Genomic DNA, 50,513 nt, shown 5'->3' on the forward strand with positions numbered 1-50,513 from the left:
CTCGTCGCGGGCGGGGCGGTGCGTCGTTCCGCTGTTCTGCCGTTCCGCTGAACGGACGGGGAGGACCGCGCGTGGTCGGTGACGGTGCCCCCTGGAGGGAACGGGGCCCCGCGCGGGCGGTCGGAACCGTACCGGCGGACGATGGGATGGCGGTACGCGGGGCAGGCGCGACCAGGAGCACGAGGCCGGGGCGGGCCGGGGCAGGACGGACCGTACGGTCAGAAACGGTCCGTACCCGGGTACGGAACGGATCGGACCGGACCCGAGATGACGAGAGGACGGACATGACCGGACGCGGGGCGAGGAGACGGACATGACCGGGCGCCGGGGCAGCACCGCGAGGAGACGGACATGACCGCCGGACGCCCTGATGAGGTGACGGACAGGGCCGCCGGACGCCCGGGCGAGGTGATGGACAGGACCGCCGTGATCGAGACCCGGGGACTGACCAAGCGCTACCGGGGCGGACAGCTCGCCGTCGACGGGCTCGACCTCACCGTCCCCGCCGGAAGCGTCTTCGGCTTTCTCGGACCCAACGGCTCCGGGAAGACCACCACCATCCGGATGCTGATGGGTCTGATCGAACCGACGGCGGGCAGCGCGTCCGTCCTCGGCGAGCCCATGCCCCGGGCGGCGCGCTCGGTCCTGCCCCGCGTGGGCGCGCTGATCGAGGGACCGGCGCTGTACGGGTTCCTCAGCGGCCGCGACAACCTGATCCGCTACGACAGCGCCGACCCCGCCGCCGACCCCCGCACCCGGCGCGCCCGGGTGGCCGCCGCACTGGAACGGGTCGGACTCGCCCAGGCCGCCGCCAAGAAGGCGCGGGCCTACTCCCTGGGCATGAAACAGCGCCTCGGGCTGGCCGCCGCCCTGCTCCAACCCCGTGACCTGCTGGTCCTGGACGAGCCGACGAACGGCCTCGATCCGCAGGGCATGCGCGAGATCCGGGCCCTGGTGCGGGCTCTGGCGGCCGACGGCACCACCGTCTTCCTCTCCTCCCATCTCCTCGACGAGATCGAACAGGTCTGTACCCATGCCGCCGTGATGGCCCGGGGCAGGCTGCTCACCCAGGGCCCGGTGGCCGCGCTGGCGGCCGGGGCCCGGGGGCGGCTGGCGGTGCTCACCCCGGACCCGGCCGAGGCCGCCCGCTGTCTGAAGGAGCGGGGGATCGCCGATCTCACCATCGAGGGCGAGCGGGTGACGGGCGCCGCGCCGGGACCGGAGACGGAACTGTCCGACCTCGCCGCCGCGCTGGTGCGCGAGGGCGTACGGGTACGGGGGTTCGGGGTGGAGCGCGCCTCGCTGGAGGACGCGTTCGTGGCGCTGACGGGAGAGGGCTTCGATGTCGCGGGCTGAACGGGCTGAAGGAGATACGCGGGCTGACCGGGTCGCCGAGACGGGCGGGGGCCTCCCGCCGCTGCCCCGCTGGCTGGGCCTGTTCCGTTCCGAGCTGGTGATCACGGTCCGCCGCTGGCGCACGCTCGCGCTGCTCGCGGTGCTCGCGGCCATCCCGGTCCTCATCGGCGTCGCCGTCCGGATCGAGAGCGGCGGCGGCGGGGGCGGGGCCCAGAGCGGCGAGGGCCCGGCCTTCTTCTCCCAGATCACCAACAACGGGATCTTCCTGGTCTTCGCGGCCCTCGCCGCGACCCTGCCGTTCTTCCTCCCGATGGCGGTGGGCGTGATCGCGGGCGACGCGGTGGCGGGGGAGGCGAGCGCGGGCACCCTGCGCTATCTGCTGGTCGCCCCGGCCGGGCGGACCCGGCTGCTGTGCGCGAAGTACGCCTCGGCCCTGGTGTTCTGTCTGCTGGCGACGGTGGTGGTGGCGCTCTCGGGGCTGGTGACGGGGGCGCTGCTGTTCCCGCTGGGCGAGGTGACGACGATCTCCGGGACGGAGATCTCGTTCGGTGCGGGGCTGGTGCGCGCGGGTCTGGTGGCGCTGGTGGTGGCGGCCTCGCTGGCCGGGGTGGCGGCGCTGGGACTGTTTGTGTCGACGCTCACCGGGAGCGGGATCGCGGCGATGGCGACCACGGTGGGGCTGCTGATCACCGCGCAGATCCTGAACACGATCCCGCAGCTGGACGCGGTGCACCCGTATCTCTTCCCGCACTACTGGCTGTCGTTCTCGGATCTGATGCGGGAGCCGTTCTACTGGGACGAGATCCGGAAGAACCTCGGTCTCCAGGCGGTCTATGTGGCGGTGTTCGGGTCGGCGGCGTGGGCGCGGTTCACGGCGAAGGACATCACGGCCTGAACGTCCCGGCCCGCCCTGGCCGGGCCCGGACATGACTGCGTGCGTGTGCTGTGGGGGCACACGCACGCAGTCTGTGGGGGGTGGTGGTGTGGACCGTGGGGCCCCGGGGGGCCCGTTCGACCTGGTGGGCAACCGGACGGGATCCATGGGACACCGGTCAGGTTTCCGCCCGGTGTCGATCGGGACTCCGCCGTATTTCCGCTGTCGTCCGATCAGAGCCGGTCATCGGCGGCGGACCACCGATGACCGCCCGACCCCGCGTTCGTACGGTCCGTACGGGGTGCCCCCAGGCGTGCCCGGGACGTCAGAACGTCAGCTTCCAGCTGTCGATGAACCCGGAGTCCTGGGCGACGACGTCCTGGACGCGCAGCTTCCACTCCCCGTTGGCGGGCTCGCTGGAGGCGTCCACGGGGAAGGTGGCGATGATGTTGTCGGCGGAGTCGTTGGCGCTGGAGTTCTTCAGCCGGTAGACGGATCCGTCCGGCGCGACGAGGTCGATCACCACGTCACCGCGCCAGGTGTGCTTGATGTCCACCCCGACGGCGAGGGTGGGGGGCGCGTTGCCGGTACGGCCGGAGATGGTGATCGAGGAGGTCACGGCCGCGCCGCCGTCCGGGATGGCGACGTCGGCGGCGTTCTCGTAGGTGTCGCCGGGCGGGACGGTGGGGGCGGTGCCCAGCGTCCAGACGGCGTGGGCGACGGCGTCGCTGTTGCGGTCCAGGGCGGTGTCGCTGATGTTCGCCGTGGTGTCGCAGGAGGAGTGGTAGCAGCGGTCGAACGCCTGGCCCGCCGTGCCGCCCCACTTCTGCGCCTGCGCGGCGGTCTTGGCCCGGCTCGCCCCGGTGAAGAGCCCGCCGACGGGAACGCCCACCGCCTTGAAGGGCGCGTGGTCGGAGCGGCCGTCGCCCTCGGTCTCGATCTCGGTGGCGACCCCGAGGCCGGTGAAGTAGTCCTTGAAGACCTTCTCCAGCGCCGGGACGTCGTCGTAGACGAAGTAGCCCGGGTTGGGGGAGCCGATCATGTCGAAGTTGAGATAGCCGGTGAGCTTGGCCCGCTCGGCGGCCGGGAGGTTGTTGACGTAGTACCGGGAGCCGACCAGCCCCAGCTCCTCGGCGCCCCACCAGGCGAACCGCAGCTTCTTGGTGGGCCTGAGCTGGGCCCGGGAGACGGCGAGCGCGGTCTCCAGCACGGCGGAGGAGCCGGAGGCGTTGTCGTTGATCCCGGCGCCGGAGGAGACACCATCGAGATGGGCCCCGGCCATCAGCACCTGGCCGGCGTCACCACCGGGCCACTCGGCGATGAGGTTCCAGCCGATGGCACCCGAGGTGGTGAACTGCTGGAGGCTGGTGGTGTATCCGGCCGCGTCCAGCTTGCCCTTCACATAGTCGATGGAGGCCCGGTAGCCGGGGCGCCCATGGGCCCGGTTGCCACCGTTGGCGCCGGCTATCGCCTGGAACTGGGTCAGATGCGCCTTGACGTTGGCGATCGGTATGTCCGGCGCGGCCAGGGCCTGCGCGGCGGGCGCGCGGGGCGGGGACACCTGCGGGGTGGCGGTGGCGGCCGGTGCGACGGAGGCGACCAGCCCGGCGAGGGCGAGCGCGGTGGTGACGGCCGTGACGGCGGTGCGTCTGGCGACGGTGAACGTCATAGGGGGCTCCGGGGGATTCCGTACGAGTGGGGACGGGACGGAACTGCGGGACGTCCTGACGCGGCTTTCAGGAACGCTGGAGCGGTGGCGGCCGGGCCCGACCGGCGCCGGGTGTGGAGGGTGAGGTGCGGCGGTGTGCTGGTGCGCTCTGAGAGTTCAGCGAGAGTTGAGAGGATGGTCAAGGGCGGAAACCGGTCAGTTGTGTTCGCATAGAGAACAGATGCGGTCGCATCCATGACGAACCCCGGACCACTGTCGGTGAGTGAATCCCAGCCAACCGATCAGATTCCGCCCCGGGTTGGGCATCATGACCCCATGACCGCCGACCCGCCCCGGAGCGATGGCCCCGGAGTCCTCTTCGAACTCCTCGGGTTGGTCGTCGAGCGCCTGCTCTCCATCGGTCTCTACACGCTCCTGCTCACGGCGCTGGCGGCGGCGGTGGTACTCGGGCTCCTGGCCGCCCTCGCCCGGGGCGCGCTGCGGCTGACCCGGGGCCGCCGCCCCCGGGCGGAGCGGGTCCGGGGGCTGGCGGGGTTCACCTGGCGGGACGACCTGGAGTGACGGGGGCGCGGCGTCCCTGAGGGAAGGGGGTGCGCGCCCGTCGTGCCCGGGAGGCCGCCCGGGAGGCCGCCCGGGAGGCCGTGCCCGCCATGCTCGGGAAGCCGCGCTCGCTCAGACCGGGACGGACGGCGCCGACCGCGCCGGATCTGGCGTGGCGGCTGGTCCTCGGTACTCCGCAAGGATCGTGACGAACCCTCAGGAGTCCCCTACGCCACGCGGAACTCGTTCCCCTCCGGGTCCGTCATGACCACCCAGCTGCCCATCGGCCCGTCCTGGCGGCCCACCGCCGTCGCGCCCAGGGCCTCCAGCCGGGCGACCTCGTCCGCCCGCCGTTCGTCGCCCACATGCAGATCCAGATGGAGCCGGTTCTTCCCGGTCTTGGTCTCCGGGACCCGCTGGAAGAGCAGGCGCCGCCCCAGACCGACGCCGTTGGCGTCGTTCACCGGGTCGTCCGGATGGCGGACGGCGGCGTAATCCCGCCAGGAGTCCCGGCCATGCGCGGTGACCGTCGACCCCTCCGCCCCATGACCCGCGGCCCTGAGGTTCTGGATCAGCGTGCCGTGGTGCTCACCGGCCCCCACGCCCACCGCGTCCGCGTCTGCGCGGCCCACGACTGCCAGCTCCTCTTCGCCGACACCTCCCGCCCCGGCCGCCGCCGCTGGTGCTCGATGGAACGCTGCGGCAACCGCGAGAAGGTCCGGGCACACCGGGCCCGCCCGGAGGACCGAACCGGGTCCGACTCACCTGGGCCAGTCGGGGCAGGGGCCGTTCCTCCCTCTGCCCTTGACCTTCTTGCCCTGCTCGTCATAGAGCGCCATGGGTTTGACCTGGGCCGCGAGATCCGGGCGTTCCGCTAGGAACGTGGGCGGCCAGCAGGTCATCGGGTTCACCTGAGTGCCCTTCATCGCCGTGACGGTTCGTAGCTCCGCCTGACCCAGATTGGCGCTGAGCAGCAGCGCGCCCGACAAGTCGGCCTCGCGGAAGCTGGCGGTCTCCAGATTGGCATGGGTGAAATCGACGCCGCGCAGATCAGCGCCGTCGAAGTCGGCGCCCTTCAGATCCGTGTCACGGAAGCTCTTGCTCCGCAGATCGAGGCCGCTGAAGTCGGCGTCGTTCAGCGTCTTGCCGGTGAAGTGGATGCCGTTGAGCGGCCGATCCCCTGGGGTGAACCCGGGGATGCTCTCGGCGATCTCGACGTTGGCCCGCCAGACCGCGCGCTCCTGCGCGGCGACGAAGCCCCGTTCCAGGAACAGTACGCTCAGGCCGACCGCGAAACCGGTGATCAGCCCGCCGCCGATGCCGGAGAGGACCTCCACCCGGGCGGTCCTGCCTTCCGGCCCTTTGGACATCCGCCAGCCGAAGCCCGCGAGGGTGATGCCCACGACGATCAGGGCCACCACCGCGGCCAGATGCTGGAACCCGAGGCCGCCCATAGTCCTCCGCCCTTCCACCCGTCTCGTGAGCCCGCACCACGGGGCGCTGGTGACCGGTCATGGTCGTCTCTCTTCGGGAGAGGGGACGGGGGAAGCGTGGCGCTCGTGGCCCCTGTCCGCCAGTCCGTGCGAGACGGCCCCGTGGGGCTGGGGACGAGGGCCGACTCCAGCCTCCGGGCCGCGCGGGCGATACGCGCGCGGTGCTGGCCCGCCCGGGTGACCACCACCCGGGAACAGGCCGCCGGGACTCACGCGCGCCGGACGAGCCGGGCCTGGATCCGCCCGGCGAGCGGCGTGCCGAGGGTGTGCGGCGGCACCCACTGCGCCAGACCGTGCCGGGTCAGCACCGAGAGCAGCGCGGTGGTGTGGGTGTGGAAGAGAAAGCGGAAGCCGACCCGGGACCGGATGAGGGACTCGCCCAGATCGATATGGAAGGGCGCCGGATCCCCCCACGCGTGATGCAGGGCCGTCGTGTCCCGCAGCACCCGCAGCGCGGTGTGATCCAGCGTGTGATCCCCGGGCAGCGGCGGCCCCTCGGGCAGCCCCCACACCCCCTCCCGCCGCAACAGCAGCACCTCATGGCGCTCATTGACGAGAACGGCCCCGGCCAGGACATGCGGACAGCGCTCCCGGTGGGGACAGCCGCCGTCACGGATATGGTCCAGGGTCGCCTCATAGAGCGGCGCGAGCCCGTCCGTCTCCTCGGGGTGGTCCCAGAGATACCCGGCCAGCACCCTGACGATCTCGCTCCCGGTGACGGTGGCGCTCACCGGGTCACCTCCCGGACGGGATACGGAAGACACAGGTGATGACCTTTCCGGTCGGGGTGAGGGTGGTGTGCCAGCACTCGGTGAGCGCGTCCACGATCAGCAGGCCCCGGCCACTCTCCGCCGTACCGTCGGGGCGGTGGCGGAGGGTGGTGGGCGGGGTGGGGACGGTGTCGCTGACGCGGACGACCAGCCGCGCGCCCGCCCGGTGGATCTCCACCTCGCAGACCCCTTCCGCGTGCTCATGCACATTGGTGAGCAACTCACCCACGACGAGCCCCACATCGTCCGCGATGGCGCCGAATCCGTCCGCGCGCACGCTTTGTATGACCCGGCGCCGGACACCGGTCAGTTCGTCCGGCCGGACCGTCAGAGTGAGGCTGAGGGTGGCCTTCGCGTCGAGGCTCGTGGGGCGTGCCATGACTCCTCCGCTCACCAGCCCGTCGGGGGGTGACCAGGCTGGTTCCGTGGAAATGGGACGGCGGAAAGCGGCCGATGATGACCGGCGGACTCTCGCTTACGTGATCTTCGCAAGCCGTTCCCGGGCATTTCCACCGCCAGCTCGGCGTCATAGTCCAACCACGCGGACACGGGTCTCCGCAGAGTTCCGTCAGATCCGGGTCAGAGTGGCCTCACTTTTCTGAGGGCGGCGAAATCCACGGTCGGATCGCTCTACCGTCGTGGCGACACGCATGAGTCACGCGGCAGAGGAGGCGTCATGCCCAGGCTTCTCCGGATACTCATCGACGAACAGGGATGGACGGACTACCCGGCCTTTGTCCACCAGTACGAACGTGCGGCCCAGCGGCTGGCGAAGGAGACGGGAGATCCGTCGTTGGCCCGTCTCACTCTCTCCGAGAGCACCTTCGAGCGCTGGTACTTCGGCCGGGTGAGGCCCCAGAGTTCCGCGCGACGGGTACTCAGCCACCTTTTCGGCAGGCCGGTCAATCAGCTTCTTTCCGAAGGTGTTCCGGGCGGCGGCTTATCCCTCCCGCATTCCGCCGCGATCTCGCGCGAAAGCGATGACCCCCCGTTGGTCATGGACATCAGCGCGGATACGCACATCGGCGCCGATGCGGCGGCGCAACGGCGAGGAATGGGAAGGCACGCGAACATGGCCGCACGACGAGCGATGGACTTCGCCATGGGGGCGGAGCGGAACCAGGTCGGGATGGAGACCCTGGACTACCTTCAGAGTGAGGTGCGGCGCATCGCCGGGATTCACCTTCGCGTTCCCGTGGGAGCGGTCCTGGACGACCTCGTCCATGTACAGGACCGGACGTTCCGGTTGCTGGAGAGCGGCCGGGCCCGGCCCGCACAGATCCGCGAGCTCTACGTTCTGGCGACGCTTGAGTGCGGAATGCTGGCGAAGGCCAGCCACGATCTGGGCGAGCCCCAAGCCGCCATGGCACAGGCCCGTACCGCCGCGGTCTGCGCCGACCAGGCCGAGCACGCCGCACTGCGTGCCTGGGTCCGGGGTCTCCAGTCGATGATCGCCTACTGGGGTCCGCGTCCGGAGGACGCCTTGCACTACGCCCGTCATGGGGCGGCGCTCGCGGAGGGGCTGCGGGGAACCGTCGCGGTGTGGCTGGCCGCCCACGAGGCGCGCGCGGCGGCCCTGCTGGGGGACGCGGAGGCCGTATGGGCCGCCGACCGGCGGGCCGAGACCCTGCGGGAGCGCACGGAACCCGACGACCTGGACTCCCTGGGCGGGAACTTCTTCTTCCCGAGGGCCCGGCAGATGTACTCCAGCGTCGAGGCCCATGTCCTCCTGCGGGCGGACGGGCCTGACCTGCTCCGCCGGGCGGAGGACGCGGTGGGCGGACTGAGCGACGCCACCAGCCCCTCCTGGTCCTTCGCCGCCGAAGCGGGCTGCCGCGCCAACCTCGCGGTGGCCCGTCTCCGTACCGGTGATGTGGAGGGCACGGCCGAGGCGATGCGTCCCGTCCTCGACCTCCCGCCCGCCCGCCGCAACGCCGGGATCGTGGGGTCGGTGCACCGGGTGCGGGCCCTGTTGACGAGTCCCGGCAGCGGTCCCGCCGGTGATCTGCGCGAGGAGATCGCCGCGTTCAGCACCCGCCGTGGGCCCGCACTGCCCGTCTAGCCACCGGAAGGATGCCGTGACATGTACCCCATTGTCTGTGCGGGAGAGCGCCTCTGCCTGCGTGAGCTGCGGACCGAGGACACCGGGGCGGTGTTCACCATCTACGGCAGTGAGAGGGCGACCCGGCATCTGAGCTTCCCTCCCCGTACGCGTGAGGAGGTCACCGACATCGTGACGCGCTCCGTCGCGTCGGCCTCGGCGCTGCCGCGCCAGGAGTACGTCCTCGCGGTGACCGAACGGGACTCCCCGGAGCTCATCGGCCTGGCACGGATGGCGTTCGACCCCCATCAGCAACGCGCGGCCACGCTCGGCGGGGCGCTGCACCCGGAGGTGTGGGGGAGGGGCTACAGCAGGGAGTGCCTGCGGATGCTGCTCTCCCTCGCCTTCGAGGACCTGGACCTCCACCGCCTCTGGGCGGCCCGCTCGCCGCTGAACACCACTGCGGCGAGGCTGCTGCTCGGCGCGGGCTTCACGGAGGAGGGCCGCATCCGTGGCCATGTGCGGGTGCGTGGTGCCTGGCGCGACTCCGTGGTGTACGGGATTCTCCGGGAGGAGTGGGAGGGCGGGCGGATCGCTAGGCCCTCTTAGACATCGTTTCTGTTGGCTTGATCGTTCGTTGAGCTGTGTATGACGGATCTGGTTGAGCGGTTGGTGCCGGATGAGTTGTGGGTGCTGTTTCGGCGGGTGGTGCCGCCGACGGAGAACCGGCGTCCGCAGGGTGGGGGCAAGCGGCGGGCGGGTGACCGGGAGGCCCTGGCGGCGATCGTCTTCGTGGCTACCTCCGGCTGCACGTGGCGGCAGTTGCCGCCGGTGTTCGGTCCGTGCTGGCAGACGGTGTACCGCCGCTTCGCCCAGTGGAGCCGGGACCGCGTCTGGGCACGGCTCCACCGCGTGATCCTGGACGAACTCGGCGCCCGCGGTGAGCTGGACTGGTCGCGGTGCGCGATCGACTCCGTGAGCGTCCGGGCCGCAAAAGGGGGCCACTGACCGGACCGAATCCGACCGACCGTGGCAAGAGCGGGTCGAAGATCCACCTGATCACCGACCGGAACGGACTGCCCCTGTCGCTGGGCATCTCGGCCGCGAACATGCACGACAGTCTCGGCCTCCAGCCCCTCGTACGCGGCATCCCGCCCATCCGCTCCCGCCGGGGACCGCGCCGACGCCGCCCGGCCAAGCTCCACGGTGACAAGGGCTACGACTATGTCCACCTGCGCCGATGGCTCCGCGGTAGAGGCATCCGCCACCGCATCGCCCGTAAGGGCGTCGAGTCCTCACAGCGGCTGGGCCGCCACCGCTGGGTGGTCGAGCGCACGGTTTCATGGCTGGCCGGCTGCCGACGACTCCACCGCCGCTACGAACGCAAACCAGAGCACTTCCTCGCCTTTGTCGGCATAGCCGCAGCCCTCATCTGCCACCGCAGACTCACCAACTGAAACGACGTCTTAGGCCGGGCCTTCCCAGGTGGAGCATCTGGCGTCTCCCTGGGGATGGCGTGTAAGTCCTCCCATCGGAGGCGCCCCACCATGGCGTGCCCGCAAAGGCAACTGCTGGGAGTAACGCAACTGCGCGCCTCACGCGTGGGGTTCACGTCCGTACGCCCCCATTGCTGAGGGGCCCATTCGCAGGGGCGATGCGTATTCTGCAGCCCCTCACTGGCCCATCGGGGCCTCCGTCGCTTCCTGGAGCAGAAAGGAAGAAGGACATGACAGGAACAGCAACAGGATCCTTAAGCACGCTACCGGCGGAGGGTCTGCTGTGGCTTGACCTGACGCGGAAATGCCAGCTCAACTGTGGTCACTGCTACAACGGTTCCGGCCCTGAGGGGAGCACGGGGCCTTGGGGCGCGAGGACTGGATGGGGGTCGTTGACCAGGCTGCGGAGCGAGGTATCGCCCGGATTCAGCTGATCGGCGGAGAGCCGACCCTGCACCCTGACGCCATCCCCCTGGCGCGCTACATCCTGGGGCGCGGAATGCAACTGGAGGTGTTCACCAACCTGGTGTACATCACCGAGGAGTGGTGGGAGATCTTCCAGGACAAGGGCGTCACGCTGGCGACGTCCTACTACTCGGATGAGGCTGACCAGCACAACACGATCACCCAGAGGTCGAGTCATCGCCACACACGCGGCAACATCGCCAAGGCCCTCGCCCTCGGCATTGAGCCCGTCGTCTCGATCATCGTCTGCGATGACATGCAGCGTGTCCGTGAGACACGCGCTGAACTGGCCCTTCTGGGTGTGAAGCGGATCAAGATCGACCGTGTCCGTCCCTTCGGGCGGGCTGTGTGCGGTGGCGACCAGAAGGCGGATCTGTCTGGACTCTGCGGGAGGTGTGGGACGGACCGAGCTGCGGTGGGACCCGACGGCACCGTCACGCCGTGCGTCTTCACCCCCTTCCTTGGCGTGGGGAACATCGCCGACGTCAGCTTGGACCGTATTCTGGACGGCCCCGTCATGGGTGCCACGAAGGGCCTCATCCGTGAGTCAGTGCGCGACGGTGGGGACGATGGTGAAGATGACGGGGGCAACAAATGCAACCCGGGAACCGTTCCCGAGGAGTGCAGCCCGGGCCACCCCGGCACCGAATGCTCTCCCAGGAATTAGTCCACAAGGAAGCTGGCGTATGACCGACCGCCTCCCCGACTCCACCCTTCTGCACCTGGTGGAGCCCTTCACCGGCCCCATCGTGGAGATGTGGCCCACCGAACGAGGGTTCATGTCCGATGTTCTGATGCTGATCGACGGCGAGTTGGGGCGCTTCTTCGTCAAGGGGGTACGGAACCGGGCAGGGGGGCGCCGGGACTCGCTGGTGCGGGAGCGGGTGATCAACGATGCCGTGCGGTCGGTCTCCCCTCCGCTGCGCTGGCATACGGAGAACGACCGCTGGACCGTGCTGGGCTTCGAGCGGGTGGAAGGCCGACCGGCCCGCTTCGAGCCCGGCTCCCCGGACCTTCCGGCCGTGCTCGATCTGCTCGGCCGGATCGGGCAGATCCCGTTGCCTGAGCTGGCCGAGGACTGGCACGAAACACGGTGGGACGCCTTCGCCGCCGATGAGGCTGAAGCCCTGCTGTTCCGGGGCGACAGCCTGATCCACGGAGATGTGGCACCGGGCAACTTCCTTGTCGGCGAGGCGGGCAGTTGGGCGGTCGACTGGGCCTGGCCGACGCGGGGTGCTCGCTTTGTCGACCCCTCGTTCCTGGTGCTCCAGCTCATCGCCGCCGGTCATGCCCCGGCGGATGCGGAGCGTCTGGTGTCTCCCTGCCCGGCCTGGGCGGAATCGGACCCGAGAGGGATCGACGCGTTCGCCCGCGCCAACCTGCGTATGTTCCGCCATCGCGCGCTGCGGTTCCCCGAGCAGGCGTGGCTACGCGATATGGAGAGGACCGCGCGGCTCTGGGTGGAACACCGGACCGCCCTCGTGGGAGGGTCCCGTCTCCACGGGTGACAGGACGCGGTCACGGGTGGAAGGGCCGGAGAACGGCCGCAAACAGCCCGGGTGTTAACTTCCTGCCCGTGTTGAATCACCAGGATCAGACCAGGGCGGCCTACGACGGGATCGTCGAGCTCTACGCGTCCATGTTCACCAGCCGGTTGGAGTCGCAGCCGTTCGCGCGGAACATGATCGGTGTCTTCGCCGAGCTCGTGCGGGATACGGGGAACCTGCGGGTGGCCGATGTCGGGTGCGGACCCGGTCATCTGACGGCCATGCTGCACGACGTGGGGCTGGACGCCTTCGGGATCGACCTCTCTCCGGCCATGGTCGACCACGCCCGGCGGGCTCAGCCGACGCTGCGGTTCGACGAGGGGCGCATGGAGGCCCTGCCGGTCGAGGACGGTGCCCTCGGCGGGGTGCTGGCCCACTATTCGATGATCCATACCCCGCCGGAGGAACTGCCCGCACTGCTCGCCGAGCAGACGCGGGTCCTGGCGCCGGGGGGTCTGCTCCTGGTGTCCCTCTTCGGGACCGAAGGGCCTGAGCCGGTCCGCTTCGACCACAAGGTGGCACCCGCCTACAGCTGGCCGGTGGAGCGGTTCGCCGGGTTGCTGGCCGGTGCCGGGCTTGTCACGGTGGCGCGGCTGCTCCACGACCCGGCGACCGAGCGGGGCTTCCTCGATACCCATCTGCTGGCCCGGCGCCCGTAGCGCGGGCCGCTGTGCGCCCCGGCCGGTAGCCCGGTGAGCGGCCCCCTAGATCCCGTACCGCCCATCCGTCAAGTCCGTTACACGTCACCGCACATGGAGTCCCCTCCCGCAGCAGAAGATTGATTGACGTGCTCATTGCCGTATGAGAAGTTCAACGCCGCCAAGATCTCCGGTCACTCGCCGGTGGTCTTCGCAGCGGCACCGGCAGGGCCTGACCAGCCCGTTTGTCCGGCCCGTTCGGCCGGTCGCCGTCATTTGTCGAGCTTCCGCGAGAGCGGTGGCATGTCTGTGCGCCTGTTCGCAGGCGTTGGGAGGGGAACCATGAAGCGTCTCAACAAGAAGACCGGAATCGCCGTCGCGTCCGTGAGCGCGGCTCTGCTCGGTGGCCTGGTGGCCGCCGCGCCCGCGTGGGCCGCGCCCAGTGGGTGCCCGGAGCCGAGTGTCAGCCTGACGAACGCGTCCAACGGCTACATGACGGGCAAGGCGACGGCCGCCTGTTCGCGGAGCGCCAGCGGCACGCTGATCGTCGAGATCAAGTGGGACAAGAACCTGCTGCCCGACCCGCTGACGGCCAAGAACAGCCAGGCCGGGCCCCGGCAGAACTGGAGCGCCACCGTCGGCACGTGTGACCAGGGCAACCGCCGCAGCTACTACGCGCGGGGCTACTGGAACGGCGGGGGCCACCACGACACCACCCCGCGTCACATCACCGCCTGCTGATCGGGCGGGATGATCACGGCGTGATCACTCGTGTCAGTGACACGTGAGAACGCTCGTGGGGCAGTTCGCGTCGGATGCCTCCTCCCGCAGTGCGCGGCGGGGAGGCATCCGGCGTGTCAGTGGCAGGTGCGAGGCTCAGTGGGGGCGGTGGTCGCCGGCCGGCTGGGGGAGGGTTCGGGCATGGTTACAGTCAAGGCCGAGGGGCTGGTTCAGCGGCGGGGTCGCCGCACCGTCCTGCACGGCGTCAGTTTCACCCTGGAGTCCGGGGTCACCGGGCTGCTGGGACCCAACGGGGCCGGGAAGACCACCCTGCTCGAAACGCTGGTCACCCTGCTGCCCCCGGCCGGTGGCGAGGTCACCGTCCTGGGCCACCGGCTGGACGACGACGCCGGGCGGGCCGAGGTGCGCGGGCGGGTCGGGTTCCTGCCGCAGCGCTTCGGCTACCACCCGGGGTTCACCGTCACCGAGTTCCTCTCCTATGTCGCCTGGACGAAGGGGCTCGACCGGGACCGGACCCGCGCGGCCGTCGCCGAGAACCTGGCCCTGGTCGATCTGACCGCGAGCGCCGACACCCGGATGCGGAAGCTGTCCGGCGGGATGCTCCAGCGCGCCGGGATCGCGGCCTCGCTGATCCACCGCCCCGAGTTCGTCGTCCTGGACGAGCCGACCGTCGGGCTCGACCCACGGCAGCGCGCCGAGTTCCGCGCCCTGGTGCGGCGGCTGGCGGAGACCACGCCCGTCCTGCTGAGCACCCATCTCACCGATGATGTCTCCGCCGTCTGCGGCTCGGTCCTCGTGCTGGCGGAGGGGGCCATCGCCTTCCAGGGCACCCCCGGGGCGCTCGCGGCGGCGGGCGGCGACGGCGACCTGGGCGACAACGACCTGGAGCGCGGCTACAACGCGCTGTTGTACGGGGGGAGTGGCGAGGGCGCCGGCACCCCGGCACCCGGCGAGAGCGCCGCGACGGGCGGGGAGGGCGCGGTATGAGGAAGACCGGTGACTTCGCGCGCGGGGTCAGGATCGAGTTCCTCGGCTGGGGACAGGCGTGGGCCGTCCCCCTGCTGATCTTCGTCGAGGTGTGGAACACCTTCGGCAATATGCTGCCGGGCGTCGGGTTCTGGCCCTCCACCGTGCACGCGGTGATCCTCGCCGGGATCCTCGGCAGCTGCGGCATGGCGGGCCTCGCGGCCTGGTCCGGCTCGCGGGAGCGGCGGCTGGGCCTGGCGTCGCTGCGGGCGCTGGCGGACATCCCGCCGTGGTGGCTGCTCGCCGCCCAGCTTGTCGCCCTGTGGCTGTGGACCCTGGTGCTGTACGGGGTCGTGGTCGTGGCGGCGGGCATCCGCGCCCTCGCCCAGGGCCCCAGCGGGCATATCAGCGTCAGCGGGCTCGCCGTGGGCTGGCTGGGGCTCCTGGTGTGGACGACGGCCGGGTTCGCGATCGGCCGCGCCTGGCCGAGCCGGTTCGCGCCGCCGCTCGCCGCCGTCCTCCCGTACGGGATCTACGCCCTCGGTTTCGACTGGTCGGACACGGCCTATCTGCTCTCGCCCTACCTGGACGAGCTGGTCGACCCCTATGGCGTCCCCGCCGACGGTGTCTACACCGCCCAGGCCGTCTGGCTCGCCGGGCTGCTGGCGGTGCTGGCCTGCGCGGTGCTGTGGGGGACGGCCGCGCGCCGGGCGCTGGCGGCGGCCGCCGTGCCCGCGCTCGCCCTCGCCGTCACCGGGATCGTGCTGGTCGCGGGCTTCGACGGCCGCTTCCAGCAGACCATCGCCGCCCGGTCCGACAGCGCCGTCCTCGCCACCTCCTGCACCTCGGGCGGCACCCCCGAGGTCTGTGTGCACCCCGCCTTCCGCTCCGCCCTGCCCACCCTCCAGCGCGACTTCGGCGGCCCCCTCCAGTCCCGTCTCGACGCCACCCCCGCCCGGCTCGACCGGCTGGTGCAGCGCACCTACGGGCAGGTCGGCGAGGGCCGGTCGGTCTATCTCACCTCGCTGCGGCCGGGCTGGGAGGGCGAGGCCGTCGGCGACTTCATCGCCTATCTGGTCCGCCCCGAGAGCTGTCTGAACGCGACCCAGGAGGGCGAGGCCCTCTCCCGGATGACCCAGCAGTGGATCGCCCAGGGCGCGGCCTCCGCCGCCGCGATACCCGGCTTCGCCGCGCCCACGCCGGGCATGAAGGCGGCCGAGGCGTTCCTCACCGGCACCCCGGAGCGCGAGGTCGGCGGCTGGCTGGGGCGCCACTGGGACGCGTTCTCCCAGTGCCGTCTCACCGGGGCGGACTTCCGCCCATGACCCATCCGATCGCGCTGTTCTGCCGCAGCAGACGGCTGGCCACCGCCGTCGCGCTGCTGGTGCTGGTCTCCGTGGCGGCCGCCGTCACCAGCGGCCAGCTGGTCCGCGTCGGCCAGGGCGCGGACCGCAGTGTCCCGGCGGCGCTGCTCCTGCTGCCCGCCGTGGCGGGCGCGGTCCTCGCCGCCACCGCCCACAGCCCCCTGCACGGCTGGGACGCCCTGGGTTCCGCCCGGCTGCCGCGCACCCGGTTCGCCCAGGCCGCCGCGCTCACCGCGCTCGCGGCGGCCGGGGCGCTGCTGGCGCTCCCGGACGAGATCCTCGACGGCCGGGGTGATCTCTCCGCCGCGCGCAATGTCATCGCCCTGTGCGGCGTGGGCCTGTTGGGCGCTGTCGCCCTCGGCGCGGCGGCGGCCTGGCTGCCGCCGCTGCTCTTCTCCGGTCTCGCGCTCACCCTGGGCGCCGAGCCGGATGTGGCCTGGCTGTGGACCTGGCTGCTCGCGGAGGACGACGGCCTCGGCGCCACCGTGACCGCGCTGCTGTTCTGGGGCGCGGGGGCGATGGTGTACGCGGGACGGGGAGGGCGTCCGACGCGGGGTCAGGTGGGCTGACGGGAGGCGCTCCGCAGGCATCCGGGGAGGGGCGTGTCGCGGCCGTCACCTGCCTCTCCCGCGTCCGCGCGCCCCGGCGGAGCACCCCTCGGCCGGAGGGTCACGCCCTAGTGTGGAGCGATGGAACACAGTGCAGTGGGAGAAGGCGTGAACCCGCCCTATCCGACCCGGTCGCCATACAAGCTCGACTGGGACGAAGGGCCCCAGACGCTGGCGGAGTTGAAGGCGGCGCTGCTCTCCTTCTCCCCCGAGACGCATGACCGGTTCGTCACGGAGCTGGAGGAGTGCCCGTTCTCCCCGGACGGGCGGGATCCGCTGCGGGACCTGCGCGACACCGTCCTGGCATACCGGCTCGAATGGATGGCGCTGGCCCATCCGCTCGCCCGTGCGGCGATCGAGGAGTCCGAGCACGGCCCGAACGACGGTGTCCCCGCGGATGTCGTCTTCGCCGACTATGACCCGGTCACCTATGAGCCGCTGGACGGACGCGGTCGCCCATGACCTACAAGGTCGTTCTGCTCCCCTCCGCCAGCCAGGCTCTCGCCGATCTCCAACCGGCTCAGCGCCGGGCCGTCCACGAGGCCATACGCGGCCCCTTGGCCCGGCGCCCGCTGGACGTCGGGACCTCCTCGGGCCCGAGCCTGCGCACCCTGGTGCTGAAGGACGCCGGGGTCTCGCTCAAGTACCGGGTCTATCCGGACCATGTGGAGGTGCAGATCGTCTGGATCTTCAGCGGCCCATGACCAGGGCCCGCACCCCACGCCCGGCACCGTGCCCACGGTGCCGGGCGCCGTCACCCCCGGGCGCGCCACCGCCCCGCCCTCAGGCGTCCGTCCCCTCCTCCGCCGCCTTCCGGTCATAGGAGGCGCGGGCCGCCGCGATCTCCTGCTGGTGTTCCTCGGTCCACAGCACCAGGGAGCGGATCGTGGTGTGGAGGGTGCGGCCCAGCGGGGTGAGGGCGTACTCCACCCTCGGGGGGACGACCGGGTGGACGGTGCGGCGCACCAGGCCGTCGCGTTCCAGATGGCGCAGGGTCACCGTCAGCATCCGCTGGCTGACGCCGTTGATCTCCCGGCGCAGTTCCGTGAAGCGCATGACCCGGCAGTCGAGCAGCGCGATCACCAGCAGGGACCACTTGTCGGCGACGCGGTCGAGGATCTGGCGGACCTCGCAGTCCTCGCGGGTGTCCCACTGGAAGGGGTCGGGGTCGCCGCAGTCGGGGTAGCCCTCGGCGACGGGCTCCAGGACCGATCCGCCGGGGAGCTGGGCGGGGTCGGTCACTCTCATGTGCCCGGGTGACTTCAAAGTGCCTTCTTCCATGGGGCGTCATGGTGGCGGACGATCGAGTCGGTTACAAGAGGGAACCAGCCCTCACTTCGGTAACCGCCTCCCTCCTTCCCGCCTTCCTTCCGTGGAGCCGTCGTGTCTGTCGTCACCGAGCCCTCATCACCCCCCGCCCCATCCCCGCCGGGCCCCGCCCGGCTGGACGCCCGTGGCTGGGCGCTGCTGCTGGTGCTCTGCGGGGCGATCTTCCTGGAGGGCATCGACATCGCGATGCTCGCCGTGGCGATCCCCGTCATCAAGGCCGATCTGGGGCTCTCCACCGGCACCGCCGCCTGGGTGGTCAGCGGCTATGTCCTCGGTTACGCGGGCTTCACCCTGCTCGGCGGGCGGGCCGCCGATCTGCTGGGGCGGCGGCGGATGTTCCTGGCCTGGATGGGCGTCTTCCTCGCCTTCTCCGCGCTCGGGGGCCTGGCCACCGAGGGCTGGATGCTGGTGGTCTCCCGCTTTGTGACCGGTGTCGCCTCCGCCTTTATGACCCCCGCGTCGATGTCGATCATCACCACCTCGTACCCGGAGGGACCTCAGCGCAACAAGGCGCTGCTGATCTTCGCCGGGACCGCCGCCGGAGGGTTCTCGCTCGGGCTGGTCATCGGCGGGCTGCTGACCCAGCTCGGCTGGCGCTGGGTCTTCTACGCGCCCGTGCTGCTCGCCGCGCTGATCCTGATCGCGGCCGTGCGGCTGGTGCCCGCGACCGATCCGAGCGCGTCCCCCCAGGCTTCGCCCGGGGGAGCCCCCAGTGCCCTGCCCACGACGGGCATGCGCGGGTTCGACCTGCCCGGGGCGATGGCCGCGGCCGGGGCGATGCTGCTGCTGGCGTACGGGGTGATCCGGCTGGAGCACGGCTTCGAGGGCTGGGGGTGGACGCTCGCCGCGCTCGGCTCCGGGGCGCTGCTCGTGGCGCTCTTCACCGCCATCGAACGACGGGCCGCCACCCCGCTCGTCCGGCTCGGCATTCTGCGCAACCGGCCCATGGTCCGCGCCGATCTCGGCGCGCTGCTGCTGCTCGGCTCGTTCATGGGGTTCCAGTTCATGGTGACCCTCTACCTCCAGGAGCTGCGCGACTGGTCCTCGCTCAAGACCTCGCTCGCCCTCCTCCTCATGGGCATGGACGTGATCCTCGCGCCCACCCTCACTCCCTGGCTGGTCCACCGGTTCGGCCACCGCCGGGTGATCCTCTGGGGGTTCGTCTCCGCCTTCCTCGGCTACGCCCTCTTCCTGCGGGTCGGCGCCGACTGGACGTACGCGGCGATGCTGCCGACGCTCGTCCTCACCGGGCTCGCCTTCACCCTCGCCTACGGTCCGCTGACCATCGCCGCCACCGAGGGCGTCGACGCGGCGGAACAGGGCCTGGCCGGTGGACTCCTCTACACCGCCACCCAGTTCGGCGCCGCGATCGGCGTCGCCTCCGTCACCGCCGTGTACGGGCTCGCCGGACCCGGTCTCGACGGCTTCCGGGCCGGGCTGGTGATCCCCGTGGTCCTCGCCGCCGCCGGACTGCTGCTGATGGTGGACCGGCGCCGTACGGCGTGAGCGGTACGGGTACGGGCCGCCGATCCCGTACCCGTACCGCGGCTCACCTCGGCGGGAGCCGGGGGCGGGCGCGGTCCGGCACCCCCACATAGCCCGGCGGGCGTGACGCGCCCCGCTCCGCCAGCAGGTCCAGGGCGAGGCGGACCGCGTCGTCCAGGCCGACATGGCGGCCCTCCGCCCAGTCCAGGGGGGTGCGCAGGGCCTCCAGATCGGGGGAGACACCGTGGTTCTCGACCGACCAGCCGTACTCCTCGAACCAGGCCGCGTTCATCGGGACCGTGATCACCGTGCCGTCACCGAGCCGGTGGCGGCCGGTGATACCGACCACCCCGCCCCAGGTGCGGGTGCCGACCACCGGACCGATCCCCAGCAGCCGGAACGCGGCCGTGATCATGTCCCCGTCGGAGGAGGTGGCCTCGTCCGCGAGCGCGACCACCGGCCCCCGGGGCGCGTTGGAGGCGTACGAGAGGGGCTCGGCGTGCCGGATCAGGTCCCAGCCGAGGATCCGCCGGGTCAGCGACTCCACCACCAGCTCGCTGATATGCCCGCCCGCGTTGCCGCGTACGTCCACGATCAGCGCCGGACGGGAGACCTCACGCCGCAGATCCCGGTGGAACTGCGCCCAGCCGGAACCGCCCAGGTCGGGGATGTGGAGATAGCCGCAGCGGCCGTCGCTCAGCTCACGGACCACCGCGCGGCGCTTGGCCACCCAGTCCTGGTAGCGCAGCGGCCGGTCATCGATCAGCGGCACCACCGCGACCCGCCGCGAGCCGCCCCGCGGGGAGCGGAACGTCAGCTCCACCGTCGTACCGCCCGCCGCCGCCAGCATCGGGTACGGGCCCGCGACCGGGTCCACCGGACGGCCGTCGACATGGGTGAGGGCCGCTCCCTCCCGTACCCCGGTGCCCGCGAGCGGGGAGCGGGCCCGGGAGTCCGAGGAGTCCCCGGGCAGGATCCGCCGGATGACCCACCGGCCGTCCCGGGGCACCAGCGAGGCGCCGAGCAGCCCGAGGGGCCGCTGGTAGTGCGGCGGGCCCTCGTCCCGGCGGGCCGGGGTCACATAGGCGTGCGAGGTGCCCAGTTCGCCGAGGACCTCCCGCAGCAGGTCCGCGAACTCGTCCGGGGACGCCACCCGTTCCACCAGCGGCCGGTACTGCGCCAGCACCCCGTCCCAGTCCACCCCGCTCATCCCCGGGTCCCAGAAGTAGTCCCGGGTCAGCCGCCCGGCCTCCTCAAACGCCTGGCGCCACTCCGCGCCCGGGTCGACATCGTGCAGGATCCGGCGCAGATCGAGATGGACGGTGGTGTCCCCGTCCGCGATCTCCGTGGCGGGCACCGCCCGCAGCTCGCCCTCGTCCACCACGACCAGCCGGGTGCCGTCCCCGCTGACGGCGAACCAGTCCAGATCGTCCACCAGTTCCGTACGGCGGGCCTTGGCCAGGTCGAAATGGTCCAGCGCGGGACGGCCGGAGGTGTCCGCCGGATTGGCGAAGGTCTCCCCGAGCGCCCCCGAGATCGGCCAGCGCAGCCACACCAGCCCGCCACCGCCGACCGGACACAGCGCGCTGTACTTCGACGCCGCCACCGGGAACGGCGTCACCCGGCTCGCGAGCCCCTCGGTCTCCACCGTCACCGCGCCCGGCCCCTCTTCCTCCGCCTCCTCCACCGGATCCAGCCCGCCCGCCGCCGGGCGCCCCTCCGGGCTGTACGCGAACGGGGACGGCGTCGCCGAGGAGAGCGGCACCAGATAGGGGCGGCAGCCCAGCGGGAAGGAGAGGTCCCCGGTGTGGACGTCGTAGACCGGGTCGAAGCCGCGCCAGGAGAGAAAGGCGAGATAGCGGCCGTCCCGGGTGAAGACGGGGTTCTCGTCCTCGAACCGGCCGTCGGTGACATCGATGACCGTGCCGTCGGCGATCCGCGCCAGCCGGATCTGGCGCAGGGAGCGGCCGACCCCGGGATGGGACCAGGCGACCCAGGCGCCGTCGGGGGAGAAGGCGAGATCACGGACGGGCCCGTTGAGGGAACGGGCGAGCTGGCGGGGGGCCGTTGGGGGGTCGGCGGTGTCCTGGTCCACCGGCCCGTCTGTCTTCCGGTCCGTCGGCTCCGGCTCCGGCTCTGGCCCGGGCTCCGGCTCCGGCTCCGCCCCGGGCTCCGGCCTCGGACCCGCTCCCGGCTCCAGTTCCGGTTCCCGTTCCTCCTCCGCTGCTGTCGGCGCGCCGCCCGCCGGCGCTTCTCCTCCCGCCAGCTCCTCCCCACCCTCCGGTTCCCCCACCTCCAGCAGCAGCAGCCGACCGTCATGGGAGGCGACGGCCAGGCGCTCCCCCTCCGGGTCCGACTCCATCTCCAGCACCCGGCCCAGCAGTCCGGCCGCCAGCCGTCGCGGGGCGCGCTCGCCGCTGGCGCGGGGGAGCTGGGCGATCTCGACGGCGTCCTCGCCCGCCGCGTCGGTGACATAGGCGACGCGTCCGCCGCCGCCGAGCATGAGGGGCAGCCGTACCCGTACACCCGGGGTGTCCGCGATGGTGCGCGCCGGGCCGTCGCGGTGGGTGAGCCAGTACAGACTTCCCCGGACCCCGATGGCGCTGGCCCGGCCGGTGGTGTCGACCGAGACGGCGCCGACGTTCCCGGCGGCCGGGATCTGATGGATCCGGCGGCCCACCCGCTGGCCGCCGAGACGGACGGGGAGACGGCGGGGACGGGAGCCGGGGTCGGCGAGATCACCGGCCAGCCACAGCTCACCCGCGCACTGGTAGATCACCCGTCGGCCATCGGTGGAGGCATGACGGGCGTAGAAGGCGTCATGATCGGTGTGACGCCGCAGACCGCTCCCGTCGGGGGCGCAGGAGTAGAGGTTGCCGACCCCCTCGTGGTCGGAGAGGAACGCGACCCTGCCCGCCACCAGCATCACCGATTCCAGGTGCCCGCCCAGCTCCGCCAGCAGCCGCCGCCCGTGCAGCCACAGCCGGCCGGTGGCCCCGCCCCGGTAGCGCTTCCAGGCGGCGGGCTCGTGCGGGGGCGTCCCGGTGAGCAGCAGCGTCCGCCGCTCGCCGTCGGCCTCACCGATGGCGAGGTCGGAGACCGGGCCCCAGGGCAGCCGCAGTCCCGGGGCGCCGTCGGTGGGCACGCTGTAGGCCCAGGAGAAGTACGAGAAGGGCTGGCTCTGCGAGGAGACCGCCAGGATGTGGCCGTCGGGCGACCAGCCGCAGACCCGGGTGTCGGCGGAGCCCCAGAAGGTGAGCTGGCGCGGCGGGCCGCCGTCGACGGGGACGAGATGGACCTCGGGATCGAGGCTGCGCCAGTTGGTGTACGCGAGGTGGCGGCCGTCGGGGGAGAAGCGCGGCGGCCCGAGCCGGGTCCGGTCGACGGTGAGCCGCCAGGCCCGGCCCGGGGGCTCGCCCTCGGGCGGCAGCGGGGCGAGCCAGAGATCGTCCTCGGCGGCGAAGCAGAGCAGATCGCCGTGGAGGTGGGGGAAGCGGAGATAGGCGGCGCTCACCTCATCCATGCTTTCGGCCCTGGCGGGGGGCGGCAACTCGTGGTGGATCCTTCCCGCCCGGCCGGGCCCCGGCCGGACCCGGGTCCGGCACCACTACGAGCGCAGGGGCGGCCACCGGGCACCGCGCCCGGCGGGAGGTGCCCGCGACGCCCAGCACCCCCGTACCGGTTGACACACATGCGCGTGATCGAAGCCACAAGCGAAACGGCATCGTTTCGCTCGGAGCCTCGATTATCGTAGAGCTGTACGAAACCGTTTCGTTTGGATGAGGCGCCGGAAGGTCTGAAGGGAGGTCCATCGTGTCGCGCAGGCTGACGCCCGAGCGGGAGAGCGAGCTCTTCGACGCCGTGCTCGATCTGCTGCGCGAGGTCGGGTATGACGCCCTGACGATGGACGCCATCGCCGCCCGGAGCCGTTCGAGCAAGGCCACGCTCTACCGGCAGTGGCACAGCAAGCCCCAGCTCGTGGCCACCGCGCTCCGCCATGACCAGCCCGTGCCGACCCAGATCGACACCGGCAGTCTGCGCGGGGACTTCCAGGAGATGGTGCGGCGCGCCGACGATCTGGAGATGGAGCGCGACAGCGCCCTGATGCGTGGGCTGCTGCACGCCGTGCACCACAATCCCGACCTCCATGACGCCCTGCGCGAGCAACTGGTTGAGCCCGAGCTGAAGGGGCTGGACGAGCTGCTGCGGCGCGCGGTCGACCGGGGGGAGCTGAGTGCCGACAACCCGGCGCTCGACTTTGTCCCGCACATGCTCTTCGGGGCGTACTTCGCCCGGCAGGTGCTGGAGGACAAGCCGCTCGACCGATGTTTCCTCGACGCGTATGTGGACGCCGTGGTCCTTCCGGCGCTGGGGCTGCCGCCCCCGCCCGGCGGGAGGGAACGGTGTCCCGAGGGCGACCCGGCGGCCGTACGGCCACCCGCGCCCGACCAGCCGCACGACCCTGACGGCCTCTGTTGCGCCTTCGCTCGTTCCCCAGGCGCCTGAACCCGGACCCCGGGGCGTTCGACCGGCCCCGCCCCACCCAGGCGGCGGCCGACCCCCAGCCCTGACCTCCCAGGTCAGCGGCCCGGACGCCCTCCCCGAACACCCCATCCGCTCTGCTCCACCCGCACCACCTCTCTACCTGACGCGCGCCGCTCTCGTCCGTCGGGCCGACTCCCCATGTCCTGTTCGCCTCACTTACGGGAGTAAGCCCTCGTGGCCACGTTCCTCTACAAAGTCGGACGTCTGACCTACAGACGTCGTTGGCTCGTCGCCCTCGCCTGGGTCGCCCTGCTGGTGCTCGCCGGTGTGGGAGCCTCCTCGGCCGGAAAGGCCAAGGACCCCGGTTTCGCGCTGCCCGGCACCGAGTCCCAGCAAGCCTTCGACCTGCTGGAAGAGCGCTTCCCGGGGGCGAAGGCCGATGGTGCCAGCGCCCGGATCGTCTTCAAGGCCCCGGACGGCCAGAAGATGACCGACCCCGCCCACAAGGCGCAGGTCGCCACCGTCATCGCCGAGCTGAAGAACGGCTCGGACCAGGTCGCCGACGTGGTCGACCCGTACGCCGGGGGCGCGGTCTCCAAGGACGGCTCGACCGCGTATATCTCCGTCAGCTACTCGGTCAACTCGATGGAGGTGGACGAGAAGGCGCGTGAGGCGCTGAAGGAGACCGGGGAGAAGGCCCGGGACTCCGGCCTCACGGTGGAGATGGGCGGCGACGCCACCATGGCGGAGCAGCACTCCAGCTCCGCCGAGATGATCGGTATCGCCATCGCGGCCGTCGTACTCGCGATCACCTTCGGCTCCCTGATCGCGGCCGGGCTGCCGCTGCTGACCGCGATCATCGGGGTCGGTATCGGGATCTCCAGCATCACCGCGCTCGCCAATGTCCTGGACCTGGGCACCACCACCGGGACCCTGGCGATGATGATCGGCCTCGCGGTCGGCATCGACTACGCGCTCTTCATCGTCTCCCGCTACCGCGCCGAACTGGCCGACGGCCATGACCGCGAGGAGGCGGCGGGCCGCGCCACCGGCACGGCGGGCTCGGCGGTCGTCTTCGCCGGTCTGACCGTGGTCATCGCGCTGATGGGCCTCGCGGTCGTCAACATCCCGATCCTGACGAAGATGGGCTTCGCGGCCGCCGGTACGGTCGTGATCGCGGTCATCATCGCGCTCACCCTCATTCCCGCGCTGCTCGGCTTCGCCGGGGACAAGGTGCTCAGCCGGAAGCAGCGCAAGGCCAAGAAAGCGGGGGTGCCCCTGGGCCACTCCGCGAAGGTCAACGCGGGCACCCGCTGGGCCCGCTTCGTGCTGCGCCGCCCGATCGCCGTGCTGGCCACCGGTGTGCTGGGGCTCGGTCTGATCGCCGTGCCGGTCGGCGCGCTGAAGATGGGTCTGCCGGACGAGGGCTCCAGCTCCACCGAGTCGAGCCAGCGCCGCGCCTACGATCTGCTCTCCGACGGTTTCGGGCCGGGCTTCAACGGCCCGCTGACCCTGGTCGTCGACGCCAAGGGCAGCGAGAACCCCAAGGCCGCCGCCGACGAGGTGGTCAAGCGGGTCGGCGCGCTGAAGGGCGCGGCCGAGGTGTACCCGGGCGCGTTCAACAAGGCCGGTGACACCACCATGGTCAGCGTGGTGCCCAAGGACCGGCCGTCGTCGCCGAAGACCGAGGACCTGGTCCATGACATCCGCGAGGTCAGCGACGACCTGGAGAAGGACATGGGCGCGTCGGTCCTCGTGACCGGTGCCACCGCGCTGAACATCGACTTCTCGCAGAAGATGAACGACGCGCTCGTGCCCTACCTCGCGCTCGTCGTCGGCCTGGCCTTCCTGCTGCTGGTGCTGGTCTTCCGCTCGATCCTGGTGCCGCTGAAGGCGGCCCTCGGCTTCCTGCTCTCGGTGCTCGCGGCGCTGGGCGCGGTGGTCGCGGTGTTCCAGTGGGGCTGGCTCGGCTCGCTCTTCAATGTGGAGCAGCCCGGCCCGATCATGTCGATGATGCCGATCTTCATGATCGGCGTGGTCTTCGGTCTCGCCATGGACTACGAGGTCTTCCTCGTCACCCGGATGCGCGAGGCGTACGTCCACGGCGAGCGGCCCGCCGAGGCCGTGGTCACCGGCTTCAAGCACGGCGCCCGGGTCGTGACGGCCGCCGCCGTCATCATGGTCGGCGTCTTCGCGGGCTTCATCGGCTCCGGCGACCAGATGGTCACGATGATCGGCTTCGGTCTCGCGGTCGCGGTGATCTTCGACGCCTTCGTGGTCCGGATGGCGATCGTCCCGGCCGTGCTGGCGCTGCTGGGCCACAAGGCGTGGTGGCTGCCGCGCTGGCTGGACCGTGCGCTGCCCAACGTGGACGTGGAGGGCGAGCAGCTCCAGAAGCACCTGACCCACGCGCCGGAGGACCCGGACGCCGACCGGGAACTGGTCCGCGTCTGAGACACCTCGTGTGCCGCCTGTGGCCGCGCTCCCCTCGTGGGGGCGCGGCCACGCGCGTACGGGGTGCGCCTTCCGGCGCGTACGGGGACGGGGGCGCGCGTACGGGGACGGGCCGCGCCCCCCGGCGCTGGCTCAGGTGGTGGCGGCCGCCGTGGCCTCATAGGTGTGGCGGAGGAAGCGGCTCAGCGCGCGGGTGTCGAACTGGACCACCGCGACCCCGTTCTTGTCGTGGAACTCCACGACGGCCTGCACCCGCCCACAGGGCCAGACCTCGACATCGCCGCTGCGCGCGGGGGAGCGCAGCCCGGTCTCCAGGGTGTCTCGCGGAACGCTCCAGTCCAGCCCGCTGGGGAACTCGAACCGCACGGCCCAGGGATCCTCTTCCGGCTCGTAGTGGAGCGCGACCCGCACGGGCCGGTCCAGCGGGGCGTCGGAGACGACCCGGCCCCAGGCGTGTTCCTCGACGGCGGTGGCGGACATCGCTGACTCCTCACCTGAGACCATGCTCCCACTAATGTCCCATATGTCATGGTTCATCTTCGAGTGGAGCCGCCCGGGGCCGCTGGCGGTGGGCCCGTGGGGGCGGCGCCTCCCGGAAGGCGTCTTTCCGCTGCGGGGGCGGGCATGCGTCATCGAGGCGAAGCCGACGATGAATCCCATGGGTTCATGAGCTGGCGACGTTGATCACGTTGATCATGAGGTGGTTGTTCGAAACGACATAGTTGATGAAGCCACCAGTGAAGAACGCGGACCAGCTGTTGTCCTTGTTGCTCTTGGCGCCGAAACCGTAAGGATCGCTCGTTAACCGCTTCTCCAGGACTTCCAGCGAAGCACGATGCGCCGCCGGAAGATTTCGCTTCTGTGTGGCGGCGCGGTCGGAGTACCGGATGGCGTAGGAGGGCATCAGGCTGCGTCCTCCTCGGCCCTGTCGAAGAGCGGCTGCCGGTTGTTCTCAATGTCCCAGGCAAGCCCCTCCTCGTCGTAGAAGATCATGTCCGACGCCTCGCCGCTGTTGATGCGGCGCACGATCTCGTCGATCTCTTCGAGATAGCCCGGCGTGCGGCAGGCGATGGCGAACGGGTGCCAGCGGTCGAGAGCCGCGTCGATGCGTTCCTGGCTGAAGTCAGCCGACGCGCTCATGAAGTCCTTGGTGAAGGCGGACAACCACTCGGGGCGAGCTTCGAGGGCCTGACTGATCGCGTCGGGGGTGCGAGGGCATGTGCTCGGATCTAGTTCGATCATGGGTGATCTCCTTCGGGATGCTGGCCACGCTTGGTGTGGTGCCGCGTGCCTGTGCGATGCCTTGGTGCTGACGCGGGGGGCCTGTGCCATGGTCTGTGGGTCCCGCTCAGGCGATGATCGACCGTGTGAGATGGATCCGGCGAGCCGGTCCTCGCCTTGTCGAGGTCGAACGTAACAACCTTCCTGTGCTGTCGTGTGACGGTTCGCTGCGGCGCGCGGATTCGAAGCCGGGGCGCGCAATGCGGCAAGGTTGGGATCGGGATGTCCCGCACGCGGGTTCGTCGTGCTGTGTCCACGTCCACTGATTCCTTCCGGTGATCAGAGCCTGGAGCACTGCCTTGGCGTGCGTCCTCCTGCCGTTGTGCGACGGAGGTGAAGCGGTGAGCGCTCAAGGCCCCTGGACCGTCGAGGATGTCCTGGCCCTGCCCGAGGACCGCTCGGTCCGCTACGAGCTGCTAGGGGAATCGCTCGTGATGTCCCCGGCTCCGGGCCTGCGCCACCAGCGGGCCGGCTACCGGCTCCATGTCGCGCTGGACCGGGCGGCCGGTGCCGCCGGTGCCCCGGTCGAGATCCTGGAAGCCGTCAACGTGATCCTGCCGTCCGGACTGGTGGTGCCGGACATCGTCGTCGCCGACGAGGGCGCGACGGCCGACGACGGGGTGAGCATCGACGCCGATGCCGTCCAGCTCGTGGTGGAGATCGTCTCCCCCGGCAACAGGACGATGGACCGGAAGCTGAAGCCCGTCCTCTACGCCGAGGCCGGTATCGAGCACTACTGGCGCGTCGAACTCGACCCCGCGCCCCGGCTGATCGCCGGTGCCCTCTCCCTCGGCCGGTACGTCGAGCAGGCCACCGCACTGGCGGGCGCCCTCACCACCCTCGACGCCCCGTTCCCGCTCGCCATCGACCCGGCCGCGCTGACGCGGCGGTAGCCGTGTCCTGGAACTGACTTGTTCGTCGTCTCCCATCAACTCAACGCCGTCACGTCATCATGCCGGTATGACCTCGGTACCCCTTGACCCGCACGACCAGGTCGCGTCGGAGATCGTGCGCGCACGCTACGCGTCGCGGCTGCCAGGGAAGCTGGAGGACCTCACGGGACCCCGGTGCGGCCAGGTCACCCTCCCTCTGCACATGGTCTGGTCCGGGCTGCGGACGTATGACCTGGACCGCCCTCGTTCCCGTATGAGCCTCTACCGTGTGGTCCTCGCGGAAGGCCAGCACGATGACCTCGTCGCCTACCTCGACTCCGGCCTGCTCATCGCCCAGTGGCCCGTGCTGCGCACCTTGATCAGCAGGGTCGTGCGGGATGTCTGGGAGGCGGCCTTTCCCTCGCTCGGTCGGTAAGGGGGGGCTGGAGCCGGGATGGGAGGCGATCGAACACTGACCCCGCGCCATTCCCCACCACTCCTCACCCCCGCCTCAAGCCGCCCTCACCCCCGCCCCCCGGCCGGAGACCGCCCGGAAGCGGAGACCGTGTCCGGGCGGTGCACCATGGAGGGATCACCAGCAGCGGGAGAGTGGATCAGTGGACGCCCAGGGGACGGTCGCGGCCGGGTTCGAGCCGGTCGCGGAGACCTTCGTACGGAACTTCGCGGAGCGGGGGGAACGCGGGGCCGCCGTCGCGGTGTACCGGCACGGGCGGAAGGTGGTCGACCTGTGGGCCGGGACCCGTGATGTCGACGGCGCGGAGCCCTGGGCCGTGGACACCGCGCAGGTGGTGCGGTCCGCCGTCAAGGGCGTGGCCGCCGCCGTGGTGCTCCTGCTGCACCAGCGGGGGCGGATCGACCTCGACGCGCCCGTCGGCACCTACTGGCCCGAGTTCAAGGCGGCGGGCAAGGAACGCCTGCTGGTCCGCCATGTGCTCGCCCACCGGGGCGGGCTGCCCGCGCTCGACCGGCCGCTGACGCCCGCCGAGGCGCTCGACCCGGCCGCCGCGTCCGCCGCCCTCGCCGCGCAGCGCCCGCACTGGGAGCCCGGCACCGACCACGGCTACCACCCGCAGACGTTCGGCCCGGTCGTGGCCGAACTGGTGCGCCGGGTCACCGGGCGCACCATCGGCCGCTGGGTCGCCGAGGAGATCGCCCGTCCGCTCGGGCTCGACCTGTGGATCGGGGTGCCCGCCGAGGAGGCCCACCGGGTGGGGCGGATCGGCCCGGTCGAGGAGCCGGCCGCCGCGCCGGGGCTCAGGCTGCGGCCCAAGCGGGCCGTCACCGACGCGTACCAGGACCCGGAGTCGCTGACCCGCCGCGCCTTCGGGGCCGTCCACCCGCTCCCGGACGAGAACGACCCCGCCTACCGGGCCGCCGAACTCCCCGCCTCCGGAGGCGTCTCCACGGCCCGCGCGCTCGCCCGCTTCTACGCCGCCACCCTCGGCGAGGTCGACGGCGGCCCGCGCCTGTTCGCGCCCGCCACCCTCACCCTCGCCCGCACCGAGGAGTCGGCGGGCCCGGACCGGGTGCTGGTCGTCCCCACCCGCTTCGGCCTCGGCTATATGCTCCACGGCGCCGCCGCCCCGCTGCTGGGGCCCGGCTCCTTCGGCCATCCCGGGCGCGGTGGCTCGCTCGGCTTCGCCGACCCCGAGTCGGGGATCGCGCTGGGGTATGTGACGAACGGGCTGCGCCAGGGGGTGACCGCCGATGCCCGTTCCCAGGCGCTGATCAAGGCGATACGTTCGGCGCTATGACAGACCCGAACACGTGTTTTGACGGACGTCGTGGCCGTTTTGACGGGTATGGCGTACTGATCACCGGCGCCGCGCGCGGCATCGGCGCCGCCACCGCCCGCCGCCTCACCGCCGAGGGCGCGCGCGTCCTCGTCACCGACCTGGACGAGGACGCCGCCCGCGCCACCGCCAAGGAGATACCCGGCGCCGAGGCCCTGCGCTGCGACGTCGCCGACCGGGCCGGGATCGAGGCCGCCGTCGCCCACGCGGTGGACCTCTTCGGCGGGCTCGACGTGCTCGTCAACAACGCCTTCTCCTGCGCCCCGCACACCGCGCGGGTGGAGGACCTCGGCGACGAGTCCTGGCACCGCGACCTGGACATCACCCTCGGCGGCGCGTTCCGCTGCGCCCGCGCCGCGATGGAGCATCTGGCGGCGTCCGGGCGCGGCGCGATCGTGAACATCGGCTCGGTCAACGCCGAACAGGACTTCGGCAACCACGCCTACAGCGCCGCCAAGGCGGGCCTCGCCTCCCTCACCCGCACCCTGGCGGGCGACGCGGCGCGCCGGGGCGTGCGGGTCAACCAGATCAACCCGGGGACGATCCGCACCCGCGCCTGGGCGGGCCGCGAGAAGTCCCTGGAGGCCCTGGCCGCCTCCGCCTACCCGCTCGGCCGGGTCGGCGAGCCCGAGGACATCGCCGCCGCCGTCGCCTATCTCGCCTCCCGCGACGCCGCGTGGGTGACGGGCACGACCCTGCGCGTCGACGGCGGTCTGCTGGCGGTGAACACCTCGTTCGCGGCGGCGGTGGACGGGGAGCGGTAGCCGGGGCACGGGGGAGGGGGCCGCCGTACGGGGGCGTACGGCGCGACCCCGTACGGCTCCGGGGGCGGGCGCGATCGTCGTACGGGCGCGGTGGACGTCGGCGATGTCCTACGGGCGGGACCCCGCGCCGACGACGTGAGCCGCCGACGGCGAGGACCGTCGGCACCGCCCCGCGCCCGCGCCGCCCGGCGCCCCCTGGGCCTGCGCCCCCTGGGCCTGCGCCCGCCTGGGCCGGTGCCCGCGCCGCCGCACGGGGGCGTACGCCCGCGTCGGCGAACGCCCCCTCCTCGCACGGTGAGCCGCCCCGCCCATAAGGTAGATAAAGGGCATTCTTGGTCATATGGTGATGCCTCTCGCCCTGTTCACCGGCGCGCTCGCCCTCTACCTCCCCGGTCTCCTCATCCTGCGCGGCTACGCGCGCACCTCGTGGTGGACCGGCCTCACCATGGCGCCACCCCTGTCGGCCGGGCTGCTCGTGCTCAGCGGGGGCAGTGTGGCCGGATGGGCGGCCGGGGTCATCGCGCTCGCCGCCGGGCTCTGGGTCTGGCGCACCGACCGCGCGCCCAGCGAGCAGCGCGCGCCGGTCGCCGTCGCGACGGCGGCGGTCATCCTCGGGGCGCTGTGGCTGCGCTGGCCCCAGGGACCGGCCGGTATGCCTGACGGGTTCGCCCCCTTCACCGGACTGATGGATCGCCAGGGAGCGGCCCTCGTACTGCTGTTGACGGCGGTCGTCACCCCGGCGGGCATGGCGGGGCTGGCCCGGATGGCGCTGCCCCGGCTGCCGTTCGCCGCGCCCGTGGCGGCCGGTCTCGTGGTGCTGGCCCCGCCGCCCCCGTACGCCCTCGAACTCGCCCTCGTGCCCGCCGCCGTCGCGCTCGTACTGCGGACCCAGCGCCAGGGCTGGCCCCCGCTCGCGTGGGCGGTGGTGGCGCTCGCCGCCGTGGGTCTCGCGGGCACCCGGCCCTGGGCGGCGGCCGGGGCGGCGGCGCTGGCGTGCGCCGCCGTCGCGGAGACACTGCTACGCCGCCGCCACCGGGACCTCCCCCGGGTACGGGAGGCCGCGCGCGCCCTGGGCTGCGGGACGCTCGCGCTGGTGGTGGCCCTGCCGTGGCCGCACGCCCCGGCCCCGCCCGCCGGATCGCCGCTGGGTCTGGGGGACGCCCTGCTCTCCGTCGTGTTGCTCGATCCCCACCCGTCCCAGCCGTTCGTCCTCGGTCCCGCCCTCATGACGGCGCTCGGCTGGGCCGCCCTGCTCTGGCTGGCGCTGCGGTCCCGTATCCGCTGGCCGCTGGTGACGGCGGTGGGGTGCGCCGTCCTCGCCGCGCCGGCGGCCACGGGCGCGCTCGCCCTCTCCGCCCCCGGGCTGCTCGCCCTGCTCTCCCTCCCTCTCACCCTGGCCGTCGCCGCGGCCATCGCCCTGGCCACCCGCCGTCTCGCGGCCCCGACCCTGCGGCCCCGGCCCGCGCTGGCGGCGGTCGCGATCCTGCTCTGGTCGGCGTCGGCGGCCCTGCTCGGGTACGTCCCCGAGGGGTCGCGGGCGGAGTCCTCGGTGGCCCAGGTGCGGTGCTGCTGACGGACCGTCGGGTGGTGGCGGGAGGAGGAGCGGGACCCGATCCTCAGCGGCATCCGGCCGGGCGAAAACCCGTTGCCCGGATCCGAACGCCTGCGCGAGGCTCCCTCCATGACCGATTCACGACCCCCGTCCCCGTCGTCCGGCACGGCGGGGACGACGACCACCGGATCCCACGGTGTGGCCGCCCTGTTCTCCCACGGCCGCCTCACCGTGATCCCCCGCAAGCAGGCCCGCCGGCGGCAGGTGCTCGCCCATCTCGGCGAGACCCTCTTCGCGTCCGGCCGCACCTACACCGAGCCGGAGGTCAACGAGGCCCTGCTGACGGTGCACGAGGACTGTGCGGCGCTGCGGCGGTACCTCGTGACCGGGGGATATCTCGTACGGACCCGGGACGGCCGCAGCTACCGCCGGGCGGAGTCCGCGGCGGGGCCGCTCGCCTCGTAGGGGCCCCCTCCGGGGAGGGTCGTCAGGCGCGTTCCCGCACGTCCACCAGGGTTCCTCCGGCGTACTCGACCAGCGACCGGGGGTCCAGCGGGAAGACCGTGTGAGGGGTGCCCGCCGCCGCCCACACCACCGGGTGGTCGAGCAGGGCCCGGTCGGCGAGGACCCGGGTGCGGGTGGCGTGGCCGAACGGGGGAACGCCGCCGATGGCGTAGCCGGTGGTCCGGCGCACCAGATCGGCGTCGGCGCGGGTCACCGAGGCGGCGCCCAGCTCTGTCCGCACCCGGCCCAGGTCCACCCGGGATGAGCCGTCCAGCAGGACCAGGACCGGCTCCCCGTCCGCCTCGAAGATCAGCGACTTCACGATCTCGCTGGTGTGGCAGCCGATCGCCGCGGCGGCCTCGGCGGCGGTGCGGGTCGCGTCGGGGAAGCGCCGAACCGGGACGTCGAGCCCCAGCTCCTGGAGGGCCGCCGCGAAGCGGGGGTGGGCGTCGGGGTGCGCGGAGGTGTCGGGAGCGGTGTGGTCCGACGTGTCGTGATGAGTGCTCATGCGGGCCGAGGCTAATGCCGTGTCCCAGGGCCCGCGACCCACTTTCCCCGTACGGGAGTTCGTACCGGAACCCGTACGGGACCCCGTACCCGACCCCGTACGGACCCGTACCCGACCCCGTACGGACCCCCCGTACGGAATCTCTCGCGCGACCTCGTACGGGACGTCACAGCGGTACGGGACCGGACCGGCCGGGCCCGGGTCAGCCCGCGCGCAGTACCTCCGCCACCACCGGGCCCGCCGCGGCGCCGCCGCGCCCGCCGGACTGCACCACGGCCGCCGCCGCCAGGTTCCCCGCGTACCCGGTGAACCAGCTGTTCGACTTGCCCTGGCCGTCCACCTCGGCGGATCCCGTCTTGGCGCCCTTGTTGCCGCTGACGGAGGCCATCGCCGCCTGGCCCGTCCCCGAGACGGCCGAGGCCCGCATCATCGCCCGCAGCGCCGACGCGATCTCCTCCGGCAGCGGTTCGGCGGTCGCCAGCTCGCGGCCGTCGAGGGCGGCGGGGACCAGCACCGGCTGGCGGAAGGCGCCGCTCTTCACGGTGGCGGAGATCGAGGCCATGTTGAGCGCGTTCATGGTGATCTTGCCCTGGCCGATATACGAGGCGGCCGTCTCGGGCCCGTCCGACTCGGGCACGTTCCCGTCCTCGCTCACCCCGCCCGTCTGCCAGTCGAGGCCGATGCCGAAGTACTTCCGTGCCGTCTCGCCGAGCGCGGTGCCCGCCTCGCCGCGCTCGTGCAGCGGCTTCACCGCCTTGATGAAGGAGGTGTTGCAGGAGCGCCGGAAACTGTCCAGGAAGGTGCCGCCGTCGATCACGAAACGGTCCAGGTTCTGGAAGGTGCGGCCCATCCAGCTCACCGTCGCCGGGCACTCGACCGTGCTGGACGGCCCGTCCACGAGGCCCCGGTCGAGCATCATCGCCGCCGTCACGATCTTCATCGTGGAGCCGGGGGCCTGGGTGCCGAGCATGGCGGTGTTGTACCCGGCGGAGGGGTTGTTGGCGACCGCGCGTATCGCTCCCGTACTGGGCTGGATCGCGACGACCGAGGCCCGTCCGTACCACTTCACCGCGCGCTCGGCGGCGTCCTGGACCCGGGCGTCCAGGGTGGTGACCAGCCGTCCCGGGGTGCCGTCGCGCAGGGTGAGCAGGGTGGACGGCGCGCCGGTGTCCCCGTTGGGGTCGAGCACCAGCTCGACACCGGGCTTCCCGCCCGCGCGCTCGCCGTACTTCTGCCGCAGGGTGTCCAGGATCGGCCCGAGCGAGGGGTACTTCTCCGGGTGGAGCGAGCGGCCCTCGTGGTCGACGGCCCGGACGGGCGGCGCGGTGGAGGCCGTGGTGCGCAGGGTGGTGGTGGGCGTCAGTCGGGGGTGGACCACCGACGGGGCCCAGGTGACCCGTGGCTTGCCGGTGCTCTCACCGCGCACCACCGTCAGCCGTGACTCGTACGCCCAGGGCTTGGCCGTGCCCTCGTGGGTCACCGTCGCCCGTACCGAGAACGGCACCGTGGCCTCCACCGGGGTCCCCGGGGTGATGATCGCCGTGGAGACCTTCGCCTCCTCGCGGTAACCCCGCAGCACGGGTCCGGCCGCGACCGGGTCGGTGGTGAGCTGGGCGGCCTGTTCGCCCTCGCCGCGCGCCCACGCGGCCAGGAACTTCTCCGCCGTGGTGCGGATCTCCTCCGGGCTCAGCGGCCCGCTCCGGCGTTCGGCCTTCTCCGACGCCGTGGGCTCCGACCCGGAGTCGCCGCCGAGCAGCAAGTAGCCGCCGTAGCCGACGCCACCCAGAACGAGCGCCAGCGCCGCGCCCGACATCGCGATCCTCACACCACCGCGCACCCGCGCAGCCTCCTCCCGGATACCGCCCTCGTGAAAACGTTCGAGGGCGTGAACCCGTGCACTCTACTGGGGGTGCCTTGGGTGGGGTGCGACCGTTATGCGACCGCGATATCCAACGTTCTTTCTCTCCCTCCTTCTCTCCCTGGCCCTCTTCCCGGTACTCCGTGGACGGTACGGAGACGGCCACCGCCCACCGCCCATCGTCCGGTGGCGGGTGGTCCACCCCGGCGGGATCGGGCCCGGCCCGGCGTGCCTGCCCCCGGGCGGCCCGGCCTCTGACGCACGATGGCGCAATGGCGAAAACCATGACGAAAGCCGAATGGCGGAAATTTGTCTCCGAGGGGACCCACACCGCGAAGCTCGCGACCGTGCGGGCCGACGGAAGCCCCCATGTGGCCCCGGTGTGGTTCCTGCTCGACGGCGACGAGGTGGTCCTCAACACCGACAAGGACACCGTCAAGGGCCGCTCCCTGATCCGGGACGGGCGCGTCTCCATCTGTGTGGACGACGAACGGCCCCCGTTCGCCTTCGCCCTGCTCAGCGGGCGGGCGGAGGTCAGCGACGACCCGGAACAGGCCCGGCACTGGGCCACCCGGATCGCGGCCCGCTATCTGGGCGAGGACCTGGCGCCGGGTGTCGGGGAACGCAACAGCGGCCCGGGGACGATCACCGTCCGGGTCCGGGTCGACAAGGTCGTGGCCTTGGCCGATCTCACGGCCTGACCCCACCGGACCCCCCACCGGCCCGCCGGTACATCTGTACGGCCCGGTCTCCGGCTCCGGTCTCCGCAACCCGGGCGCGGAGACCGGGGCGCTGTGCCGGTCCATGAGCGCTCCCGGGCTGCCGGGCGCCGGCCCGGCGACCGCGTCACCGCTGGGTTGGGCAGGTATGGCCGCTGGCGTTGGTCCGCGCGGGAGTCGCCTGGTGGGGCACGGACACTTCCTCGGCCGCCATCGCCCATTTCGCCGGACGCTCCAGGACATGCCCGGTGCGAGGGTCCTTGACGGTCTGGGGGAGCTGGGCGCCGGCGAACTTCGCCCGGAAGATGGTGAAGGAAGCCGGCATGATCTTCCTCAGTTCGTGGGAGCTCCGCCCCGGAGGGAAGGCCGCGATGATATGAGCGCTGGGCATGAGGCTCTTCGCGGTCCGCACCGCGGGGGAGAGGTCGCTGTCGCCGCTGATGATCATGGCGCTGTCCGCGGCCCGCGTCGCGATGTCGGAGACGAGGGAGACGGCGATGTTGACGTCCGTCTCCTTCTCCTCGTAGTGGGTCCATGTGGCGCCGCAACTGCGGCAGCGCTTCGGCTTGGACTGGTAGCGCCCCTTGACGATCTCGATCTTCGTTCCGCCATGCGCCGAGAGGGCCTGGAGGTAGGTGTCCTGTCGACTGAGCGCGCCCGGGTCGTTCATGACGGACGCGGTGAAGTACTTCACCTTCACCAGTTCGTCCCGGGGGCGGAGGCTGCGGGCGAGGGCCACCAGGTCGAGCCAGAGATACCGGTGCCGGTATTTGCCGTGCAGACCGTGGTACAGGTTGAAGCCGTCGACGTAAACGATCAGATCCGCCACGTGGCGTTGCCCTCCCAGGGTGGAGATGTGCTCGCTTGCGGAGGGGGCCGTGAGGTCTGCTCCTGATCGCGCACAACCTGCCTGCATACAAAAACGGCCCCTTTCGGGGCCGTCGAACCGGGGCTTTGCAGACCCGGTGGGGTATGCCGAGATCGTACAGGTGGTGACGCTCTGTGTCAACTGGTGTCTCTGGGTGGGGAGGCTCTGGCTGGCAGAGGCACCCCACCCAGGGCTGATGGGCTACACCCAGGTGTCCAGCCACATCCGGTCGCGCCAGTCGTCCATCGGGATCGGTTCGCCGGTGTAGAGGGGGTGGAAGTAGATGAAGTTCCAGATGATCAGCAGCACCAGGACGCCCGCGCCGACCGCGCCGATCGCGCGGCGGCGTTCGTCCGAGCCGGGCGGGCCGAGGATCGCGCCGACCATCATCGCCACCGCGAGACAGAGGAACGGGACGAAGACCACCGCGTAGAAGAGGAAGATCGTCCGCTCCTGGTAGAAGAACCAGGGCACCCAGCCCGCCGCCACCGCGCACAGGATGGCGCCCGCGCGCCAGTCGCGGCGGAAGAGCCAGCGCCACAGCACATAGCCGAGCGCGACACAGGCGGCCCACCACAGCAGCGGGGTGCCCAGGGCGAGGACCTCGCTGGCGCACTTCTCGGCCGGGTCGAGGTCACAGCCGCCGGTGCCGCCCCGGGGGTCCTCGTAGTAGTACGAGACGGGACGGCCCAGGACCAGCCAGCTCCACGGGTTGGACTCGTAGGTGTGGAAGGACGTCAGGTTCACATGGAAGCTGTAGACCCCGGCCTCGTAGTGCCACAGGCTCCGCAGCGCCTCGGGGACCCAGGTCATATCGAACTGGGGCAGGTCCACCTCGCCGAGGAACGGCAGCTTCACCTGGTCGGGGGAGAGTCCCCGGCGGCCCTCGGCCCAGGTGCGGGCGTAGCCCTTGTCGCTGGCGAACCAGCCCGCCCAGGTGGCGATGTAGGTCACCACGGCCACCGGGACCGTCGCCACGAACGCGGGGACCAGGTCCTTGCGCAGCACGGTGCGGTAGGGCCGCCGGGATCCCGCCACCCGTCGCGCGGCCACGTCCCAGACGACGGTGAGCAGCCCGAACGCCGCCATCACATAGAGCGCGTTCCACTTGGTGCCCGCCGCGAGCCCCAGCATCACCCCGGCCGCGATCCGCCACGGCCGCCAGCCGAGCCGCAGGGTCGAGGCGATCGTGTCGTCGGGCCGCAGCACGCCGTCGGGATCCTCGGGCAGCGCCGCCGCGAGCCGCCGCCGCGCCCAGTCCCGGTCCGCCAGCAGACAGCCGAAGGCCGCCACCACGAAGAACATCAGCACCAGGTCGAGCAGCGCGGTGCGGCTCATCACGAAGTGGAGCCCGTCCACCGCGAGCAGCGTGCCCGCCACACAGCCGAGGAAGGTGGAGCGGAAGAGCCGCCGCCCGATCCGGCAGATCAGGAAGACGGAGACGGTGCCGAGCACCGCGAGCATGAACCGCCAGCCGAAGGGCGTGAACCCGAAGAGCTGCTCACCGAACCCGATCACCCACTTCCCGACCGGTGGGTGCACCACATAGCCGGGGTCGATGGGGACCGGCACGGCGTCGGGGTTGCTGAGGATGGCCTTGTCGATCGGGACCTTGCTCTCCCCGACGTGTTTGGGCCACTGCCCCTCGTACCCCTGCTTGATCAGCGCCCACGCGTCCTTCGCGTAGTACGTCTCGTCGAATATCACCGCGTGCGGGCGGCCCAGGTTCCAGAACCGCAGGACGCCCGCGATGGCCGCCACCAGCAGCGGCCCCAGCCAGGCGGAGGCCCGCAGTACGGGGTTGACCACGGTCGGCGGGATCCCGAAGACCGGCCAGAGCCGCTCCGACGGCCGGGTGTAGGGCGGATCCAGGCGTTCGCGGAGGCCGGTCACGGGCCGGGGCACATAGCCGAAGCCGCGTAGCCGCCGCTGCCAGCCGGGGGGCTGCCCGGAGATGTCGGTGGCCTCCGGGCCCTGGCGGGTCTGTGGCGCGGTACTGGTCACCGCGCCATCGTAGGGAACGCCGCGGTGGGCGGTGGAGGGAAGGAGCCGCCCCGGGGCCGCTCCCGGGAGTCCGCCGTGGCGGTGGCGGTGACGGTGACGGGGCCGGTGGCGGTGACGGGGCCGGGGTGACGGGGTCCCCGCCCGCCGCCCCGCCCGTCCCCTGGGAGAATGGGCCGGGTGACCACCGACATCTCCGGGCCGCGCCCCACCACCCCCACCGGCGTCCTCGTCCTCGCGGGCACCCCCATCGGCGATCTCGCCGACGCCCCGCCCCGGCTCGCCGCCGAACTGGAGGGGGCCGACGTCATCGCCGCCGAGGACACCCGGCGGCTGCGGCGGCTCACCCAGGGCCTGGGCGTGCACACCACCGGCCGGGTCGTGTCGTACTTCGAGGGCAACGAGTCCGCCCGCACCCCCGATCTGGTGCGGGCGCTGCTGGAGGGGTCCCGGGTGCTGCTGGTGACCGACGCGGGCATGCCGTCCGTCTCCGACCCGGGCTACCGGCTGGTCGCCGCCGCCGTCGAGGAGGGCGTACGGGTCACCGCCGTGCCCGGCCCCTCCGCCGTCCTCACCGCGCTGGCGCTCTCCGGGCTGCCGGTCGACCGCTTCTGCTTCGAGGGCTTCCCGCCGCGCAAGACCGGCGAACGCCTCGCCCGGCTGGGCGAGGTCGCCGACGAGCGCCGCACCCTTGTCTACTTCGAGTCGCCGCACCGCATCGAGGACACCCTCACCGCGATGGCCGAGGTCTTCGGCCCGGACCGGCGCGCGGCCGTCTGCCGCGAGCTGACCAAGACCTACGAGGAGGTCAAGCGCGGCACCCTGGCGGAGCTGGCCGCGTGGGCGGCGGGGGACGTCCGGGGCGAGATCACCGTCGTGGTGGAGGGCGCGCCCCCGGCCGGGCCGCAGGAGCTGACCGCCGAGGAGCTGGTGCGGCGGGTGCGGATCCGCGAGGAGGCGGGGGAGCGGCGCAAGGAGGCCATCGCGGCGGTCGCGGTGGAGGCGGGGCTCCCCAAGCGCGAGGTCTTCGACGCGGTCGTCGCCGCGAAGTCGGCCGACCGCCCCTGAGGCCGGGGAAGCGCCCGCTACGGCAGGGGCCCGGTGCGCGGGTGCACCCGGCTGTTGGTGTGCAGATAGCGGGCACCCCCGTGGGCGGTCTCGCCGACGCCGTAGAGCGCGACCGTCTGGGTGTCCTCCAGCGGGTGGGCGGGCGGCATCAGGAAGTGCGTCTGGCTCACCGGGAGCAGCTCGTACCGGATCCGCTCCGGCCGCTGGAGGAGTTCCGCGTGGAAGGGGTCGAGCACCAGCGTCAGATGGAGCCGTCCGGCCTCGGCCGACACCTCGTAGCGGGCGCCGGGCCGCTCGTAGACACCTTCGTACCGGGACGGGTCGAGACGCAGCGACGGGTCCGGCGCGGGCAGGGCGGGAACGGTGGCGGTGCCCAGCTCGGTGAGGACCGTGTCGAGTACCGCGCGGGCGAAGCTCTCCCGGGGCCCGCCGTTGGTCAGCAGCGCGACGGCGGTGCCGGTCTCCGGCAGCACCCGCAGCCGGGCGTTCTGGCCGATGGTGCTGCCGTCGCTGGCGTAGACGGTCCGGCCGTGCCAGTCGTCGACGACGAGCCCGAGCCCCCAGTGCGGCCCGAAGCCGTACGGGTCGGGGTTGGGCACCCGTGACTCCGTCATCTCCCGCAGCGCCCGGGCGGAGATGATCCGCCGTCCGTTCGGCGCGACGCCCGCGTGCAGCAGGACATGCGCGAGGGCGAGCGTTTCCCGGACGGTCGAGGTGATCCCGCCGCCGGGGCCGAAGGCGCGGGGCAGCCGGTCGACGGGGGTGACCCGGGGGCCGTCCGCAGCGGAGAGGAGCAGATGCCCGGTCGCCGCGCGGGCCGGGTCCACCCGCTCCCGCGCGCTGGTGGTGCTGGTCAGGCCCATGGGGTCGAAGAGCCGGTCGCGCATGACCGCGTCCCAGCCCGTGCCGTCGCACACCTCCAGGACCCGCGCGAGGATCGCGTACCCCAGTGCCGCGCTGTAGCCGTGGGTGTGGCCGACGGGGAAGACCTGGGGCGCGTCGGCGATGTTCGCGACCATGCGGGCGTAGACGTCCTCGCCCTCGCCGGGGTCGCCGTAGTGCTCCTCGATGCCGCTGGTGTGGTGGAGCAGATGGCGCGGGGTGACCGTGGCGCCGGCCCGGGGATCGGCCACGGTGAAACCGGGCAGATACGTCCGTACCGGGGCGTCCAGGTCGACCGTCCCCTCGTCGACCAGGCGCAGCAGGGCCAGCGCGGTCCAGGTCTTCGTCAGGGAGCCGCACTGGTAGACCGTGTCCGTCGTCGCGGGTTCCCGTGTCCGTACGCTCCTGACGCCGACCGCGAATTCGGTGATCTCCCCGTCGTGGAGGACCCCGACCGCCGCGCTCGGGATCCCGTACTCCGCCAGCAGTTCGGCGACCCGCTCCCGTACCCGCGCGCCATCGATGTGCGGCGTCACCGGGGGAGACCGACCGCGTTGGGGGCGTCCGCCTCGAAGAACTCCGTGCTGGCGTAGGCGCCGGCGTGGGTCTCGAAGAACTCCCGGACCGCGTCGACGGAGTGATGGGTGATGATGTTCACGGCCCGGGCGCCGTCGGTGCTCGCGACCGCCATCTTCCAGTCGGCCGTCCCGGGGAGCCGGGCGTGTGCCTTCTTGAGCCCGTTCCAGAAACCGTCCTGGTCCACGACGGTCGACACGGCCATCACATACATCAGGGCATTCCTCCGCTTCGCTCGTGCCGATCTTCCCGATCGCCTCGGCAGCCTCGGTGACGCGGAAAAGCTATGCCGCATTTCCTGTGATCGTCAATAAAATCAATACGAAAAAAGGCACCCAGCCGCAATTGTTGCAACGGAAATGCGAATAAACGCAACGCCGTGCTTATGCGTGGCGATGACGCAACGCCGTCCTTATCCGTGGCGATGGCGGCCGGGGCGACCGGGAAGGCGGGGACATGGATACGAGGGAGGGGCGGGACCGGTGCCCGGAGGACGACTGACCCAGGAGGACCGCCGGCGGATCGCGGCCTGGCTGGAGGACGGGCTCGGCTACGCCGAGATCGGCCGCCGGCTCGGGCGGCCCACCTCCACCATCAGCCGCGAGGTCGCCCGCAACGGCGACTCCGGCGCCTACCGGGCCGCCCACGCCCAGCGGGCCGCCGACCGCCGCGCCCGCCGCCCCGGCCCGCCCCGGGCCGCCGGGCCGGAGCCCGGGGAGCGCCTCACGGAGGAGGCCCGGGCCTTCGCCGACGAGTTCGCCGCCACGCTGACCGCGACGGGCCTGCCCCGGATGACCGCCCGGGTGCTCGTCACCCTCCTCACCGCCGACACCGAGGGGCTCACCGCCGCCGACCTGGTCCGCCGCCTCCAGGTCAGCCCGGCGTCGGTCTCCCTGGCCATCGGCTCGCTCGAAGCCATGGACCTGGTGGCACGCCGGGCGGACCCCGGGACCAGGCGCGAGCGCTACGAGATCGACGAGGAGAGCTGGCTCCGGGTGTGGCACACCGACACCGGCGCCCACGGCGAGGTGGCGGCCGAGGCGCGGCGCGGGGCCGCCCTCTTCGGCGCCGACACGGTCGCCGGTGCCCGGCTCGGCGCGATGGCCCGGTTCTTCGCCCGGCTCAGCGACCACATGGGCGGCAGCGCCCTCGGCGAGGCCACGGTCGATGACGCGTTCACCGTGCTCGCCGCCCTGGTGCACACCGACCGGCCGCTGACCGTGGGCGTGCTCGCCGCCGCGCTCGACTGGCCCGCCGGGCGGGTCGCCACCGCCCTGGACGCGGTCCGGCTCCATCCGGCCCTGGCCGATCCGCTCGCCCTCTGTGTGCTCGGCGGTCCCGGTGTGCTCGGTGGTCCCGCCGCTGATGTTCCCGGCGGTACCGGCGTCCCCGGCGTTCCTCTGGGCCGGATGTACGCGGTCACCGTGAGCCCGGACCGGCTGAGCCCGGCACAGCGGGCGGCGCTGGATCGCCGGGGCTGACGGGCCGCCGGGGGCCGCTCCCTCCAGCGGCCCGCGCCGGAGTAAAGGACTATCGTGAAAAGCAAAGCGCAGACCGTGTTCACCGTGGTGATGGCGACCGCAATGGCATGGAATGCCCAAAACCCCTCCAACATTCGACATGCGCTGATGCGCTCCTGCCGGAATGGGCGTCCACTGGGTCCAGTGGAGAGGAGCTGGCATGAGTGACACCACGGGCACCGCCCCCGCTCACGAGGCGTACGCCTTCGCCTGCATGCGCTGCGGATACGGCTGGGAGCAGTCGTACGACATCGAGCACCACATCGATCCGTCCGGCCATGAGTACGTCGTCTACAGGACGGGCGGCGGGGTGCGCGTCCCGTCGCCGCTGTCCAGCCCGACGTGCGGGAACTGCGGCAACCACGTCGTGCGGATCATGCGCTCGGGGCAGGTGTCGGCGGCGCTCGGTCTGGTGAGCCGGACCGCGACCACGCCGGAGCAGCTCATCGAGGAACTGCCGGTACCGCCCGCCGGGCCGATCGGGGCCGCCGGGATCCCGGACGCCCAGCCCCGGCCGCCGCGCCGTGAGCATGTGCGGCGGGAGCGCCAGCGCCGTGAGCACCATCACTGGCACCTCTCGGACCTCCTTCACCCGTTCCACCGCAGATGAGCGCGGGGCGCGGCGGTCCACCGCGCTGAGGCCCCGGGCGTGGGTCGCCGGTACGGGTCGCGCGGAGGCCAGGGGTACGGGTCGCGCCGAGGCCATGGGTACGGATCCGGCCGTATCCGGGGCCGGGCGCGGGTCCCACCGGGTCCCGGGCGCGGGTCGCACCACGGTTGGGCGCGGGTCGCACCACGGATGAGCGTGGGGGCGCGGGCCTCGTAGGATCGCGCCCATGAGTGCCTCATCCGCCCCACCGCCGCTGCCCGAGCCCCTGCGGGTGCCGGTCGCCGACTCCCACACCCACCTGGACATGCAGGAGGGCACGGTCGAGGAGGCGCTGGCGCGTGCGGCGGCCGTGGGAGTCACGACCGTTGTGCAGGTGGGATGCGACATCAAGGGCTCCCACTGGGCGGCGCGGACGGCCGCCGACCACGAGCAGGTCCACGCGGCCGTGGCGCTCCACCCGAACGAGGCGCCCCGGATCGTCCTCGGCGATCCGGACGGATGGTCCCGCCAGGGCGCCCGCGCCGGGGGCGGGGACGCCGCCCTCGATGACGCGCTCGCCGAGATCGACGCGCTCGCGGCGCTGCCGCAGGTCAAGGCCGTCGGCGAGACCGGGCTCGACTACTTCCGCACCGGTCCGGAGGGTGTGGCCGCACAGGAGCGTTCCTTCCGCGCCCATATCGAGATCGCCAAGCGCCACGGCAAGGCGCTGGTCATCCACGACCGGGACGCCCACGCCGATGTGCTGCGGATCCTCGCCGAGGAGGGCGCCCCCGAGCGGACGGTCTTCCACTGCTACTCCGGTGACGCCGAGATGGCCCGGATCTGCGCGGCGGCGGGCTACTACCTGTCCTTCGCGGGCAATGTGACCTTCAAGAACGCCCAGCCGCTGCGGGACGCGCTCGCCGTCGCGCCGCGCGAGCTGGTCCTGGTGGAGACGGACGCGCCGTTCCTGACCCCGGTGCCCTATCGGGGGCGCCCCAACGCCCCGTATCTGATCCCGGTCACGCTCCGGGCGATGGCCGAGGTGAAGGGCCTGGACGAGGACACCCTGGCGGAGGCGATCGGCGCGAACACGGCGGAGGCGTTCGGGTACTGAGCGCGGCGGGCCGTTCGGGGGACACCGGCGGGGTCCTGGCGTGTGCGCCGGGCCCTTCCGTGCCACTCCGGCATGATCACCACTTATGCATCTGATGTCACTAATGCCGGGCGGGGAGCCGCCGCCCGCGCCCCTCCCGCCGGACGGCGGGCTCGACACCCCGGCCTCCACCCTCCGTAACCGTGCGGCTTTGGAGAGTCACGGCGCCTCGCGCTAGCCTCCTCGCCTCACTGGGCCTTACCCGGCCTTACCGGACCCCCGGAACCCCTACGGAGTGCTGTGAGCGACCAGAGCCCCTCGGGTGAGCCGAGCGACGAGAGCGGTCAACGCGCCCGCCGTGAGATGAGCGGCGGCGGCCGACACCGGGCCCGTGCCGAGCCCCGGCCCGCCACCCCCGAACGGGAGCGGCGGTCCCGGCGCCGTGGCCGCTGGGCGGCGGCCCGGCGCCCCGACGGACTGCGCCGTCTGCTGCCGCAGGCCCTGGTCGTCGCGTTCCTGGCGGGCGGCACCTCCGCCTTCGTCGCCAGCGACAAGGCCGTCACCCTCACCGTCGACGGCGTCCCGCGCACCCTGCACACCTTCGCCGACGACGTCCACGACCTCCTCGACTCCGAGAAGGTCGCCGTCGGCGCCCATGACATCGTCGCCCCCGCCCTCGATGACGCCCTCGCCAGCGGCGACCGGGTCGTCGTCCGCTACGGGCGGCTCGTCAGCCTCACCCTCGACGGGGAGCGCCGCGAGGTGTGGACCACCGCGCGGACCGTCGACGGAGCGCTGCGCCAGCTCGGGGTGCGGGCCGAGGGCGCCCATCTCTCCGCCTCCCGCTCCTCCGCCATCGGCCGCACCGGGCTGGCGCTCGCCGTCCGGACCGAGCGGACGGTGACGTTCCTGGCCGATGGCCGGACGCGGACCATCCGTACCAACGCGGCCACCGTCGGCGAGGCCCTGGCCGAGGCGGGCATCGCCCTCCACGGCCGCGACTCCACCTCCGTACCGCCGTCGAGCTTCCCCCGGGACGGCCAGACGGTGACGGTGCTGCGGATCACCGGCTCCCGGAAGGTGGTGGAGGAGGAGATCCCGTACGCGGTGGAGCGGACCGAGGACCCCGGGCTCTTCGCGGGGACGGAGTCGGTCGACCGCCAGGGCAGGCCCGGCGCCCGGCGGGTGACATACGAACTGCGGACCGTCAACGGCGTACGCGAGCGGCCCCGGAAGATCGCGCAGGAGGTGGTGCGCGCACCCGTGACGCAGCGGGTCCGGGTCGGCACCCGGCCGCTGCCCCGCTCGGTCTCCGGCGCCGACCACCTCGACTGGGACGCGCTGGCCCGGTGCGAGTCCGGCGGCCGCCCCCGCGCCGTGGACCCGTCGGGCACCTACGGCGGGCTCTACCAGTTCGACACCGCCACCTGGCGCTCCCTCGGCGGCTCCGGCCGCCCCCAGGACGCGACCGCCGCCGAACAGACCTACCGGGCGAAGAAACTGTACGTACGCCGGGGAGCCAGCCCCTGGCCGCACTGCGGACGGCGGCTCTACCGGTAGAACGCGCGGGTGGCCCGGGGCCCTCCCCGCTCCCCGTAGGCTGTATCGGTGAGTACCACAGAGCCCGACGCGCTCCTGAGCCCCGCCGACGTCCGTGAGCTGGCGTCCGCGCTCGGGGTCCGCCCCACCAAGCAGCGCGGCCAGAACTTCGTCATCGACGCCAACACCGTCCGCCGGATCGTCCGGACCGCCGAGGTCCGCGCCGACGACGTGGTCGTGGAGGTCGGTCCCGGGCTCGGCTCGCTGACCCTGGCGCTGCTGGAGGCGGCCGAGAGCGTCGTCGCCGTCGAGATCGACGACACCCTCGCGGCGGCCCTGCCGTCCACGATCCTGGCCCGGATGCCCGCCCGTGCCCCCCGCTTCTCGCTGGTGCACTCCGACGCGATGCTGGTGGACGAGCTGCCCGGCCCGCCGCCGACCGCGCTGGTCGCCAACCTCCCGTACAACGTGGCCGTGCCGGTGCTGCTGCATATGCTCGACCGCTTCCCCAGCATCGAGCGGACGCTGGTGATGGTCCAGGCCGAGGTCGCCGACCGGCTCGCCGCCGGGCCCGGGAACAAGGTCTACGGGGTGCCGTCGGTGAAGGCGAACTGGTACGCGCAGGTCAAGCGCGCGGGCTCCATCGGCCGCAACGTCTTCTGGCCCGCGCCCAACGTCGACTCCGGACTGGTCTCCCTGGTCCGCCGCGACCCGCCCGCCACGACCGCGACCAAGGCCGAGGTCTTCGCCGTCGTCGACGCGGCCTTCGCCCAGCGCCGCAAGACGCTGCGGGCCGCGCTCGCCGGATGGGCGGGCTCCCCGGCCGCCGCCGAGACGGCACTGGTGGCGGCCGGAGTCTCACCGCAGGCGCGCGGGGAGTCGCTGACGGTGGAGGAGTTCGCCCGGATCGCGGAGGCCAAGCCGTGACGCCATCGTCCGCCGCGAAGATCACCGTCCGTGTCCCGGCGAAGGTCAACGTCCAGCTCGCCGTCGGCGCCGCGCGCCCCGACGGCTTCCACGACCTCGCCAACGTCTTCCTCGCCGTCTCCCTCTTCGACGAGGTCACGGTCGCCCCGGCGGCCGCCCTGACCGTCACCTGCGAGGGCACCGACGCCGACCGCGTCCCCCTCGACCCCACCAACCTCGCCGCCCGCGCCGCGACCCTGCTCGCCGAGCGCCACGGCCGCACGCCCGATGTCCATATCCATATCGCCAAGCACATCCCGGTCGCGGGCGGCATGGCGGGCGGCAGCGCCGACGGCGCGGGCGCCCTGCTGGCGTGCGACGCGCTGTGGGGCCTCGGCTCCACCCGTGAGGAGCTGCTCGACCTCTGCGCCGAGCTGGGCAGCGACGTCCCCTTCAGCCTCGTCGGCGGCGCGGCGCTCGGCGTCGGCCGGGGCGAGCGGCTGACCACCCTGGAGACCGGCGGACCCTTCCACTGGGTCTTCGCGGTCGCCGACGGCGGTCTGTCGACCCCGGCCGTGTACGGGGAGTTCGACCGTCTCACCGAGGGCACCGACGTCCCGGAGCCCACCGCCTCCCCGGCCCTCCTGGACGCCCTGCGCACGGGCGACCCCCACGCCCTCGCCGCCGCCCTCACCAACGACCTCCAGCCCGCGGCCCTCTCCCTGCGCCCCGCGCTCGCCGACACCCTCGCGGCGGGCACCACGGCGGGCGCCCTCGCCGCCCTGGTCTCCGGCTCCGGCCCGACGACCGCCTTCCTGACGTCCTCGGCCGACTCCGCCCACCAGGTCGCCGAGGCCCTCCTCGCCTCCGGCACCTGCCGCGCCACCCATGTGGCGACGGGCCCGGCACCGGGCGCGACGCTGCTGTAGCGGGCCGGGTCCGTACGGACAAGGGCGAACGGGGTACCCCACGGGTGATGGTGGGGTACCCCGTTCGCGGTCGGTGGGGATCCCCGCGCTGACGTGCGGCGATCCCGTGGAGAACCCGCCCCGGACCCGTGGGGTGTACCTCGTTCCCTCTCGTTCGGGGAGCCTCGCTCCCTGTCCCATGTCTACGCTGGGCGCCCATCGTTTCCGCCGACATCAGGTGGCCCATGGACGACCGAATGAATCGCCGGAACGGCTATCCGCTGACGGTCCCCGACACGTTGCTCGACAGCGACGCCATGCGGCGCGCCTGCGCGGTCCGGGACTTTCGGGAGATCTTCCGGCTGGTGAATCGCCGGACCGGCTCCAGCCAGGCCGTGATGGCCGCCGCGATCGGCGGGATGACCAGCTCGCGTGTCAGCGACATCATCCGTGGCGCCCGGGGCATCCGGGGGCGCGGGCTCATCGAGCGCGTGGCCGACGGGTTCGGCATCCCCGGCGAGATGCTCGGTCTCCCGGCGCGGCCCTGGGAAGCGACCGCCGACGGCATGGAGACCCAAGACGCCGGAGCGCGGGGCGCGACGCCGGTCGGTGTGGACCGGCGGGCCTTCGTCACGGAGAGCGCCGCCCGTTCGGCCGGGCCGATGGCGGCCCCGCACGGCCAGCGCGCCGCCCAGGCGCTCGACCTCATGGGCGGTGATGGCGTGAGCAGTGTCAAAGACGCCCTCAGCGACCTGATCGACCACTACGCACTGACGATCCGCTCCCTGCCTCCAGCCGAGGTCTACGACGAACTCCTCGCCGTCAGGACACAGGCCGGCCGACTTCTGGCCTCCTCCGTTCCCGGAGCCCAGCGCGAGGACGTCACTCTCTCCGTGGGCTGGCTCTCCTGTCTGCTGGGGATCGCAGCCTGTGACATGGGGGCGCATGCGGCGGCGCGCCTCTGGTGTGGCGAGGCGGACCGGTGCGGGCGGGAAGCAGGCCATCCCGAGCTGTCCGGGTGGGCGCTGTTCACGCGATCACTGATCGCCTTCTACCAGGGGCGGCCCCGTGAGTCGGTGGCGCTGGCCTCCCGGGGGCAGGCGATCACCGCGCCGGGTACTCCCGCGCACGCGAAGCTCGTCACCCAGGAGATGCGGGCGGCGGCGATGACGGGCGACGCCGACCAGATGGCGGACGCGCGGAACCGAGCGCGCGTGGACATGGCGAAGCTGCCCGCCACGGCGACGGCGGCGGGGGTGTTCTCGGTCTCTCCGGGGGAGGACCCCCCGTACACGGCGACCGCCTTGATGCTATTGGGCCGCCATCAGGACGCCGTCATCGCCACGGATCATGTCCTGCGCACGCACTACGGTCCCCAGACCCAGCGGTACGGCGGGCATCCGTCACGCGGTTATGCCCGCGCCCAGCTCATCCTCGGACTCGCCCAGGCGGGCACCGGGAACCTTGACGAGGCGGTCGCCGCCGGGCACGCGGCGCTCGCCGGGCACCGCGCGGACTGGCCGACCATGACACTCGCCGCGAAGCTCTGCCAGGTCCTGGAACGCGACTTCCCCGGGGCGCACCCCACGGCGGAGTACCGCACGCGCTACCAGGAGGTGGCCATGGTGCCGACCGGTCACCACGGCTCATCCGGGGGGTCGGCATGAGCGGCGCCGACCTCGGCCCGGACCAGGTCCGTGACATCGCGCGCGCCGTGGACATCGAGGCGCCGCCGCCCCCGGACCGGCCGACCGCCCACCTCGTCTTCGGTACGAACCAGACGCGTCCCGTGGAGATCGCGGCGGAGCGGTACCACCGGGGGCTCGCGCCGCTGATCATCCTGACCGGTGGGGTGAACCGGCACACCGGGATCGTGGAGGGGCGGGTCTTCCACGGACTGCTCAGGGAGCGCGGTGTCCCCGACAGCGCCATCCGGTACGAGGACCGGTCCGCCAACACCTGGCAGAACGTGGAGTTCGCGCTGCCGTATCTCCGGGAGGCCGTGGCCGAGGGCTGGACGATCACGGCGGTCGCCAAGTGGTACCACCGCAGGGCCGTGCACTGCCTCGCCACGCTGGCGCCCTTCGCGGCCCCCTTCCACGCCCTGTCCTGGGACCCCGTGTACGCGGGCAGGACGGTGACGCGTCAGGACTGGACCGCCACTCCCGACGGCAGGCGCCGGGTCCTGCGCGAGGCGGAGGAGGTGCCCCGGCGGGTCGCGGACGGCGGCTTCGCGGCGGTGCGCCGGGCCGGTGGGGCCTGGCGGCTGACCGGCGGGGGCTGAGACGCGAACCGGGGCGCCACCGCACGGGCGAGAGCGAACGGGGTACCCCACGGGTGACGGTGGGGTACCCCGTTCGCGGTCGG

Annotated in this window: 50 protein-coding genes and 1 pseudogene; 35 read left to right on the forward strand and 16 right to left on the reverse strand. The window is 72.4% G+C overall.

Translation table 11 applies throughout. The features are described 5' to 3' along the window. The first annotated feature begins 411 nt into the window (after positions 1-411). Both ACFVIM_RS05415 and ACFVIM_RS05420 read left to right on the forward strand, forming a co-directional pair. Positions 412-1,356, forward strand: coding sequence for an ABC transporter ATP-binding protein (locus ACFVIM_RS05415; protein WP_384298883.1), 945 nt, complete (start codon positions 412-414; stop codon positions 1,354-1,356). Beyond that, positions 1,343-2,251, forward strand: a complete 909-nt coding sequence (locus ACFVIM_RS05420; protein WP_384298755.1) for an ABC transporter permease — start codon at positions 1,343-1,345, stop codon at positions 2,249-2,251. Before ACFVIM_RS05415 ends, ACFVIM_RS05420 begins: the two co-directional genes overlap by 14 nt. 304 nt (positions 2,252-2,555) lie before the next feature. Here the strand turns inward: ACFVIM_RS05420 and ACFVIM_RS05425 are convergent, their stop codons facing one another. Further along, positions 2,556-3,899 carry a M28 family metallopeptidase gene (locus tag ACFVIM_RS05425; protein ID WP_384298758.1) on the reverse strand — a complete coding sequence of 448 codons (1,344 nt, stop codon included), beginning with the start codon at positions 3,897-3,899 and terminating at the stop codon, positions 2,556-2,558. 315 nt (positions 3,900-4,214) lie between these two features. Here ACFVIM_RS05425 and ACFVIM_RS05430 point away from each other — a divergent pair, with 315 nt between their 5' ends. Next, entirely contained in the window at positions 4,215-4,460 is a 246-nt protein-coding gene (locus ACFVIM_RS05430) for a hypothetical protein (protein ID WP_384298761.1), read from the forward strand. Between the two features lie 206 nt (positions 4,461-4,666). Here the strand turns inward: ACFVIM_RS05430 and ACFVIM_RS05435 are convergent, their stop codons facing one another. Continuing rightward, positions 4,667-5,071 carry a VOC family protein gene (locus tag ACFVIM_RS05435; RefSeq protein WP_384298763.1) on the reverse strand — a complete coding sequence of 135 codons (405 nt, stop codon included), beginning with the start codon at positions 5,069-5,071 and terminating at the stop codon, positions 4,667-4,669. On the opposite strand from ACFVIM_RS05435, the gene ACFVIM_RS05440 reads away from it, so the two are divergent. Then, positions 4,985-5,317 (forward strand): CGNR zinc finger domain-containing protein, encoded by a 333-nt coding sequence (locus tag ACFVIM_RS05440; protein ID WP_384298765.1) that lies wholly within the window; start codon positions 4,985-4,987, stop codon positions 5,315-5,317. The two genes, ACFVIM_RS05435 and ACFVIM_RS05440, sit on opposite strands and share 87 nt — an antisense overlap. Here ACFVIM_RS05440 and ACFVIM_RS05445 read toward each other — a convergent pair. The 3 genes from ACFVIM_RS05445 to ACFVIM_RS05455 all read right to left on the reverse strand — a co-directional run bounded on the left by ACFVIM_RS05445 (position 5,201) and on the right by ACFVIM_RS05455 (position 7,081). Next, positions 5,201-5,893 carry a pentapeptide repeat-containing protein gene (locus ACFVIM_RS05445; RefSeq protein ID WP_384298767.1) on the reverse strand — a complete coding sequence of 231 codons (693 nt, stop codon included), beginning with the start codon at positions 5,891-5,893 and terminating at the stop codon, positions 5,201-5,203. The genes ACFVIM_RS05440 and ACFVIM_RS05445 overlap by 117 nt on opposite strands. A gap of 248 nt (positions 5,894-6,141) precedes the next feature. Continuing rightward, a complete protein-coding gene (locus ACFVIM_RS05450; protein ID WP_384298770.1) occupies positions 6,142-6,663 on the reverse strand; it encodes an NUDIX domain-containing protein in 522 nt (173 codons plus the stop codon). A 4-nt stretch (positions 6,664-6,667) separates the two neighbouring features. Further along, positions 6,668-7,081, reverse strand: a complete 414-nt coding sequence (locus ACFVIM_RS05455; RefSeq protein WP_384298772.1) for an ATP-binding protein — start codon at positions 7,079-7,081, stop codon at positions 6,668-6,670. 693 nt (positions 7,082-7,774) lie between these two features. Between ACFVIM_RS05455 and ACFVIM_RS05460 the strand changes: the two genes are divergently transcribed. The 12 genes from ACFVIM_RS05460 to ACFVIM_RS05515 all read left to right on the forward strand — a co-directional run bounded on the left by ACFVIM_RS05460 (position 7,775) and on the right by ACFVIM_RS05515 (position 17,272). Further along, on the forward strand, positions 7,775-8,764 hold the full coding sequence (locus tag ACFVIM_RS05460) for a hypothetical protein (RefSeq protein WP_384298775.1): 990 nt from the start codon (positions 7,775-7,777) through the stop codon (positions 8,762-8,764). Between the two features lie 21 nt (positions 8,765-8,785). Further along, positions 8,786-9,352, forward strand: coding sequence for a GNAT family N-acetyltransferase (locus tag ACFVIM_RS05465; protein ID WP_384298778.1), 567 nt, complete (start codon positions 8,786-8,788; stop codon positions 9,350-9,352). Between the two features lie 39 nt (positions 9,353-9,391). After that, a protein-coding gene (locus ACFVIM_RS05470) for an IS5 family transposase (RefSeq protein WP_384298781.1) occupies positions 9,392-10,200 on the forward strand; the annotation gives its coding sequence in 2 pieces (ribosomal slippage) (positions 9,392-9,749 and positions 9,749-10,200; 810 coding nt in all). Positions 10,201-10,603: 403 nt separating this feature from the next. Further along, a complete protein-coding gene (locus tag ACFVIM_RS05475) occupies positions 10,604-11,371 on the forward strand; it encodes a radical SAM protein (RefSeq protein WP_384298784.1) in 768 nt (255 codons plus the stop codon). 19 nt (positions 11,372-11,390) lie between these two features. Further along, positions 11,391-12,212: a protein kinase gene (locus ACFVIM_RS05480; protein ID WP_384298787.1), complete on the forward strand. Its 822-nt coding sequence runs from the start codon at positions 11,391-11,393 to the stop codon at positions 12,210-12,212. 68 nt (positions 12,213-12,280) lie between these two features. After that, complete coding sequence (locus ACFVIM_RS05485) at positions 12,281-12,910, forward strand: class I SAM-dependent methyltransferase (RefSeq protein WP_384298789.1); 630 nt, start codon at positions 12,281-12,283, stop codon at positions 12,908-12,910. A gap of 321 nt (positions 12,911-13,231) precedes the next feature. After that, on the forward strand, positions 13,232-13,630 hold the full coding sequence (locus tag ACFVIM_RS05490) for a hypothetical protein (protein WP_384298792.1): 399 nt from the start codon (positions 13,232-13,234) through the stop codon (positions 13,628-13,630). 180 nt (positions 13,631-13,810) lie between these two features. Further along, positions 13,811-14,617 carry an ATP-binding cassette domain-containing protein gene (locus ACFVIM_RS05495; protein ID WP_384298795.1) on the forward strand — a complete coding sequence of 269 codons (807 nt, stop codon included), beginning with the start codon at positions 13,811-13,813 and terminating at the stop codon, positions 14,615-14,617. Next, positions 14,614-15,921 (forward strand): hypothetical protein, encoded by a 1,308-nt coding sequence (locus ACFVIM_RS05500; protein WP_384298798.1) that lies wholly within the window; start codon positions 14,614-14,616, stop codon positions 15,919-15,921. The genes ACFVIM_RS05495 and ACFVIM_RS05500 overlap by 4 nt, the downstream gene beginning before the upstream one ends. Beyond that, positions 15,918-16,529 carry a hypothetical protein gene (locus ACFVIM_RS05505; protein ID WP_384298801.1) on the forward strand — a complete coding sequence of 204 codons (612 nt, stop codon included), beginning with the start codon at positions 15,918-15,920 and terminating at the stop codon, positions 16,527-16,529. Before ACFVIM_RS05500 ends, ACFVIM_RS05505 begins: the two co-directional genes overlap by 4 nt. A 120-nt stretch (positions 16,530-16,649) precedes the next feature. Next, on the forward strand, positions 16,650-17,030 hold the full coding sequence (locus tag ACFVIM_RS05510) for a hypothetical protein (RefSeq protein ID WP_384298804.1): 381 nt from the start codon (positions 16,650-16,652) through the stop codon (positions 17,028-17,030). Further along, complete coding sequence (locus ACFVIM_RS05515) at positions 17,027-17,272, forward strand: hypothetical protein (protein WP_384298807.1); 246 nt, start codon at positions 17,027-17,029, stop codon at positions 17,270-17,272. The genes ACFVIM_RS05510 and ACFVIM_RS05515 overlap by 4 nt, the downstream gene beginning before the upstream one ends. A 79-nt stretch (positions 17,273-17,351) precedes the next feature. Here the strand turns inward: ACFVIM_RS05515 and ACFVIM_RS05520 are convergent, their stop codons facing one another. Further along, complete coding sequence (locus ACFVIM_RS05520) at positions 17,352-17,849, reverse strand: winged helix-turn-helix transcriptional regulator (RefSeq protein WP_384298809.1); 498 nt, start codon at positions 17,847-17,849, stop codon at positions 17,352-17,354. 102 nt (positions 17,850-17,951) lie between these two features. Here ACFVIM_RS05520 and ACFVIM_RS05525 point away from each other — a divergent pair, with 102 nt between their 5' ends. After that, the gene (locus ACFVIM_RS05525) at positions 17,952-19,403 is read left to right on the forward strand and encodes an MFS transporter (protein ID WP_384298811.1); all 1,452 of its coding nucleotides are present in this window, start codon (positions 17,952-17,954) and stop codon (positions 19,401-19,403) included. 43 nt (positions 19,404-19,446) lie between these two features. On the opposite strand, the gene ACFVIM_RS05530 is transcribed toward ACFVIM_RS05525, so the two are convergent. Next, positions 19,447-22,905: a S41 family peptidase gene (locus tag ACFVIM_RS05530; RefSeq protein ID WP_384298814.1), complete on the reverse strand. Its 3,459-nt coding sequence runs from the start codon at positions 22,903-22,905 to the stop codon at positions 19,447-19,449. Between the two features lie 287 nt (positions 22,906-23,192). On the opposite strand from ACFVIM_RS05530, the pseudogene ACFVIM_RS05535 reads away from it, so the two are divergent. Next, positions 23,193-23,759 (forward strand): annotated as a pseudogene (locus tag ACFVIM_RS05535) (TetR/AcrR family transcriptional regulator); the annotation flags it as partial. A gap of 342 nt (positions 23,760-24,101) precedes the next feature. Next, on the forward strand, positions 24,102-26,321 hold the full coding sequence (locus ACFVIM_RS05540) for an MMPL family transporter (protein ID WP_384298817.1): 2,220 nt from the start codon (positions 24,102-24,104) through the stop codon (positions 26,319-26,321). Between the two features lie 132 nt (positions 26,322-26,453). Here the strand turns inward: ACFVIM_RS05540 and ACFVIM_RS05545 are convergent, their stop codons facing one another. From ACFVIM_RS05545 to ACFVIM_RS05555, 3 genes are all read right to left on the reverse strand, one after another. After that, on the reverse strand, positions 26,454-26,801 hold the full coding sequence (locus tag ACFVIM_RS05545) for an SsgA family sporulation/cell division regulator (protein ID WP_384298820.1): 348 nt from the start codon (positions 26,799-26,801) through the stop codon (positions 26,454-26,456). 184 nt (positions 26,802-26,985) lie between these two features. Further along, positions 26,986-27,225, reverse strand: coding sequence for a hypothetical protein (locus ACFVIM_RS05550; protein WP_384298822.1), 240 nt, complete (start codon positions 27,223-27,225; stop codon positions 26,986-26,988). Then, a complete protein-coding gene (locus ACFVIM_RS05555) occupies positions 27,225-27,563 on the reverse strand; it encodes a hypothetical protein (protein WP_384298825.1) in 339 nt (112 codons plus the stop codon). The genes ACFVIM_RS05550 and ACFVIM_RS05555 overlap by 1 nt, the downstream gene beginning before the upstream one ends. A 380-nt stretch (positions 27,564-27,943) precedes the next feature. On the opposite strand from ACFVIM_RS05555, the gene ACFVIM_RS05560 reads away from it, so the two are divergent. The 6 genes from ACFVIM_RS05560 to ACFVIM_RS05585 all read left to right on the forward strand — a co-directional run bounded on the left by ACFVIM_RS05560 (position 27,944) and on the right by ACFVIM_RS05585 (position 33,069). Next, positions 27,944-28,495 (forward strand): Uma2 family endonuclease, encoded by a 552-nt coding sequence (locus tag ACFVIM_RS05560; protein ID WP_384298828.1) that lies wholly within the window; start codon positions 27,944-27,946, stop codon positions 28,493-28,495. A gap of 67 nt (positions 28,496-28,562) precedes the next feature. Further along, positions 28,563-28,910, forward strand: coding sequence for a hypothetical protein (locus ACFVIM_RS05565; RefSeq protein ID WP_384298831.1), 348 nt, complete (start codon positions 28,563-28,565; stop codon positions 28,908-28,910). A gap of 181 nt (positions 28,911-29,091) precedes the next feature. Next, positions 29,092-30,249, forward strand: coding sequence for a serine hydrolase domain-containing protein (locus ACFVIM_RS05570; protein ID WP_384298834.1), 1,158 nt, complete (start codon positions 29,092-29,094; stop codon positions 30,247-30,249). Then, a complete protein-coding gene (locus tag ACFVIM_RS05575) occupies positions 30,246-31,052 on the forward strand; it encodes an SDR family NAD(P)-dependent oxidoreductase (RefSeq protein ID WP_384298837.1) in 807 nt (268 codons plus the stop codon). The genes ACFVIM_RS05570 and ACFVIM_RS05575 overlap by 4 nt, the downstream gene beginning before the upstream one ends. A 340-nt stretch (positions 31,053-31,392) precedes the next feature. After that, on the forward strand, positions 31,393-32,625 hold the full coding sequence (locus tag ACFVIM_RS05580) for a hypothetical protein (RefSeq protein WP_384298840.1): 1,233 nt from the start codon (positions 31,393-31,395) through the stop codon (positions 32,623-32,625). 108 nt (positions 32,626-32,733) lie between these two features. After that, positions 32,734-33,069: a DUF2087 domain-containing protein gene (locus ACFVIM_RS05585; RefSeq protein ID WP_384298843.1), complete on the forward strand. Its 336-nt coding sequence runs from the start codon at positions 32,734-32,736 to the stop codon at positions 33,067-33,069. A gap of 22 nt (positions 33,070-33,091) precedes the next feature. Here ACFVIM_RS05585 and ACFVIM_RS05590 read toward each other — a convergent pair whose 3' ends face one another. Together ACFVIM_RS05590 and ACFVIM_RS05595 are read right to left on the reverse strand one after the other, a co-directional pair. Then, entirely contained in the window at positions 33,092-33,616 is a 525-nt protein-coding gene (locus ACFVIM_RS05590; protein WP_384298846.1) for a YbaK/EbsC family protein, read from the reverse strand. A 202-nt stretch (positions 33,617-33,818) separates the two neighbouring features. Further along, a complete protein-coding gene (locus tag ACFVIM_RS05595) occupies positions 33,819-35,453 on the reverse strand; it encodes a penicillin-binding transpeptidase domain-containing protein (RefSeq protein ID WP_384298849.1) in 1,635 nt (544 codons plus the stop codon). Between the two features lie 293 nt (positions 35,454-35,746). Between ACFVIM_RS05595 and ACFVIM_RS05600 the strand changes: the two genes are divergently transcribed. Next, the gene (locus ACFVIM_RS05600) at positions 35,747-36,175 is read left to right on the forward strand and encodes a PPOX class F420-dependent oxidoreductase (protein WP_384298852.1); all 429 of its coding nucleotides are present in this window, start codon (positions 35,747-35,749) and stop codon (positions 36,173-36,175) included. A 145-nt stretch (positions 36,176-36,320) separates the two neighbouring features. On the opposite strand, the gene ACFVIM_RS05605 is transcribed toward ACFVIM_RS05600, so the two are convergent. Next, positions 36,321-37,022, reverse strand: a complete 702-nt coding sequence (locus tag ACFVIM_RS05605; protein ID WP_384298854.1) for an NYN domain-containing protein — start codon at positions 37,020-37,022, stop codon at positions 36,321-36,323. Between the two features lie 240 nt (positions 37,023-37,262). Beyond that, positions 37,263-39,065, reverse strand: coding sequence for a dolichyl-phosphate-mannose--protein mannosyltransferase (locus tag ACFVIM_RS05610; RefSeq protein ID WP_384298856.1), 1,803 nt, complete (start codon positions 39,063-39,065; stop codon positions 37,263-37,265). 177 nt (positions 39,066-39,242) lie between these two features. Between ACFVIM_RS05610 and rsmI the strand changes: the two genes are divergently transcribed. Continuing rightward, positions 39,243-40,130, forward strand: a complete 888-nt coding sequence (gene rsmI, locus ACFVIM_RS05615; RefSeq protein WP_384298858.1) for a 16S rRNA (cytidine(1402)-2'-O)-methyltransferase — start codon at positions 39,243-39,245, stop codon at positions 40,128-40,130. Between the two features lie 17 nt (positions 40,131-40,147). Here the strand turns inward: rsmI and ACFVIM_RS05620 are convergent, their stop codons facing one another. Together ACFVIM_RS05620 and ACFVIM_RS05625 are read right to left on the reverse strand one after the other, a co-directional pair. Then, positions 40,148-41,548: a serine hydrolase domain-containing protein gene (locus ACFVIM_RS05620; RefSeq protein ID WP_384298860.1), complete on the reverse strand. Its 1,401-nt coding sequence runs from the start codon at positions 41,546-41,548 to the stop codon at positions 40,148-40,150. Next, positions 41,545-41,802 carry a hypothetical protein gene (locus ACFVIM_RS05625; protein WP_384298862.1) on the reverse strand — a complete coding sequence of 86 codons (258 nt, stop codon included), beginning with the start codon at positions 41,800-41,802 and terminating at the stop codon, positions 41,545-41,547. Before ACFVIM_RS05625 ends, ACFVIM_RS05620 begins: the two co-directional genes overlap by 4 nt. 268 nt (positions 41,803-42,070) lie before the next feature. Here ACFVIM_RS05625 and ACFVIM_RS05630 point away from each other — a divergent pair, with 268 nt between their 5' ends. The 8 genes from ACFVIM_RS05630 to ACFVIM_RS05665 all read left to right on the forward strand — a co-directional run bounded on the left by ACFVIM_RS05630 (position 42,071) and on the right by ACFVIM_RS05665 (position 50,430). Further along, entirely contained in the window at positions 42,071-43,069 is a 999-nt protein-coding gene (locus ACFVIM_RS05630) for a MarR family transcriptional regulator (RefSeq protein ID WP_384298865.1), read from the forward strand. Positions 43,070-43,268: 199 nt separating this feature from the next. After that, positions 43,269-43,718 (forward strand): hypothetical protein, encoded by a 450-nt coding sequence (locus ACFVIM_RS05635; RefSeq protein ID WP_384298867.1) that lies wholly within the window; start codon positions 43,269-43,271, stop codon positions 43,716-43,718. 226 nt (positions 43,719-43,944) lie between these two features. Then, positions 43,945-44,814, forward strand: a complete 870-nt coding sequence (locus tag ACFVIM_RS05640; protein WP_384298870.1) for a TatD family hydrolase — start codon at positions 43,945-43,947, stop codon at positions 44,812-44,814. A gap of 279 nt (positions 44,815-45,093) precedes the next feature. Continuing rightward, entirely contained in the window at positions 45,094-46,353 is a 1,260-nt protein-coding gene (locus ACFVIM_RS05645) for a ubiquitin-like domain-containing protein (protein ID WP_384298872.1), read from the forward strand. A 48-nt stretch (positions 46,354-46,401) separates the two neighbouring features. After that, positions 46,402-47,259 (forward strand): 16S rRNA (adenine(1518)-N(6)/adenine(1519)-N(6))-dimethyltransferase RsmA, encoded by an 858-nt coding sequence (gene rsmA / locus ACFVIM_RS05650; RefSeq protein WP_384298875.1) that lies wholly within the window; start codon positions 46,402-46,404, stop codon positions 47,257-47,259. Beyond that, positions 47,256-48,167: a 4-(cytidine 5'-diphospho)-2-C-methyl-D-erythritol kinase gene (locus ACFVIM_RS05655; protein WP_384298877.1), complete on the forward strand. Its 912-nt coding sequence runs from the start codon at positions 47,256-47,258 to the stop codon at positions 48,165-48,167. Before rsmA ends, ACFVIM_RS05655 begins: the two co-directional genes overlap by 4 nt. 224 nt (positions 48,168-48,391) lie before the next feature. Continuing rightward, the gene (locus tag ACFVIM_RS05660; protein ID WP_384298879.1) at positions 48,392-49,813 is read left to right on the forward strand and encodes a hypothetical protein; all 1,422 of its coding nucleotides are present in this window, start codon (positions 48,392-48,394) and stop codon (positions 49,811-49,813) included. Further along, a complete protein-coding gene (locus ACFVIM_RS05665; RefSeq protein ID WP_384298881.1) occupies positions 49,810-50,430 on the forward strand; it encodes a YdcF family protein in 621 nt (206 codons plus the stop codon). The genes ACFVIM_RS05660 and ACFVIM_RS05665 overlap by 4 nt, the downstream gene beginning before the upstream one ends. Positions 50,431-50,513 lie beyond the last annotated feature (83 nt).

Source organism: Streptomyces sp. NPDC057638, from assembly GCF_042800315.1.
GTDB lineage: Bacteria > Actinomycetota > Actinomycetes > Streptomycetales > Streptomycetaceae > Streptomyces.

What these genes read in the sequence shown, in the direction of transcription:
- ACFVIM_RS05415 (WP_384298883.1), top strand. Translation starts at nt 412, where the DNA reads ATGGACAGGACCGCCGTGATCGAGACCCGGGGACTGACCAAGCGCTAC.
- ACFVIM_RS05420 (WP_384298755.1), top strand. Translation starts at nt 1,343, where the DNA reads ATGTCGCGGGCTGAACGGGCTGAAGGAGATACGCGGGCTGACCGGGTC.
- ACFVIM_RS05425 (WP_384298758.1), bottom strand. Translation starts at nt 3,899, where the DNA reads ATGACGTTCACCGTCGCCAGACGCACCGCCGTCACGGCCGTCACCACC.
- ACFVIM_RS05430 (WP_384298761.1), top strand. Translation starts at nt 4,215, where the DNA reads ATGACCGCCGACCCGCCCCGGAGCGATGGCCCCGGAGTCCTCTTCGAA.
- ACFVIM_RS05440 (WP_384298765.1), top strand. Translation starts at nt 4,985, where the DNA reads ATGACCCGCGGCCCTGAGGTTCTGGATCAGCGTGCCGTGGTGCTCACC.
- ACFVIM_RS05445 (WP_384298767.1), bottom strand. Translation starts at nt 5,893, where the DNA reads ATGGGCGGCCTCGGGTTCCAGCATCTGGCCGCGGTGGTGGCCCTGATC.
- ACFVIM_RS05455 (WP_384298772.1), bottom strand. Translation starts at nt 7,081, where the DNA reads ATGGCACGCCCCACGAGCCTCGACGCGAAGGCCACCCTCAGCCTCACT.
- ACFVIM_RS05460 (WP_384298775.1), top strand. Translation starts at nt 7,775, where the DNA reads ATGGCCGCACGACGAGCGATGGACTTCGCCATGGGGGCGGAGCGGAAC.
- ACFVIM_RS05465 (WP_384298778.1), top strand. Translation starts at nt 8,786, where the DNA reads ATGTACCCCATTGTCTGTGCGGGAGAGCGCCTCTGCCTGCGTGAGCTG.
- ACFVIM_RS05480 (WP_384298787.1), top strand. Translation starts at nt 11,391, where the DNA reads ATGACCGACCGCCTCCCCGACTCCACCCTTCTGCACCTGGTGGAGCCC.
- ACFVIM_RS05490 (WP_384298792.1), top strand. Translation starts at nt 13,232, where the DNA reads ATGAAGCGTCTCAACAAGAAGACCGGAATCGCCGTCGCGTCCGTGAGC.
- ACFVIM_RS05495 (WP_384298795.1), top strand. Translation starts at nt 13,811, where the DNA reads ATGGTTACAGTCAAGGCCGAGGGGCTGGTTCAGCGGCGGGGTCGCCGC.
- ACFVIM_RS05500 (WP_384298798.1), top strand. Translation starts at nt 14,614, where the DNA reads ATGAGGAAGACCGGTGACTTCGCGCGCGGGGTCAGGATCGAGTTCCTC.
- ACFVIM_RS05505 (WP_384298801.1), top strand. Translation starts at nt 15,918, where the DNA reads ATGACCCATCCGATCGCGCTGTTCTGCCGCAGCAGACGGCTGGCCACC.
- ACFVIM_RS05510 (WP_384298804.1), top strand. Translation starts at nt 16,650, where the DNA reads ATGGAACACAGTGCAGTGGGAGAAGGCGTGAACCCGCCCTATCCGACC.
- ACFVIM_RS05515 (WP_384298807.1), top strand. Translation starts at nt 17,027, where the DNA reads ATGACCTACAAGGTCGTTCTGCTCCCCTCCGCCAGCCAGGCTCTCGCC.
- ACFVIM_RS05520 (WP_384298809.1), bottom strand. Translation starts at nt 17,849, where the DNA reads ATGGAAGAAGGCACTTTGAAGTCACCCGGGCACATGAGAGTGACCGAC.
- ACFVIM_RS05530 (WP_384298814.1), bottom strand. Translation starts at nt 22,905, where the DNA reads ATGGATGAGGTGAGCGCCGCCTATCTCCGCTTCCCCCACCTCCACGGC.
- ACFVIM_RS05545 (WP_384298820.1), bottom strand. Translation starts at nt 26,801, where the DNA reads ATGTCCGCCACCGCCGTCGAGGAACACGCCTGGGGCCGGGTCGTCTCC.
- ACFVIM_RS05550 (WP_384298822.1), bottom strand. Translation starts at nt 27,225, where the DNA reads ATGCCCTCCTACGCCATCCGGTACTCCGACCGCGCCGCCACACAGAAG.
- ACFVIM_RS05555 (WP_384298825.1), bottom strand. Translation starts at nt 27,563, where the DNA reads ATGATCGAACTAGATCCGAGCACATGCCCTCGCACCCCCGACGCGATC.
- ACFVIM_RS05565 (WP_384298831.1), top strand. Translation starts at nt 28,563, where the DNA reads ATGACCTCGGTACCCCTTGACCCGCACGACCAGGTCGCGTCGGAGATC.
- ACFVIM_RS05575 (WP_384298837.1), top strand. Translation starts at nt 30,246, where the DNA reads ATGACAGACCCGAACACGTGTTTTGACGGACGTCGTGGCCGTTTTGAC.
- ACFVIM_RS05580 (WP_384298840.1), top strand. Translation starts at nt 31,393, where the DNA reads ATGGTGATGCCTCTCGCCCTGTTCACCGGCGCGCTCGCCCTCTACCTC.
- ACFVIM_RS05585 (WP_384298843.1), top strand. Translation starts at nt 32,734, where the DNA reads ATGACCGATTCACGACCCCCGTCCCCGTCGTCCGGCACGGCGGGGACG.
- ACFVIM_RS05590 (WP_384298846.1), bottom strand. Translation starts at nt 33,616, where the DNA reads ATGAGCACTCATCACGACACGTCGGACCACACCGCTCCCGACACCTCC.
- ACFVIM_RS05600 (WP_384298852.1), top strand. Translation starts at nt 35,747, where the DNA reads ATGGCGAAAACCATGACGAAAGCCGAATGGCGGAAATTTGTCTCCGAG.
- ACFVIM_RS05625 (WP_384298862.1), bottom strand. Translation starts at nt 41,802, where the DNA reads ATGTATGTGATGGCCGTGTCGACCGTCGTGGACCAGGACGGTTTCTGG.
- ACFVIM_RS05635 (WP_384298867.1), top strand. Translation starts at nt 43,269, where the DNA reads ATGAGTGACACCACGGGCACCGCCCCCGCTCACGAGGCGTACGCCTTC.
- ACFVIM_RS05640 (WP_384298870.1), top strand. Translation starts at nt 43,945, where the DNA reads ATGAGTGCCTCATCCGCCCCACCGCCGCTGCCCGAGCCCCTGCGGGTG.
- ACFVIM_RS05660 (WP_384298879.1), top strand. Translation starts at nt 48,392, where the DNA reads ATGGACGACCGAATGAATCGCCGGAACGGCTATCCGCTGACGGTCCCC.
- ACFVIM_RS05665 (WP_384298881.1), top strand. Translation starts at nt 49,810, where the DNA reads ATGAGCGGCGCCGACCTCGGCCCGGACCAGGTCCGTGACATCGCGCGC.